This is a genomic window from Cysteiniphilum sp. JM-1 (assembly GCF_008711525.1).
In the GTDB taxonomy this organism is placed as follows: Bacteria; Pseudomonadota; Gammaproteobacteria; order Francisellales; family Francisellaceae; genus Caedibacter.
In genome coordinates, this window is sequence record NZ_VXKS01000010.1 from 57,672 (window position 1) to 107,254 (window position 49,583).

The window sequence follows — 49,583 nt, forward strand, 5'->3', positions numbered from 1 at the left end:
ATGTAAAATCACATGCGATGTTTGCCCATCACAGTCATGATCGGTTTCAAGTCCAATGACTTCACCACGTTCTAGTGCTTGAATAATACGCTTTGCCGCCTTTGTCGCATCTTTTAATAAATGTGGCGAGGTCAAAAATTTAAGTTTTAGATTAGCAAATTTTAAAGCATGCTCAGGATCATCTATGCGTCGTGCGATAATGCTCGCAATAAAGCTATCCACCTTATTTTCCAGTAATACTTGATGCACTTTGCGATGAAAAGGACGCAGTTGAATAGTAACCTCTGGACGCTTTAACCTTTCTTTGAGCCTTACTTCAGCCATTAAGCTTCCTTGGGCTTTTTATTATTGATATTGCGTCGGGTCCACATCTTAACACCCGAGTTAATAAGTGCCGCTAGTGGAATCGCAAAGAACAAGCCCCAAAAGCCCCATATTCCACCGAAGATAAGAACAGCAGCAATGACTGCCACGGGATGAAGGCTTAATGCTTCAGAATATAATAACGGCACCAATAAGTTGCCATCCAAACCTTGAATGATCAAATAAACTAGCAGCATATAGAAAAGCTCAGAGCTAAAGCCAAATTGACTGATTCCAATGAGTACCACAGGAATGGTAACAATCACCATCCCGATATAAGGAATAAATACCGAAAGCCCAACGCAAATGGCTAATAGTAGTGAGTAATTCAAGCCAAAAACGATAAAGCCAATATAGGTAACGACAGTAACAATCAAACATTCAATTGTTTTACCTTTGACATAATTACCCAATTGTGGGCGCACATCTGCCCATACTTCCTCTAATGCACCGCGCTCTTTAGGTAGCATATTGACAAACCATTTACCAATGCGGTTTTTGTCTTTCAAAAAGAAAAATGCTAACAATGGCACGATAAATAAGTACACCAGCCAAGTAAATATACTTGATAGAGAAGCTAGAGAAAATTTAAGTAGATATTGACCAATACCGGCAATTTTATCCATCTTAATATTTGAGATCGTGCTAACCGCATCTTTGATTTGTTCAGGTGTAATGATCGTTGGATATTTTTTAGAAAGCTCCAATAAACTCGCATGTAGATTATTAATTTGTTGCGGAATACTTTGCACAAATTGCCCTGCTTGATGCATTAATGCTGGAAGCACAAATAGTAATAACATAATCACTAACGCAATAAAAATTAAGAAAACGATATAAACAGACAAATTGCGGTTTAATTTTAATTTTTTTGACAAAAAAGAAACAATGGCTTCTAATAAATATGCAATGACAACACCGGCTAAAATTGGTGCTAATAAATTACCAAAAAAGTTAATAATGAGTACCGCAATAACCGTTACAACAATAAAGACGGCAGGTTCATTACTATCAAATTTTTTCTGATACCACTGCCTTAAATACTTAATCAAAGGAATTACCTATTTGTAAGATTCAATGACAAACGATTGTATACAAATTATCGTGTTTTTTATAGTGTTTCATGATTGCAAATACGAGTGAATTTTTAAGATTTACAGCGTGATCGATTGATAGCACCCTAAGTTCTTCAAAAATGAAGTCTTCTTTAAAATTGCTAATAAGGCAGCTTGTACATTTTGCTGTTCTTCATGACCTTCAAAATCGACAAAAAAACTATAATCCCAAGCACGCGAGCGTGATGGCCTGGATTCAATCTTACACATATTGATATTGTGCTCTGACAAACAGGCAAGTACTTGCACTAATGCATTGGGTTTATGCAGTGTCGTAAAGATAATTGATGATTTATAGAGCTCATTCTCTGCATAAGGCATATTTAACGCATCACGCCCCAATAAGAAAAATCGCGTGAAGTTAAACGGCTCATCTTCAAAATGCTCTTTAATGACTTTTAACGAATAGGTTTGTGCGGCTAACTTACTAGCAATCGCCGCCTGCGTTAGAATCTCTTTTTCAGCGATGTATTTAGCAGCTCCGGCGGTATCAACAAAACTTTTAGGGGATAAATGCATGCGTGCAATATTATTCTGACACTGTGCCAAGGCTTGTGGATGTGAACGTACTAAGTCGATATTATCAATATCTGCATTAGGATGGATCATCAAACAATGCTCAACCTTTAGAATGACTTCATGCTGAATGCGTAGATTGTATTTAATGAGCTCATCATAGGCAGGAATCACACTGCCAGCAATTGAGTTTTCCACGGGAATCATTGCAAAGTCAGCTTTTTTCTCAGCAACCATCTCGAGTGCTTCGGCAAATGAGCCACAGGCTAAAGTTTCAATCGCACTTTGCTCGTTTTTCTTATTTTGCGTTTGATAAAACTTATGAATTGCCTGTTCTGAATAAGCACCCTTTTCCCCCTGGAAAGATATCACTAAACTCATATTAACCCCCTTTGTAATAATGCTTAAACAAACCGAGCATTCAGGCTGTTATCAATTAACTGTTGAATTTCTGCAGTACCTAACTTTAAACCGTCAATCAGTTCAATATAGTTCTGATTAACATAACCACCAAAATATGCCGGATCATCGGAGTTAATTGTTACTTTAATGCCTTTATCTAACAAAATTCGCGCCGGATGATCGACTAAGTTTGGTACTACTTTTAAAGCTTTATTTGATAATGGGCACATCGTAAGTGCGATATTATCTTTTGCAATGCGTTTTATCAATGCATCATCAGTTAAGATCGCATTACCATGATCAATGCGCTCAACCCCTAGGATATCCAAGGCCTGCCAAACATACTCATCAGGTCCCTCTTCACCAGCGTGAGCAACTAAATGAAGCTTCTCTTTACGTGCTAATTCAAAGAGATTTTTAAACTTCTCTGGTGGATTGCCAAGCTCCGAGCTATCCAGACCAATACCAATAAAATTATCACGATATTCCATTAATTGATCAAAGGTGTTTAAAGCATCTTTTTCTGATAAATGACGCAAAAAACACATGATTAATTGCGTATCTATGTTTAGCTCAACTCGCGCTTTTTTGACGGCACGATTAACGCCATCAAAAAGGGTTGCAAGTGAAATGCCGCGCGATAAATGCGCCTGCGGATCGATAAAAATCTCAGTATGTGTCACATGATCTTGTTGTGATTTAAGTAAATGAGCATAAGTTAAATCATAAAAATCATCAGCGGTTTGAAGTACAGACATGCCTTGATAATATAGATCCAAGAATTCTTGCAGATTATTAAAGTTATATGCTTTTTTGACTTCTGCTAAATTTTTGTACTTTAGATTAACACCATTTTTTTGCGCCAAATTCAGCATCATATCAGGCTCAAGACTCCCCTCAAGATGCATGTGTAATTCAGCTTTAGGTTGTTGCAATAAGGTTTTGATATCGTGTGACATGGTTTTGTTTTCACCTATCTTTTGTGTTTTTTCTTTTACTTTTCTTTTACTTTTCTTTTACTTTTCTTTTACTTTTCTTTTACTTAATTTTTATTTACCAAAAACCTGCTTAAGCATACGCGCACTATGCGCTTGTAGGTTGGGGTACTTGGTTAGTTGTTGTTTTAACTGGCTTTGCCAAGGGGTGTGCTCAATATTAGCAACAACAGCATAAACAACATGATCCAACAAACTTGGTGACTCATTGAAAAAATAGGTTTTTTGACCTAAAAACTCAGACAATGCACATAAATCTTCATCTGCTTTTTGATAGATTTGCGCTTTGGCTAAGCGCCCTAACCCTTGTTCATAGGTTTGCCTGGACGCATTTTTGCTCATCACTTTAAAAATCATGCCAAACAATAATTTAGGCAGTTTCGTTCCTTCTTGTACTATGCTGCGCCAGTTATTATCAGTAGAAACATCAACCCAACGACTATAAACCAACACCCAATATAAATGCTCCTCACATAGTCGTTGATACGCCAAGGTTTGCGATTTTTCTAGAGCAGTTAAACCTTGCTGCATTGGTGTGCTACTTTCTTTCTCCAATAAATCAATAATAAAACTACTGTCGCTATAAAACTTATCTTGCTTTTTAATATATGGCATTTTGCCCGTTGGTGAGCGACGTAAATCCGCACTATAAAAATTTTGATAAGGCACCTTTTGTGCAATCAAATAGCTTTCTAATTTCATACAAAAAGGACTGGAGTTTGGCACATCCCCTAATTTAGGAAATTGATGTAATTCAATCATAACTATTCCTTATCATCCTCATGCTTTGATTTTTTTGCTTGCTGCATGCGATATTCACTTAGATCAATGATATTACCACCCTCTTTATCTTCAGGCATTTTGGCTGTTTTCATTTCTTCAACCGTAATTTTTTGATCATTAGCAATCACCTGCAAGAATTGGTTACCATTAAACTGCAAAAAAGCCTTATAACGATCAACACCATCATAGCTATATTCAAATGCATATTCGCGAAATAAACACATGCTACCGATATTGCTTTGGCGCGATAAACGCATTTTGGTCAGACACACGGTGTCATCTAGTAGCTGAACATCCCATTGCTTAGCTATTTTAACTGCCATATAGACCGCATGCTCTCTTGCTTTCATTGAGTTACGCCAGATCAAGATCGCGATGACAATGATAATAACGGCACTTACTACGCCAATACTCATGCTAACAACCTACTTACTGTTTTTACTATTTTCACTATTTAAGTTATTTAAAATAACCGTTGCTCGTTGCCCCGTATTTGGCACCGTCACTAGACCATTTTTGGTGTCATAAAGCACCTTATCTCCGGAGAAGCGATTACCTGCGCGATCAACATAAGCTTTATCTTGTATCGTTAGCGTACTATTGAGTAAGTTAAAGTTCATTTGTCTGCCTTCAGCATATACCGTTTGCTGGTCTGAGCTATCACTCTTATTCTTGTTTTGATTATTTTGCGCCTGCTTTGGAAATGGCAAGGAGTAGAATTTAGCAATGTAAGGTGTATTAGCCATTAATACGACATCTTTGACTTGCTTATTTTGATCATCAAATAGAATCGTCAGCGTTTGCCCTGTTAAAAAACGACAGCCATTTTGCTTTTTACAAACGCTCTTAGCATAGTCTAATGCCTCTTTTTGCACATTGGTATAATCCACTTTGCCATCAGCTTCCTTTGGATCAGGAAATTGATACACTGGCCACTTGCTATTTTCATTCGGAACGCTATAACCACTGCATTGAATATTTGCATCTTTGGTTTGCATGACAAGTACGTTGCCTTGATAAATGATTTTATGCGCATCCTGACTATAAGATAAACTATCACTGCAAATAGTAATCTGACCGTCACTACTGGCATTTTTACCAAACATACCAGCAGCATCCATCGAACCACTTTGTTCAGCGGCAAAGGCGTGCTGTAGCATAAGCAAAGAAGTAGCACTACATAATACATACTTTAACAAGCTATGTATTACCCCGTTTTTATTTCTTTTACTTATTTCGCTTCTTTTATCTCTCTTACTGTCCTGCATAATAACTTCTTACATCCTTCAATAACTTAAAATCACCTTTTTTAGGTGTGCCATTCATGCCTGTGCCAACCGTATTGTTGGGTGTACCTGGTTGACTTATCGTGACTTTTTTATCCGTATCCATATAGTCTTTGCCATCATCGTAATTGACCGAATCAGTCGCAATTTTAATCGCAGGTGAGTTTTTGCCATTGGCATTACGCAACATCACCACATTTCCATATAAATGCATATTATTGTTGTTATTGGTAATATCGGCATAATTTGCGGTGATATTCCACGGCTTGTCTTTTTTATCTTTTGAATACAGCGTGGCATTAACCGTTATAAGCTTTGCATCTTGATTATAAAAACGTGTGGCATCAACTGCGGTTGCCGTATACTCTAACCAACCTTTCGTGTCATATTTTTCATAGGTAATCGCTTTTGCCGTATTCTCAACAAAATGTGCCGGTAGATCACCATGACTAATCTGCTCTTGCGCTGATTTAACCACTAGCCAACCACTGGTACCGATGACAACAACCAGTCCAATCGTTGTAAAAAAAACACGTTTACTAAAAAACATTAAAGACGTGCCTCACCAAAGGCGATATAGTCATCAACAATTTTATCTAATAGCCCCTTGCTCTCTAATATAAGATCACAGACTTCGCGCACCGCACCATATCCGCCTTTTTGTGCTGTTACATAATCAACGCGTGTTTTAACGGCACTTAAAGCATCAGCTGGTGCAAAAGATACTGCTGATTTCATCATTAAGGTCAGATCAGGTAAATCATCACCCATATAGGCGATATTTTCCTGATTTATTTGATGCTTCTTTAACAAGTCTTCATAGGCTTTAATTTTGTTTTTTTGCCCTTGGTAAACATCATTCACACCAAGTGAACTTAAGCGATCCTGAACAACTTGAGAGGTTTTCCCCGTAATCACGGCTAATTTAACGCCAAACTTCTGCAGCAACAGCATACCTAAGCCATCTTTAACATCAAAGTTTTTAGTTAAGTTACCATCATTACTTAGAATAATTTTGCCATCACTTAAAACACCGTCAACATCTAGTATCAATAATTGAATATTTGCTATTTTCTCTTTTAAATCTGAACTAATCATTTATCTGATATAAACTCTATTTAGAAACTTGGCTTAGTATATACCGCTCGCGAATCATTTTACAGAATTTCCGCCATTGAATTTCTCACGTATTTTACAATGCTTATCAGACCAAATTCAGTGCGTTTTAAAAAATCAAACTCTCTACATGACATTTAAATTATGGCGTATTAGTATGCTCGAGCTTATTAATAAAAAAGATAATAAAAAGGAAACTACATGTTAAGTTATAAGGACATGCCCAAGGGTGTCTTAAATATCAATCTTATTCAAGTCTTCTCAACGGTTGGTTACGCTGTACTCATGGGCTTATTAAACTTCTATCTTAGCCGTGAAGCAGGTATGAGTAAAATCGAGGCAAACACACTAACTGCCAGCTTTTTTGCACTAAATTTTTTGTTTCACTTTCTAGGTGGTACCGTCGGTGGGCGCTATTTAAGCTTTAGAGCCTTGTTTTGTGCCAGTTTAGTGTTGCAGTTTGTTGGGTTATTTCTTATTGCAGTGCATGTGCATATGATTATTTTAATCGGCATGACAGTTTTTATCACAGGCTCAGGTCTTAATGTCAGCTGTATCAATATGATGCTCACGCAATTATTTAGTCAAGATGATAAACGTCGCCGTATTGCTTTTTCAATTAACTATAGCTGTATGAATATAGGCTTTGTTTTAAGCTTTTTTGTCGCTGGGATCTTGCAAGGAAACAATCTTTACAGTGCTGCTTTTATCTTTGCTGCGGTGTGTTTATTTATCGCATTTGTAGTTCACCTTGTTAACTGGAAACATGTTAATGACAAACAAACATATTATGTCACCTCGTTTGCCTTTAATACAAAACGCTTCTATGTTGCGCCTTTAATTGTTATTGCTTGCTTATTATTTGCTTACTACTTAATGCATCATCCTGAGCTTGGCTCCGCACTTATTTATATCGCCTTTATTGCCGCATTGATTTACATGATCTATTTTGCACTAAAACAGCAAAGCAGTTATCGCACAAAAATTTACGCCTACCTTATCTTAAGCTCAGCAAGTATGGCATTTGCATTTGTTCAAGGCTTACAATCAACCGCTTTAGAAAACTTTGTTGAATTCAATACGTCAAAATCTCTTTTTGGCATCCCGATGCAACCTGCGACAGTCAACCTTTTTGAAAGTCTAGGTGTTATCATCTTTGGCTTTATTTTAGCCGGAATGATGAAAAGACGTCAGCAAGCGAATAACCCTTATCAACCCGGCTCATTAGTCGCACGCGGCTTAAGCATGTATGTTGTTGCTTTTTTAATGATCCCTTTAGGCATATTCCTTGCAGATAAAGCACACTTGGTTAATGTACTCTTTCCTATCTTGCTACTTTTAATCGTTTCAGCGGGTGAAATTCATGTAAATGCCGTCAATTACGCTATGGCAGGAGAGATGATAGAGCCAAAACATCAAGGCTTATTTACAGGTTATTTATTTATCAATATCGCCTTTGGCATTAATTTGGCAGGCCCTGTGTCAAACTTTGCGTTAAGTGGCGCTGAGCATGCTCAAAACATTACTGCGGCAGCAACAAACCCAATGTATGCCAAGATATTCCTAGTCATGACAGCAGTTGCTTTTGTTGTTGCTATTATCTTCTCACTGATGATGAAAAAGCTAAACAGCATGCTTAATGCCAATAAAATACAACCAGTTTTACAAAGCGAATTAGAATAATTTAAGAGTTAGTATCAACCTCAACAGTTGCTGATGCGCCAACGCGTAGACGCGGCACCTTGTTCACTTCACTTTGGTCAAGAACCACTTTTACAGGAAAGCGCTGTACTACTTTGACCCAGTTGCCTGATGCATTTTCAGGAGGCAATAAAGAAAACACACTACCACTACCCTCACTAATACTTTGAACCGTGCCATGTAATGTCACATTAGGGTACATATCAAGGATTACAGATGCTTTTTGTCCGACTTTCATCCGTGACATTTGCGTTTCTTTAAAGTTCGCATCTAACCAATAGGCCTCATTACTCACTAGCACAAATAGATTTTGATTTTGTGTGATTAGTGAACCAGGACGCAACGTAAAGTTAGTAATAAACCCAGATGTTGATGCATAAATCTTGGTATAACTTAAGTTTAATGCTGCCGTTGATACATCTGCTTTGGCAGCCGCAATTTTTGATTGTTGCAATGTTAATTGTTTTTGCTCTTGAGCAATACTGGCAAATGCAGCATTAACATTGGCATTAGCCACTTCAAGATCACCTTTGGCTTCATCAGCATCTTCTTTTGAAACCATTCCCTGAGCAACTAGTTTAGCAATACGCGCCTCTTTTTGTTCTGCGACAAATTTCTGTGCTTGTGCCTGTTTAAGCTTTGCTTCTTGTAGATTAATCGAGTCTTTAATTGCCGCAACTTCCTCTTGTGCTAATGTCAAATCTGCTTTGGCTTTAGCAAGCTCATATTCAAAGCTTTGCGGCTCAATCGTAAATAACAGCTCGCCTTTTTTAACCTCTTGGTTATTGCTGATATATAACTTGTCAAGCTTGCCTGTGACTTGTGCTGACATATGAATAACATCGGCATTAACATAAGCATCATCGGTTGATGGATATATTTCAGTATATTTTACATAAGCGTAAAAACCGATTACACAAAGCAAAATAACAATCCCTAAAATGACACATTTCTTCCATGCTTTTGCCCTAGCATTTTTTGCTATTGGCACTTTATTTTGATTATCTGTTTCTGTTTTATTTGAAATTTCTGTCGTTTGTTCGGTCATTGACAATAGCTCCAGCCCTAAAAAACTTAAAAAACCTAAAAATCATAACCCAATGATTTAAGTGCGCGATCATCATCTGACCAGCCCTCTTTAACCTTGACCCATAGTTGTAGGAACACTTTTTTTCCAAGCATAAACTCCATATCTTGACGCGCTTCACTGCCGATTTTTTTGAGTTTCTGCCCTTTAGCACCAATTACCATTGCTTTTTGTCCAGCACGTTCAACCAAAATGGTGGCATAAACCTCCATAATTTGACGTGCTTCATCAAACTTGCTTTTATTAATCTCAACGGTTAATTGATATGGTACCTCTTGACCTAATGTGCGCATTAATTTCTCACGAATAATTTCTGCCATCATAAAACGCTCGGTGCGATCAGTGACCTGATCCTCGGCATAAAAAAAGTGCTCACTTTCAGGAAGATAACTTTCAATTTTGCTTTCTAACTCATTGATTAAATGCCCTTGCTTAGCAGACACAAGAAAACTGGCAGCAAATGGGTATTTTTGCTTAATCTCATCGGTAAATTCGACTGCTTCATGGCGATTATTTAATTGATCCACCTTGTTAATCACTAAGATCACAGGCACTTTGACCGACTCGATTTTTTGCAATATCCATTCTTCAGCCGTTGTCCACTTACCCACTTCAACAACAAATAAAATGACATCGACGTCATTGATCACGCTACTTGCTTGCTTGTTCATCATGCGATTAATGGCACGCGGTTCATCTTGGTGAAGTCCAGGGGTGTCAACATAGATAAACTGTGTATTTTCAATGGTTTTGATACCGGTAATTTGATGACGTGTTGTCTGTGGTTTGCGACTTGTAATACTGATTTTGTATTTTAGAATATGATTTAAAAGCGTTGATTTTCCAACATTAGGTCGCCCAATAATGGCGACAAATCCACATTTTTTCATCTTATGATCGTCTTACTGTTTCCTTATGAAATTGTAGTCATTGTAGTTAGCACAATGCCCATTGTCGAATAAAATCACGCGTTTATATTGCAATGCAATACTTCATTTTTTATTGTGTTATGCGCAACACTCTATCAACGCTGCTTAGCAATGTGTCGTTATGGGTAATAATGATCACCGTTTTATCTTTAAAGACTGCCTGTAAGTTATCAATAACCTTTCTTTCAATGACCTTATCTAAACCTTCTGTTGGTTCATCCAAAATCAAAATAGGTGTTTGCGATAATACCGCACGCGCTAATGACAAACGCTTTTGCTGCCCTTTTGAGAGATGCCTTCCATACTCTCCAGTCCAACTATCTAAACCATTTGGTAACTCCAATGCAAAGTTTTTTAAATCAACAACATGTAAGGCATACCATAACATCTCATCAGTCGCGTTAGGGTTTGCTATTAACAGGTTATCGCGAATACTACCATTAAAAATATGCGCATGCTGACTGATAATCGTTATTTGCTGACGCAATTGTGATTCGGTAAATTGTGCAATATCGATGCCACCTATTGATATCTTGCCTGCTGATGGCGCATAAAATCTTGCTAACAACGAAACAATCGTTGACTTACCACAACCAGTAGCACCGACAATAGCAAGCTTTTCATTGGATGCAATCTCAAGATTAAAATGCTCATAGATCAGCTTATTACGCCCAGGATAGCTAAACGAAATATCCTCAAAAGAAATAACATTGTGTTTTGGCATATTTATTTGCTTACTACCATCATTAACAAATAATTTTGCCGGTTTTTGCTCAATAATATTTAATAATCTTTTAGCTGAAGATACTGTACGTCCTAAATACTGATATGCCACTGGTAAAGGCATAATCGCCTCAAACAAGCCCATAATGCCTAGTGCAACCAAGGCAATAAAAGCACCACTTATTACACCTTGATGAACAAGCCCGACCATTAGCCACACACCACACCATAGTGTCGCACCCAAAAATAAGGTCATAAGGGCTGCATTAAACCCAGTATAATGACTCATTTTTTGTTGCGTTGTAACAAGCGCTTTATTTTGCATATTAATTATCTCTGCATGCTTATCTTCTGCAGCAAAGACCTTAAGCTCTGCTAAATATTGCACATGCTCAATAATTGATGTTTTTAAATCTGCAGACTCTTCCGCTAGCGTTTTTGCGGTATGGGCAGATAATTTTCCCCCAACAACAGGAATACAAAACCCTGCAACAAAAGCAAAGCCCATGGTCATTAACGCTAAAGGAATACTTAAAAAGCTAAAAAATACCCCAATCAGCAAAATCGACAAAAACAGCACGCAACTTGGCGAAATAATCCGAATATATAAGTTATCTAAACTATTAACATCAGTGACTAAGCGATTGAGTAAGTCACCACTTTTATATTGTGCTAAATGTGTTGGCGCCAAGGGCACAAGCTTGTTATAAACCCATACTCGAATATCAGTTAATAACTTAAACGTTGCCTCATGTGTGACAACACGCTCACCATAGCGCGTTAAAATACGCATCAATGAAAAAGCACGTACGCCAGCTGATGGGTAAAAATAATTAAATTGACTGGCAATGGCGTAACTTGAAATAGCCACAAACCCAGTTGATGAGATAAACCAACCAGATAAAGATAATAAACCAATACTGGCTAAAATAGCTAGAAATGCAAGAAAGGTGCCAATAAACATCCATTTTGCTTGATGTTTAAAAATACTTAAAAAAGGAATTAATGCGCGCATGCAACTTCTCCCTCTAAGACTTGGTGACGATATAACGCATAAAAGTAACTTGATTGATCTTGCAACAATTCCTCTAAGCGCCCTTGTTGTACAATTCGTCCTTCATCCATCACGATAATATGATCCATCTCGCTCAAGAACTGTAAGCGATGCGTAAGCATAATCACCGTTTTATTTTGCCAATTGTTTAACAAGCTGTGCATGATAAGACGCTCATTTTCTTTATCCAAACTTGCCGTTGGCTCATCCAATAAGAGTAACTCACAAGGCTTAAGATAGGCGCGCGCTAATGCCAGACGCTGCGCTTGACCGCCGGATAAGCCAATGCTTTGCTCACCGATTTCAGTTGCTAATTTATCGGGGAATGCACTCACTTCTTGATCTAAGTGTGCCAACTTTAACGCATGCCATAATGCATCATCTTGAGCATTAGCATCTGCAAGTTGTAAATTATAGCGAATGCTGCCTTTAAATAAACCTGCATTTTGTCCAAGCCAACTGATTCTACTAAGCCAAAGCTTTTCATCAATGCGATTAAGTGGCAAATCATGATTAATGGTAATTGCTTCATCTTTTGCATGCATAAACTGCATAAGCAAATTTAAAATAGTCGTTTTACCAGCACCACTGGCACCAACAATCGCAATTTTCTGTTTATGTTTGACCTCAAAGCAAATATTAGTCAGTGCATTTTTAGATTTATTGGCATAACAAAAACTTAAATGATTAAATTGAATTGAATCAATCATTGGTAAGTCTTGTATCAAGCTGACTTGATTAATCTTCTCACCTTTTTCACCTTTTTCACCTTTTTCACCTTTTGCGTCATCATGCTTTGTTAAGGCAAATATTTTTTGTAACTCAAGAGCTGCCCCCATTGCTTCTGTTTTTGCATGATAATGCGTGCTTAACTCACGAAGAGGCAAGAAAAACTCAGGCGCTAATAGCAAAATAAATAATCCACCTTGCAAGGTCATATTTTCAAAAGACCACCAAACAGTATCAACATTAGCGCTATTGATAAAGCCCATGCCTAGATAAATCGCAACCAGTGCAATAGAGGCTGCTGAAAATACTTCAAGTACCGCGGATGATAAAAACGCAATACGCAATACTTTCATAGTTTTAACACGATAATCATCAGAGTATTCAAAGATTTTTTGCGCATGGCTTTCAGCACGATTAAACAGTCGTAAAGTCGCTAAGCCATGCAGTGTGTCTAAAAAGACACTACTCATTCGTGCCAAGGTTTGAAAATGTTTTTGGTTTTCACTTTCAGCGCCCCAACCAACCAACATCATAAACAGTGGGATTAAAGGTGCGCACACCAATAAAATAATGCCACAAACAATACTTTGTGGGAAAACAAAGATTAAAATCGCCAGTGGCATAAGTCCGGCTAAGGTCATTTGTGGCAAGAAATACATTAAGAAATTATTTAAGCCTTCCACTTGCTCCATTGCTGCACTGATCAAATCACCACTACTTAGCTCACCTGATTTCACAGGACCTAACTGATTAATATGTGCAATAACATCGTCTCTTAATTGCTCTTTTACTTTAGCCGCAGCCTTAAAGCTTACAACTTCCTTAAGCCACGACAGACCTGCTCGCATGAACACAATAGTAATAATCGCCACAAAGTAGCTAATAAGTTCAATGTTTGAGAGTTTTTCGATATAAGCGGCATAACAAATATGTGCCAACAGATAAAGTTGCCCTATGAGTAACAAGCCACTTAAAAAACTCACTAGAATGGTGAGTTGTACCCATTTTTTAGCAGGATGAGCACGCGACTTTAACCAGATCCGCGCTGACTTGCGTTCTGAAGCTGTGTTTGCTTGCATAAAGGTGAAATAAATCGATCTGAAACAATGGCGGCATTATATACCGCACCACGCTGACATGTAAGTGAATATAGACAATTTGCGAGTTTATTATAGGATAAATCAATCTGAAAATGGTGCGGAAGAATGATGTAAAACAATTTTCAACTGCCCATTTGGCATTTTGACATAAGCAAAGGTATATTCAACGGTGGTTACTTTGCCTTTAGTGTCGGTAAAGTCATACGTACCCATTGCAATCGCCATATCACCATGGAAATACATCTCATCATTATGGAAAACCACTTTAGTCCATGGTTGAAGAGCAAAACCTTTATCTTCTTTGAATTTTTTGTTGCCACCGACAAAGTAAGAAAGTGCTGATTCCTTCGTTGGTCTAAATGGAATTTCCTTGGCTTTAGTTGGTTTAAACATCACCACACCTTTTTCATAATTATACGCATAGAGCGTATTAATAAGATCTTTAGCAACTTTTTTATAATTTCCTTTATTTGTATAAGCATTACCTATTGCGACAATTCCTGCTGCCCATTGTGATTGAGCCTTTTCAACTTCGGCTACCGTAACACTGTTAGTGCTTTGTGTGAGTGTTGTTAATGCTTTACTGTCCGTTGCTGTTGATGTCGCTGCTGCATTTGCTTTTTGCATAGCAGCAATCCCAAGCACGAGAAATAAACTCAATACAACAGGTGTAATGCGCCCTTTTAAATCCAATGACTTAACTTTTTCAGCCTGAGATTTTGGTAGTTTTCTATCATTATCCATAAACTATCTCCTTTGTTAACAACTTGTATCAATATCTATACCTCGGTGAGTTAAGCATTAAATTGCTAAATTTGCAATTTTTTTACATTTTATGCTAGCCAACCGCAAAGGCTTTATATAAAGTAAGTCGCAACTAATAAGCACCATGTTGAATTTTAGCTTATTTGCCAGAGCAGGATGCTTAATTAGGAGATGTGAATGATAATATTTTGTTAAGTCTCAATGACAAAACAAATATAAGGACAAATACATAGGGAGAAAGTTAATGAAGAAAATCACCGTTGAAGAAAAAATTACTAAGCTTTACCACTGCTCAATTTTAGAGTTTTTTCAACAGTGCATGCACCGCAAAATGGAAACCCATGATATTGCAAAATTACTCGATTGTAGTGTCAGTAACTTGCGTCGTATTGCGCGCAAATATAATTTTCATTTTCACCACCCCGAGCCGACACCGATGTTAGCACAAAATCAAAATTTCCTTAAAAAGAAGCTCAATATCGATAATTTCCTCTCTCGTCGCTGGCGAATTGGGCAGTATGCTTAGAAAAAATACCTCTCTGTTGAAAATTGCCCACGAGGGTCGTCAATCGTTAAAGAGAAACCTTTATTTTGATCAAAACTATCAGCATCTAATTGCCACTGATTATTTTCTTGTCGAATAAGGTGTCTATTCTGCGGAATGCCTTGTTTATCTACGTAATGAATAATCACATAAGCGCGCTCTTGTTTGGCATTAAGCGTGATATTAAATGCCCCATTAGACTGGTTGATAACTGCCGATAAGCTAAAGCGTTCTTCATTCACTTCAATACGTTGATCGTCGTTATGATTGCTATTGTTAGAGGAGTCACTTGCAGATTCTGTTGTCTCTGTCTCAGTTACTGAGCCCACTTGCAATGCCGCTAATGAATATTCCGATGAGCTAAACTGCCCAACATGCATATCGTGTACGGTAAACTGCACTGGTTTCATCAAGTCAATATTATTGCCCTGCCAAGTCCATTGATAACCATCTGTAGGTAATAGATGCACATTTTGTTTAAGACCCTGCTGATCCATATAGTGGAAAATCACATAATGACGCTGCTGTTTTGCATCAAACGCTAATTGCAGCTTATCATTATTGCGTGTCATCTTGGCACTAAAACGCCCCTCTGGATCACTGAGCAAGATACTATTTGAATTAACCTTAGCTTCTTCGTTTGTATTATTTGGATCATTTGAAGTATTTGAATCACTTGTGTTATTACTATTATTTGCCGCTGTATTGTCGGTATTTATAGCTAAGTTGGCTGCTAAATACGCTATACTTTCAAACTGCCCAAATTTTGAATCCTGCAAGGTAAATTTAAACGGTTTATTTAAATCAAAATACTGCGTGCTATAAGTCCACTGCGACTTACCATTGATCATACTATTTAGTATCAGTTGAACATTTTGCTGCACGCCATTGTGATCGATAAAGTGCAAAATAATATAGTTACGCGTCACTTCGCTATTTATCTCAACGGTAACCACATTATCATTAACACGTAATACACCATCAAAGCGCCCTTCAGGATCAGTTATTGCTAAAACGACATCATTACTAGTAGTTGTATCTTGTGAGTTATTCTCTGTTGTTGATGATTGCTCATTATTATTGTCACCACTTTGATTGTTTTGGTCACTATTATTACTGTCATTACTATTATTTGAGTTATTTGTCGATGAATTATTATCTGCTGTATCCTCGGATGTATTGTTTGTTTCAGCATTCGTATTATTATTTGTGTTTGTATTATCATGCGGATCTTCAGTGCTATTTTCTTGAGCAGATAAGGGAGTATGTTTAACAACCCCATTATCCAAAAGTGCGAAACTTCGGGGGTTCACGACAAAACTCACACCATCACTAAAGCGCACTTCTTTCGCCACAGTATCGGCATTAAAAGCAACATAACTATACTGCCCATTGTTATTAAAAACCGCATAGCTTGGCGTATTTGCATAAATATCTTTAACCACCTGACCACGTAGTGTCAGATTATGCAACCAATGATATACCAAGGTATCTGTCGTGCCATATTCGGGCGTGTATTGCATATTTTGGTAAGCTGTCATCGCCCCTTGCGCATCCTGCAGTGCCATATACTGCAATAAAATCCCCTGCCAGTTATTCCACTGTAGATTATTATTGCCATTGGCAGCTTCAAAAAAAGCATTGCTGGCATTTAAATCTGCGATGTTTTTAGCGACATACTGAGGATATTGCCCTAAATATAGTGAGCCACCATGAATCGGTAAGAAATTAATGCCATGGATTTCCTCAGGATTTGCTGTCCACCACGTGCCATAAACACCGCCATCAGACCAAACAATCGCATTATTAGAATGACTGAAATCACTCGGGAAAACGGCATTATCCACATCAAACCAATATTGATTAATCGCTTGATTTTCTAAGCTATATAACAGCACACCCAAGTCTCTTAAGTTATCCTGTTGTGTTGCTTCTGCCCATAAAATCACCGCACTTGAGAAATGCATCGACTCTGACGATGACTCTTGGTTATTACCTGAGGCAAAACTGGCATGTCCTGATGCCCACGCATGTCCAGCATATAGATCATATTGTCTTAACCACGGGAAGCGCATGTCATTACGTTCAATATTTGCCACATCTTTAATGACCAAATTAATCATGTCTTTATAATCGGTAGCCCACGCACTATCGTACAGTGCAATAACGGCTGCCGCTTTAACCAAATAACCATAATGGAAATGGTGATCATTTAACTGATCATTACTGCCAAAAGACGCCGGATAGCCAATGAGTGTACCCCATATTGGCTCATAATAATAAAATGCTTGATCATTATTGGCATCAACCGTTAACCATGCGGCAATATCACTTTTTAAGTGTGATAATAAGTAATCGCGCTCTATCGATAAGCCTAGCTGATCTGCTACCTGAATAAGATCGGCGACTTTGGCATATTCCTTACCACGCCAATAAGTATCTTTAGCACTAAAGAGTGTTGGGTTTGCCTGTAGTCTTTGAAAGTCTGCCATAAACTTTTGGCGCAATAGTGTGCTGTCATCAAACTTAGGTAATATTGGTAGTACTCCATGAAAACGCATTGACGTATTAAAGTGATTATTCGCAACAACACGCATTTCACCGCGCGCGCTTTGATAGCTATATGCGCTTAACTCATCATTACTATTAAGCCATTGATGGCGATAAAGTGCAGCCAATGGCGTATTTATATAATCAGGGTGAGATTCTTTTAATTCTGTTTGTAGATTAAAAGTGCTCAACACACGACTCTGCTCTTTTTGATACTCAAAACTAACTTGCGTATCACGCACAAAGGCAAAGGCATGTTTCTGGTAAAAGCTAAGCGTCTCTGGCGTATTGTCTGGCAAAACTGCCACTGAGAAATAATCCTTGCCGGATAAATTAGATCGTAAACCATAAACCCAGTCATTATTGCCATGCTGCAATCGTTGCCATTGGCTGCCATGTGGCGCAAAAATCCCGTAATGGTGATTGTTAATGGTAACCCCAACAGTATTATTTGACTGATACCATACCTTGGCGATATCACCTGCAGCACGCGGCTCGTTACTGCTACCAATATTTACAGTATTAACAGCAGGCATATGTGCTGTTAGGCGATGATTTGACGCATCAAGATAATAGCTTTGTGCCTCTAGTTGGAAAGGTAATTTGACATTTGTTTGTGTTAAATCCAGTAGCAAGCTTCCTTGCCCTTCCGTTTGCCAAATCTCAACACGCACCTTACCATTATTAAAATGTTGATACTGACCATAAGATCGATCTTGATCTAAGCCACCGCGATCATTCTGTGTGTATCGCTCAATACTTTGCTCGTCGGCATCCGTCGCAAAATTACTATAAAGCTCGACTTTATCATACTCGCCATCACCGTTGAAATCATAGGATATACGCGCTTTAACCGCCAAGCCTGGTGCGTTGGCATTAATAAATATGGCAAACTCCGTAGCACTTCCAAGATATTGACCATTGATATGATCTAATGTGAATACTTGTGCATTAAACGGTGAGAAATGATGATTTTGTTTAAGCTCAGCAAATTCAATCACCGCATCTTTGTTGCCCTTTTTTTCAAAATAGGTAAAAGATAATCCATGACCAAAAGTCGCTCTTAACTCATTTTGCCCTTGTTGCCATAAGCTTGTCACAGTCCAATCAGAATAAGCATCAACAACCGTTTTATCAACGTTAAAACCATCTAAGCCAACCGTCATATCAGCAAAATGCGGGTATTGATAGCCTGAATTGCGTTGCAAAATTTTGCCCTGCCATTCATGCGAATAAACACGCGCCTCCTGTGGATAGCCAATCTCTAAACCTTTGGCATTTGTTTTTACACTTAATGGATGCGGAAACATCGCCTCTGAAAACATGTTTTGATTATTAAAACTCCAAATAAGCGATGACCACCAATCGGTTGTTGGATAAGGAGAGCTCAACTGTGAGGAGACTTTAGGTGCTGCATTTAATGCAGTAAATGGTTTGCCACTCATTATATCCACTCTATTATGCAAGCTATCGGTATAACTACCCTTTTCAAGCGATAAGATATCGGCAAATGTTGGTGACAAACAAAATAATGAGCCAAAGCCTAAATAGCGAGATAGACGTGACACTTTAAAAAACTTAACAGGTGATAATAACTTATTGGTATTCATAATATGCTCCTCTTAAAGTCAAAAGAATGTATGCACATTTAGTATACAAATGAATAAAGAATCACAGGTGTTTTTTTGATGACTAAAAATGACTAAAGATGACTAGAAGTAACTCACACGACAAACAATCGCAAACTCACAATACTGACAACTTGCCGCTGAGGGCGTTAGCATCGACTCACCTGCAACGAAACCTGACATTTGCTCATCCAATTGTCTTTGCCAATAGTGTTTTAATGCCGTGTAATTTTGTGGCGCATCTTCAGATATTTTTTTGGCAGGATACGCTTTTGGTTCGCCTTCTTGTATCCAATCATCAATGCTTGAGATACTTTGCAAGCCAATCTTAGCACCATTTACTGTCGCAACTGCCACGGCATCAGCATTTTCATAGATGGCATATAATGGCAATTGCGACTCAGTAATCGGTGATTTCAGTAAATCACTAATTTGATAACTTTTAGAAGTTTTATAATCAATGACCACGGTATGATTGTCTTTAAGTCGATCAATTCGATCTAAACGTAGCTTAAGTGTCACCCCTGCAATCGTGCATTTGAGCTCTTTTTCAAGTGCTAAGATCTCAAACGGCTCTTGGCGTGATTTTTCATAGTCAAGCCATTGTATGATCACCTCTTGCAGACGCATGATCTCAACTTCTTTAATAAGTTGTGGCAGCATATTGATTAATGCCACATGCATATTTAATGCTGATTGGAGATGTTGCGCTACTTTTTCAATTAATATATCTCTTGATACCTTAGTTAAGTTGTCAGATGTTCTTAACTCACGCCAAATCTGCTCTAATACATGATGGATAATCACACCTTTCTCAAGTGCTGATAATATTGGCTTATGCGCTTTATCGGCATCTAGGTGCAACCGATGAATCAATGCCGCGCGATACGGACATTCAGCAAAGTTTTTAAAAACTTGCGAGCCACCTTTGAGTGTTTGACAAGCTTCAGTTGTCATAGCTTGCAGTGAACTGTCTTCAAATACATTAAAGTGAACCTCATCATTCTTGTTATAATCAAGCTTTGTGTGATCATAGTCAATTGCAGCTAATCCCATCAGTAAAGGTGAGCACATTTGTATTTTTTCATCATTTAATAAGGCATAGCTAAAATGAATATGTTTCGCCTGTTTAGTTAAGCGCTTGGTAATGGTTTTGGCAAACTGAAGCTCTCGCTCGACACTGGAATGTGGCATCGAGTATGATCTTTGCAATGACAAAGGCAAATAAGGATTCATATTGGCAAGACTTGGCCAGTTACTATCATTCATGCGTATCACAAACAGATGATCAAAATAAACTTCGGTTGCCTCAAGCATCCCTAGGATATGCACGCGTGGATTCGTTGTCGTTTCAGTTTGAAAAAGCATGTTACTGGCTAATGTTTGTAACTCTATTAACCACTGATTAAACTCAAGCTTAATCTCTAAGCGCGTTAACATAATAAGCTTATTAAGCAGCTTATAAAACTGTGCCAACGCCTGATGCTCCATACTGGTAAGCTTGCAATGATCAAGATACCCAAGGATTGCAAGTGCCTCTTTTAGCTTTTCAATAAAAGTAAAGGCTGTGATTTTACCCTCTTGCCTATGCGATTTATGGAAACGTAACATTTGCGTAATCACTTCCAATAAAACTGGATCACAATCATCAGTAAATAACTTAAGTTTAACCAACTTAGCAAACTCAATGGATTCAGGGACTTTTGATTTAAGAGATTGCAGCTTTTGATATCTTTGAGTTTTGAAATCAGCGTGCCCTTTAAGATAGCTTGAGCTTATCATCAATTTCATATCATCATAGCTTAGCGTTTTGCTCATCTTAAGCCATAGCATCAGCTGATAAACAATGCCTTGATACAATAAACTTTCGCCACTTGATATGGTATATTCACGCGCACTGTTATCTAACAGTGGATTTTGTTTGACTTCAGTTGCAATAAAATACTGATCAAAGGCATCAATCAAAGTACTAAATTGCGTCTGTAAATCTGGCACAATCACGCCAATTGTTGCTTGTGGTTTGCTTTGGATTAATTCAAAGACAGCTTTAGCAACTTTTTGAATCTCCAGTTGATCCTCAAGATATTCGGTTATCTGCAGCTTGCTTTTTGTATTGATTAAAGTCCAATTATCTATCGTAATATCAAGCTTAGATACGCAATACGCAAAAAGCGCCTCCATTTGCGGTGTTACGGTATCAAAACCAACTAGGATAATTTTCTGATAATCCAAATGCTCAAACGTCTTCACTAATACCTCATGCTTTGCCAAAAGCGCTGTGATCAGACATGATTTATCTATCCAGTTATGCTCAGTCAAGGTGTTTTGATAGCGCTCGATCCAACGCAAAAACAAACGAACATTCTTATTTGCTGTTTCATTCTCAAGTGCTTTAACATCCAGATTCCATTGTTGTAATAGTTGCCATGCACCCAGTACGAGCTTTGCCTGCTGCGCATTGGGCATAAAAACATCCGCATCATCCTTAAGAAAGCTCAATAATAAAAAGCGTGCCTCATCATCGCTGATTAAGTTAGGCAACGCATGATCAATCATTTGTGCATGCGCATATAAGGCGTCAACGAACCCATCAAAACTCATACAAACATCACGCAATACGACATATTGTTGCTTATTGCGCACATAGTCTAAATACATTGCCGTTAAATGATCTTTTAGGCGAGTGTTTGCCGTAATGATAATGGTTTTGTTATCAATCTGATTTAATAACCCAAGATAATGACTAATATCTTTATCACCATTTAATTGTTTGTATGCATCAAGCATTTTTTAGAATAACCACATCACACGGTGCATTATTAGAAATCTTGCTTGCAACTGAGCCCATGCGCCCAAAAACGCCATGGTGGTGACCGTTGAGAATCAAAAGATCGATGTTTTGTTTCTCGATATATTCAATAATGCCATCTGCCACAGAATCCGCATCAATCACTTTGCAGATTACATGATCATGTTTGGCAATATTTGCAGTAACTTCAGTAAACTTCTGTGTCAGGCGATCCTTAATTAACTGATTAGGGGTTTTCTCTGAAATACCTGCGCCATAGCCATAGTCAAAAACGGTTTTATGGACACTGATAACATGCAGCTTCGCTTTTTTGGTTTTAGCATAATCAACCAAATGATCCAATACTTTTGCCACATCATCATTGGCATCAATTGCATAAATAATATTTTGGTATTCAAACATTCATATCTCCTTTTAGTTGCGCTCATTTACACTCTATTCCGACCTTGGGATTAAGGTCAAGCGAATACTTTACAGGAATGAACCTTTTTACTTCAATTTAATTTTAGCTACAATATCCTTGTTTTGTGCTTTAAATCAATTTAAAAAATTAAAAAAGGAAAAGCCATGGATAAGGATTTAGATTTTTTATGTAATACACCATTAACAGCTGATATAAATGCTATCAAACAACTGCTTATAAGCAAATTATCACCTCAGAAAAAATGGCAACAACTAACACAACACCATTTAACACCCGATTTTCCTTTTGATATTCATTATAAGCTATATCACCTTTGTTATGCTAAGAGCGAATTTAAACCGATTTGGTTGCCAGATAGTGAAACAATGAAAAGTAGCTACTTAGGCAAATGGATTAATCAGCTTAATTTTTCCGATGTTTCACAGTTTTATCAATACAGCATTGAAGCCCCTCAAGCTTTCTGGGGACAAGCAATTGCTGATTTAAATTTACCTTTTAGTAAAAAGCCAACAGCAAGCTTTGATATGTCATTATTCCCCTACACGCCAACATGGTTGCCAGGTGCTTCTTTTAATATTGCTGGTTGTTGTATTGATGTTGAAGATGATCTTGCGATGAAGCCTGCGATTATTTATAAAGGGATGCGTTATGGTAAATATACCGATCAAACAATAAATTATACCGAGCTCAAAGACTTGGTACTTACAATTGCTCAAGGGCTTAAACATCATTATCAATTAAGCCCAAAGGATACTGTTGCCATTATTATGCCGATGAATATTGAGGCAGTGGCAACTTACTTGGCTGTTATCTATCTTGGTGCGAGTGTTGTTTCAATTGCCGATAGCTTTTCCGAGAATGAAATCAATAAACGGCTTAGTATTAGCAATTGCAAACTCGTAGTAACACAAGATGTAATCACTCGCGGCAATAAAACGCTTGAACTCTATCAAAAGATTATGAGCTGTCAGGTTTCATCAATTATCTGCTTAAACACTAAAAATCAAGGTGTCAACTTACGCGTTAATGACATGTCTTTTGATGATCTGTTAACTCCAAATAACACAAATATAATGCTTGATCCTTATCTACATAATGCGCAAGGTGTTATTAATATTTTATTCTCATCAGGCACAACAGGCACACCAAAAGCCATTATTTGGGAGCAAAGCACGGCACTTAAAGCAGCAACCGATGCCAAGCTTTATATGGATACTAACAAAGAAGATATCTGGGCATGGCCAACCAATCTTGGCTGGATGATGGGGCCGTGGCTTGTATTTGCGGTGTTTTTAAATCGAGCAACGATGGTATTAACTGAAGATTTGCCGACTTCACTTGAATTCGCCCAGTTTATTGAAAAAACTCAAGTCACTAAACTGGGTGTGATTCCAAGTATCGTTAACGCATGGCGCACTCATGCCGTGCTTGAAGAAGTTAATTGGCAGCATATTAAGCTCTTTGCCAGCACTGGTGAATCCTCCAATGTTGAAGATATGTTTTATCTATCATTACATGCCGGCTATAAACCGATTATAGAATACTGTGGCGGCACTGAGATTGGTGGTGCTTATATCAGCTCAACACTATTGCAGGCAAATGTCCCTTCCCAGTTCTCACAAGTATGTTTTGGTATTGAGCTTAAGCTTTTGGATGAGAAGCAGCACATTTTGCCACAAAACACTGTGAGTGTTGGTGAAGCTGCATTAAGTTCTTGTGCATTAGGCTTATCCAATCGTTTATTAAATGCTGATAACAATGATATATATTATCGTGATATGCCATCTTATAACGATATACCATTACGTCGACATGGTGATTTATTAAAGCGCACAGCCTATGGCTATTACCGCTCATTGGGACGTGCTGATAACACCATGAATTTAGGTGGAATTAAAACCTCAAGTGCTGAGATTGAGCAAGTGCTTTTAAATTTAGCGCATATTTATGAGCTCGCTGCAGTGGCAGTTAATGATGAAGTTGAAGGAATATCTAAACTCGTTATTTATGTTGTACCAACAGCACAAATGGATCTTTGTCAGTTAAAATCACAAATGCAAACATTGCTTAAAGAGCATTTAAATCCATTGTTCAAAATAAATGATGTTATTTTAATTGAAAAACTGCCAAGAACAGCAAGCAACAAGGTGATGCATCGTGAATTAAAAGCGCATTATGCGCAATATTGTCAAAATAGTCCGTGTTGCTGAAGAAGTTTATTAACTGAGGTTACGCACTTTAGAAAAACCATGATTGCATAAACACCCCGTCAGCCTACGGCTGCCACCCCTCTTGCAAAGAGGGGAATTGGGCGACCGTGATTTTAATTCCCCTCTTTGCAAGAGGGGTGCCGAGCTTGCGAGGCGGGGTGTTGAAATAGCAAAAGTCGTAACTCAAGTTATTAATTATCTTCTGGATTTGCTTTACGCGCCAAGGTTTGCCCTTCGGTTAAGCTACTTTGGTTAGATTGAGTCTGTGTTTTTACCTGACGAATCGTGTTGTAGCGTTCAGTGGTGACATCAACATCAAAGCCAGTTGCAATAATCGTGATATCGACATTATCACCCATATCTTCTTTGATGGAGGTGCCGATAATAACTGGCGCGTCAGGAGATGCAATCTCTGCCACACGATCACCTAACTCGGTGAATTCACCTAAAGAAATATCATTACTAGAAGTAACACATACCAATAAACCTTTGGCATCTTTCAGTTCAATGTCTTCTAACAAGTCACAAGAAACCGCCTTGTCAACCGCTTTTAAAATACGATCTTCACCACCGGCGTGCCCCGTGCCAATTACTGCCAAACCAGGAGACGCCATAACTGTTTTCACATCCGCAAAGTCAACGTTAATGTGACCAGGGGTACGAATAATTCCAGTCATTGATGACATCGCATTAAAAAGCACATCATTAGCAGCGTGGAAAGCTTCCATTAGCGTTGTTCTGTCCCCCAATGATTTACGTAATTTATCATTCGGAATAACGATCAAGGAATTGACATGCTCTTGAAGTGCTGAAATACCTTGTCTAGCAACAACCTCGCGACGTCGCCCTTCAAATGAAAAAGGTGTCGTTACCACGCCCACTGTCACAATACCTTTGCGTTTTGCAACTTCAGCAATAACACCAGCAGCCCCCGTACCAGTACCGCCGCCCATGCCTGCAGTAATGAATAACATATCACAGTTAGCAATAGCTTCTTCAATATGATGCATGCTCTCTTGTGCTGCTTTAAGACCGACCTCAGGATTGGCTCCGGCACCTAGCCCTTTGGAAATAAACTCACCAATTTGCACTTTATGTGGTGCTAAATTTTTATCAAGCGCTTGCTTATCAGTATTCATCGCATAAATTTGCGCACCTTGCAGCCCTTTTTCCACCATGTAACTGACAGCATTGCCGCCGCCGCCACCAACACCGATTACTTTAATACGACCATGTTCAAAACCACTTGAATGTTGTTCTTGATCTAAACTTGCCATCGTTTCTCCTAAAACTTTTCCCTTAACTAAAAACGCTTATAGTATATACGTAAATACGCTAAAATAACGATATTTCTGCGCTTTCATGCAAAAATCTTTCGTAAATAAAAGAAATTGGCTAAGACTAAATGCTCACCCACAAGTGCTCACCGTACCCTGAGCGTAAGTCGAAGGGTAGCTTGGGAAAATCATACTTGATAAAGGCTTCGACTTACGCTCAGCCAACGCTTACACAATCAAAGTGGGCAGGAATATGGTCATAGCCCAGAAATTTAGCATAAATTATTTTTTGCACCGTGTATTTGCTTTTCTCATATATTGATAATGAATGATTTATGTTACACTGCGATTCAAGTAAGTTTTCTAGATGATGGGAATTTTTTCATGGAGAAGCAATACGATAAAAACGAAGTTAGACTCATTAAGAAGTACCCCAATCGGCGTTTGTATGACACTCAAGACAGTTGTTATATTACCGCAGAAGGTGTACACAAACTGATTATTGAGCATGAAAATGTCGTTGTCGTTGAGAATAAAAGTGGCAAAGATATCACTCGTAGTGTACTCATGCAGATTATTAACGATCTTGAGGAAACGAGCCCTCGACAGATGTTTAGTAATGAATTTTTGGCACACATTATTAAATCTTATGGCACCGATATGCAAAATACGCTGGTGATGTGTTTTAATAAAACACTGGATTTATATCTAGGACAAAAACACGCCACGGAAGCCATTTCCAAAAAATCAAATACTGCAATGTCACCAAGCGATTACTTCAACACCACCGCAAGAGACAATATTAATCGTTGGCAAAAATCTTGGGATAATCTAAAAAGCTCAAAAAAGCCATAGTGTTATTTAGCAGCCAAGAAACGTTCGATCCGCTGATACAATACTTCGCATTCCTGCGGCACTAATTTACCAAAATTAATAAAGCCGTGAATCATGTTATCAAAATGATAATGATGTGTGTCAACTCCTTTCTCCATCAGACTTTGCGCAAAGAGCAAACCTTCATCTCTTAATGGGTCAAAGCCTGCGGTAAACACCATTGTGCGTGGCATTTTTTCAAGATCTTTAATGTACAGTGGCGATATCTCTGGCTCAGTACCATCCATATTTTCAGGTCGATACTGTGCGTTATACCAATTGACTTGACGTGACTCTAATAAATACCCTTGACTAAATTCGCGCATTGACTCGGTGTTATGTGTCAAATCAGTTGTCGGATAAATAAGCACTTGATTGCTTACCGTAAACTCGCCTGTTTGAATGGATTTCTCAACACAAAGTGCCGTGTAGTTGCCTCCTGAGCTATCACCAATCATGGTAAAGTCATTATGATCAGCCTTAATATCCACAGCATGCTCATATGCCCATTTAGCGACTTGATAGACATCATTAAACCCAGCTGGATATGGATTCTCAGGTGCTAAACGATAGTCAATAGCCAACACCACGCGATTGGTTGTATGTGCCAAATGCCTACACGGCGCATCAAATGAATCAAGTGTTCCTGAAACAAACCCGCCACCATGAGTATAAATCACAATAGGTAAATGCTCTTTAGGATTTGGATGATATAAGCGTACATTAATCTCACGCCCATCTACCTTAACCGCAAAATCACGCACAGAGGCAATATCGACTTTGCTGCCAGCGTATAACATAAGCGATGCTGCCGATTTGCGCACACCTGCAATGGATAAAATATCATCTTTTCTATATTTATTGACGAAATCTAATAAGTTTTGCAGCTTTTCTGGTACCGCTTTTTGCCCATGATAGAGGGTTACCTCTCGAATAGTTTCAGCAGTTGATGTAGAAACAATCGCTTCACCATGAGATTTTGCTAACACGTTAAACCAGCTTTGTTGGCGCGGCGTCATTCTGTCACCCATACCACTGATCGAGCTTGCAATTCCTTGATCACTACAATCACTTTGTGAGAATTCAGTTAAGTTTTCACCAACCCAATGAATTAACATCACAGCCTTAGCATGGTTATCAAAGCGCGTTTGTAATATACAATCATTATTGGCGATATCATCTGACCATGGCACATAATCAACGATAAAATTACAAGGTAAATAATGAAGCCCCGCCTCGCGTGCTAAGGCAAACTCAGGAAAGGCAGTCATGCCAATAACTCCACCACCCATTGCCTGATAACATTTAGCATCAATCATCGTTGGAAATTGCGGACCATCAATGCACACGCAAATTTGTCCAAAATGAATAGGAAAATCAAAATGAGATTTTTGTTTTTTGATGATGTTAGCCGCCTTTTCACTGATTGGATGGGTTAGTGAAACATAGGCTAAGATGCCATCATCACAAAAAGTGGACTCGCGCAACCCTTTGGTGCGGTCAATATACTGATAAGGGATTGCCATATCGCCGGGTTTTAATACCGTTTGCAAGCTACGCACAGATGACAAAGCTAAAATAGCGGTCGCACCATATTTTTTAAGGGCATAAATGTTCGCGCGATAATTGATTTTACTCGGTAAGATATTTTCAGACTGTCCTGTGCGACACAAAAACAACATTTCAGCATCGCCGACTTTAATACGATAAAAGCCATTTGAACATAGCCCAAATGGTGTCTCGCGCGGTAAGGTTTCTAATACTTCAAACTCATCAAATTCTTCAAATCCACTGCTACCGATAATTGCCCACATAATTTTTCCTTATGGATTAATTGCCTGATCTATATTATCGGATAGTCTTGGCTATTTATCCAATCTAAAACAGCCAAAGTTTTATTTTTAAGGATTAAAACTTGCCGTAATACCCTTCTTTTAAAGCATCATAAAGATTTGCTGCTGTGTGCTCTTCACCATCATACTCGATCATTTCATTACCCTTTAACTCAAGCACTGAGCCATCATCAAGGGTAAAACGATACTTGGTTTTCTCAAGATCCTCATCTTTAACCAATACACCTTGGAAAACTTCAGGATTAAACCTAAAGGTCGTGCAACCCTTTAAACCTTGATGATAGGCATAAAGATAGATGTCTTTAAAATCAGCAAATGGAAAATCAGTCGGCACGTTAGCCGTTTTTGAAATACTTGAATCAACCCATTTTTGTGCAGCTGCTTGAATATCAACATGCTCTTTTGGTTTGACATTATCGGCACTGATGAAATACTCTGGTAATTTTTGTGCTGGATCCTTGGTAAATGGCATGGCTTCTTTATTGACTAACTGACGATATGCCAATAACTCATAAGAAAACACATCCACCTTTTCCTTGGATTTTTTACCTGCACGAATGACATTGCGCGCATAGTGATGCGCAAAGCTTGGTTCAATACCGTTACTCACATTATTTGCTAATGATAACGAGATCGTCCCCGTAGGGGCAATCGATGTGTGATGGGTAAAGCGACAACCATGCTCACAAATAGCATCAATAATGGAGATGTCTTCTTGGGAGATGCGCTGCATATAGCGACTATATTTAGCATGTAACATACGTCCTTTAATAATGTCACCGACTTTAATCCCATCTGCTGCCATTTCAGGACGCAAGCGCAAAAACTCTTCTGTAACGGTGTAGTCTTTTTCAAGCACAGGCGCACTACCCTTTTCTTTGGCAAGTTTAACCCCTTCACGCCAACCTTCTAATGCCATTTGCTTGGCAACCTCTTCGGTAAACGCTACTGAGTCTTTACTGCCATATTTCATCTTAAGCATGGTAATGGCTGAACCCAAACCTAAAAAGCCCATGCCATGGCGGCGTTTGGATTCGATCTCATGACGTTGCTCTTTTAATGGTAAGCCATTGATTTCAACGACATTATCAAGCATACGCGTGAAAATACGCACGACTTTGCGATATTTATCCCAATCAAAACGTGCTTCTTTGGTAAATGGTGCCTCAATAAACTTAGTTAAATTAACTGAACCTAACAAACAAGAGCCATAAGGTGGTAATGGTTGCTCACCGCATGGGTTTGTTGCGCGTATTGTCTCGCAAAACCAATTGTTATTATCTTCATTAACCTTATCGATTAAGATAAATCCAGGCTCGGCATAGTCGTAGGTTGATGACATGATCATATCCCATAAACGACGCGCCTTGATCGTGCTATAAATTTTGCAAGCAACAAGTCCTGAATCATCACTGATATACCCCTCTTTCACTGCCCAATCGCGCCATAATACTTGTGATTTATCCTGTAAATCAATCTTATGCGCTTTTTGTTCAGCTTCGGTCATTGGGAAAGCCAAATGCCACTGCCCATCATGCTCAACGGCATCCATAAAGTCTTTAGTGATGAGTAATGACAGATTAAATTGGCGCAAACGTCCATCTTCACGTTTGGCACGGATAAAATCAAAGACATCAGGATGCCCAACATCAAATGTGCCCATTTGTGCACCACGTCTACCACCTGCTGACGCCACGGTAAAACACATTTTGTCATAGATATCCATAAATGACATGGGACCTGAAGTATGCGCACCAGCGCCTGCAACAAACGCACCCTTTGGACGTAATGTCGAGAACTCATAACCAATCCCGCATCCAGCTTTAAGTGTCAATCCTGACTCATGCACTTTTTGCAAAATATCATCCATTGAATCATGAATTGTGCCTGACACCGTACAATTGATCGTAGAGGTGGCAGGTTTATGCTCAAGTGCGCCAGCATTAGAGACGATTCTTCCAGCAGGAATGGCACCATTTCTTAAAGCCCACAAGAACTCTTCATAATATTTTTGTCGCAACGCTTTGGTTGTCTCAACCTCTGATAATGCTTTCGCAACACGCTGATATGTCGCATCAATATCTTGATCAACCGGTTCACCTAAACGTGTTTTCAAACGGTATTTACTATCCCAAATATCCAAGGATGCTGCTTGAAAATCTATTGTAGCTGTTGCTTCTGTCAACGACATGGGGGCTCCTCATAACTTAAAAACCAAAAAATACTCGTGCTATTCTAGCGCTATTTTTTATGAATGGCGGTATTTTTTTCCTTGAATATTTTTATGATATGACTTGACTCATCGGCTTTAATTGAGTTTCGTGACAAAACAAACCTTCAAGGCAGTAGTATCGTTTTGGTAAGCATTTATTTAGCGCTTAACCTAATTTATCCATGCAATTTTAAACAAAAGCATTTGGTAAAGAATACTTAACTGATATATGATGATGGACATCTTTTAGTGACAAGAAACCAACCAGTTAACAATGACCATGCGCTTTAGTTTGTAGTGCTAGAGTATCATTTTGTGGTTTAAAAAATTAAGGACAATCTATACAACATGGGTTTTATTTTCAAAAAAATTGCCATCATCGGCACGCATGATAACCCTGCAGTTGCTGAAACTGTTGAATACCTAGCGGATACATTGATTGAGCACTCAGCACGCATTTATCTTGAAGCCGAAACGGCAGAGAGTTTAGATCATCGCTTTGGTGAAGGTTATGATTTAAAAGCAATTGCTAAGCATTGTGATGTTGTCGTCGTTGTTGGCGGGGATGGTAATTTCTTAAATGCGGCAAGAAGCTTATCTCTGCTAAGTAGTATCCCCATTGTTGGGATTAACCGTGGCAAGCTTGGCTTTCTAACCGATATAAACCCCGATGAATTAAGCACGCGCTTATTTGATGTGCTTGAAGGGAATTACCAACAAGAACAACGCTTTATGCTACAAGCATCAATCAAAAGTGACATCTGCCCACCTGAAAAAACCGTGGCATTAAATGATATTGTTATTGCCGCAGGTCAGCACAGCCGTTTGTTTCAGATGCATGTCCATATCGATGGTCGCTACGCTTTTGATCAACGTGCTGACGGTATGATTGTGGCAACCCCTACCGGTTCAACCGCGCATGCATTATCTGCAGGGGGTCCTATCATGCATCCTGGACTTGATGCCATTGTTATGGTGCCGATGTTCTCGCATTCCTTAAATAGCCGCCCTATCGTTCTAAATGCCAACTGTGACATTCAAATCACTATTGGTGAGTATAACAATCCAGAACCAAGCTTAAGTTTTGACGGGCACATGAAGCTACAACTCACGCCAGGGGATACTATAAAACTTAGTCGCTGCCCAAAATCAGTAACGATCCTGCATCCATTGGATTATGACTATTTTCACTCATTACGCTCAAAACTTCATTGGGGCAAAATGCTCTTTCCTTAATCTTTCCTTAAATTCAAACCGTTGATCTTTGTTTGCCAGTAAAACTATTGGTATTTAAGCTTTGATCGGGCATAATAACGTCTCAAATTTGATAGAAAATAATAGGATTAAACATGGAAAATACACAAAATAGTCAGCCTAACTTTGTTGTTCAAAAAATTTATACCAAAGACATTTCATTTGAAGCACCAAGCACACCTGATGTTTTCAAAGCACAATGGCAACCTGAAGCTAATGTTAATGTGGATACAACATCTTCAAAGCTTGATAATGATGTATATGAAGTTGAACTAAGCTTAACTGTTACTGTTAAAAACAATGATAAAAATGCTTATTTGATCGAAGTTTCTCAAGCGGGTATTTTCACGTTACAAAACATGCCGGAAGATCAAATTGCACCAATGCTAGGCGCTTTTTGCCCAACCACACTATTCCCATATGCCAAAGAAACCATTGATAGCCTAATCAATCGTGGCGGTTTCCCACAGATTAATCTAGCACCTATTAACTTTGATGCACTTTACATGCAACGACTTGCGCAACAGCAATCAGGTGAGCAAACACAACACTAATATAAATCTAAATAATTCCTCTTTTTTCTAATGATTTTTTCACATCTTCATGATCATTTACCCTTGCAGGCTGTGCCATTTCATGATTAAAAAGTTGTAAATTGTCATCATATTTTTGCTTTCGTTTAATGTTTTCAATTTCCATTTCTTCATTGGCAAACAACTCAGCAGTGATTAAAAGCATCGTTTCCTCGATATTTTCAAGCACATCTTCAATGCTTGCTTTTTTATGATGATAGGCCTGTAAACTCAAACGTTGCTTTAGAAAGCTCTTTTGTAATGCAAAATAGCGTGATGCCTTATTAAGCTCAGGCTTTTGACTTGTTGCCCCCACCTTTGTATTCAGGCTTGTGAGCGAATGCTGTAAATATTTCTCACCGTAATTGCCATACTCTGTTCGCTCATTACCAGCTGCAACCATCCCTGTTTTGACCGCAATACCGCCTGATACATAGCGCTGATTACCACGATCCTGATAAAATTCACTGATGTTTTTAAAGTCTTCCGCCGCATGCGTAATCTGCGCATGAGTGATCTCTGTTTTTGTCAAACTCAAAATAGCCGTTGGCTCTGGCAACACATCCGCAAATGCTTGATTAATCTCTTCATGCATTTGGTAATCGTTAGCACGATTAGCAACATATGGCGCTGCTGTATCCCAAGATAAAATAAATGTTTTAAGTTGATCGAAAACTTTTGTGGCAAGATCTTTACGCTGCGTAGGTAATATTCCTTTATCTATGGGAGTGCTATCTTCGGCAAAACCTTTGACCTTTTCTAGATCAAAAGCTTCAACTAACTTTAAAAAAGCATCGCCATCTAAGGCTTGATTATGTTCGTTTAAATGCTTTTCACCAAGCCCATAGGTTTTAAGCTTTTCTTTGCCATGTGGTGATACCGTGGCATCAACCTTAACACGATATAAAGGCGCGCACAGGATGCCTTTTATTTTTTCTGCCAAGCAAAAACTCAAGGTAACGGCATCATCAATATCTCTTTGTCTAATAGTAGATCGACCAGCCACTCGATTGCGTAATGAATAAAATTCTAAATAAAAATAACAAGCACTCATAATGCCATTATATATAGCACTCAAATATTGATTCATCGCATCACTCAAGTTCTCACCTATTAGCGATGAGCTAAATATAGGCTCATTTAAAATAAATTCAGGAATGACTTTGATTAAATAGACCATTGCTAAGTCGCGTACACGCAAATCATTGCCAAAGGTTTCTTTCCAGTGCTTTTGATAATGTTCAGGAATTATTTTAACGATTTCTCGTTTCACTTCAGCACCTAGCTTTTTATTGAAATAGCTATTGTAATCATCAAAATACGCCCACAAGGTGATTTTGGTGTCAATCACTTTAAAAAACTGCTCTCGCGTTATGCTATATTCGGCTTGTCTAGCTTGACCAACTTGCCTTAATTCATAAACAGGATAGCTTTCAAGCGATTCACTTTGAAGCCCATTATTTGTGAAGTTGAGTTTTTTATATTTGCGATTATAGCTTGTATCGCGTGCCATCACTTCAGAATGAATGACTTTCTTAAGCAACTCTTGACGCACTTGTTTAACTTCTTCGGGTGTCATGTTACCTAGTTTGTCCTTGTCGGCATAAAAGCGATTATAGACTTCGCGCGTTTTGGTTCCTAGATGACGCTCTGCAGGTTGAACAGCTGCAACCAAATTAGTAAGACTAATGTATAACAAGTTGGTTTTATAATTCACACCCTTTGTTATTGATTTAAGATGATACAAACGCAAGCTCACCATTAAAATGGCTTGATTTAAAGCATACTCGGCATATTTGTCTTGGTTGCGCTGCAAATAATCGACCTTTTCCTCAACTGTTTTGCTGTCAATTGCCCCGCGATCACCAGATTTGACCATGGTGTTTAGAAATTCATTAATACAGTTCTGAGCCTTATACTTTGCAGTATAAAGTTCATTTGTCGGATCATAGTTCTTTTTGCCGGTCATCGGATCAGTCATGCTAAAGCCACGAATATCCGCACTAATGGTTTTGGCTGCAATATAATTCGTCAGGTTCGATGTCACAGCAACAAGTAACGTATTGGCAACACGCTCTTTTAAGCTTCCGTCAACCTGAGATGCTTTGTAGATACTGGTAACACTGGTAGCAATCGCATAACCCAATGGTCCGCCAAAAAACGTCGCAGCCACCGTTGCCATACCCATTACTACATCTACCGCGCCATCAAAACGATGTTGGCGCTTCTCCTCTAATGTCATCCTTAAATAATATTGACTTGCCAAGTTATCAATATCTTGTGCGTAGACTTTAGCCTCTTTTGAAAAAAGGGTAATCACTTCTGTCAATGCTTTTGATTGGTCCTGTAGACGTTGAATTGTCATATTTTCCTCCTGTATTACCAGCTTCCTTTTCTATACTGTTCTATAGACTTCCCCTGTTCTTTCCTTAAATCTTTCTGTCATCGCTATGTTGTATCTACATTCACCACAAATATGAATGGTAATTAACACATAACGTTTAATAAAAAGACAAAAACAGCATATGCCGTTTTGCTGATATTGAAAACATTTTTAATTAGATTTTATACACGCGGCTAGATTTATTTTTACAACCTGCAATTTTGCATCGACTTATTTGTATTTTTTCTCATACAATGAGCTTTATTTCTGATATTTATATTTGCTATGCAACAAAGTATTCGCCAAGCTTTACGCCAACAACGGCAAGCAATTTCTAAGACACAAAAAACAACATATGCTAAAGAACTGCAAACGATTTTTTTTGACTATTACGAGTCTTTATTAACTTCAAGTCCAAAAAAAATAGCAAGCTACTACGCATCTGATGAGGAAATCTCACCACGATGGATTGATGAGGTTTTAAGTGAAACTCACGCGCTTTACTATCCAGTGTTACATCCGTTAAAACAGCGCCAACTTTTTTTTGCTAAAGAAACAGAGAGCAAACGACTTAATAAATATCACCTAGAAGAGCCCTTATTTATTGCCAAAGACATTTTAGCCCCATGGGAGCTTGATATGATTATCGTGCCACTGGTTGGCTTTGATTCACATAAAAATCGCATTGGTATGGGTGGTGGATTTTATGATAGTTCATTAGCATTATGCAAAACCTTCAACCAAACTGAATTTATTGGTATTGCCTTTGATGAGCAACAATTTGACAAATTTGAACATAAGTCCATTGCAATGAATGATTGGGACATTAAAATGGACACCATTATTACACCAACACGCATCATCCGCTGATTATATGAATACATTAGAGAAAGAGATTATTGATAAACTTGAGAAAGCGTTCTCACCTTCTACACTAGAGCTTATTGACGAGACGCATAAACATCAAAAACATAAACAGTTTCAAGCGGGGAAATCGCACTTTAAATTGCGCATTGCCAGTGAACAGCTTAGTTCACTTAGCACATTAAAGGCACATCAAGCAATCTATGCTTGTTTAGGTGAGCTCATGCAAACTCAAATCCATGCGCTATCGATTCAGATTGATAAAAGCTAATGATTATTTTTTGGGGGAACTATGCGTATTTTCACGAAAATAGGCATGCGATAATTTAAATACTACTGGGCTTAATAACAACAATGCAATTAAGTTTGGTAGCGCCATTAAGCCATTTAAGGTATCGGCTAATAACCACACAAAATCAAGCTTTAACACCGCACCAATTGGAATTGCAATAACCCAAACTATCCGAAAAGGAATAATCGCTTTCACACCAAACAAAAATTCAACACAGCGCTCACCATAGTAGCTCCAACCCAGAATTGTCGTAAATGCAAACAAGATCAAACCAAAGGTAATTACCCAGGCGCCAAAATTTGGCATTAAGGTATTCATCGCTTCTGATGAGAGACTTGCTCCATTTAAGCCACCGCTCCACTGCCCAGATAAGATAATGACAAGCCCTGTCATCGTGCAAATGACAATCGTATCGATAAATGTGCCAAGCATCGCAATCGTGCCTTGCTTGACTGGGCTATTGGTTTTAGCTGCAGCATGCGCAATAGGGGCAGACCCCAAGCCTGCCTCATTGGAAAACACGCCGCGCGCGACACCCATCTGAATGGCAAGCATCACACCAGCACCGGCAAATCCACCAGTGGCAGCAATTGGACTAAATGCATAGTTAAAAATCAAAGCAAAAGCTGCTGGCAAAGCGCTAATATTTAAAACAATCGCGATAAAGCAACTGACAAAATAGACCACTGCCATAAAAGGAACAATCTTACTGGCAACCTCGGCAATTCGCTTAATACCTCCAAGCAATACCAAGGCAACTAATAACGCAACAAATGTTCCACTAACATAACTTGGAATATATAAGTTTTGACTCATGACATCTGCCATTGAGTTAATCTGCACCATATTACCAATACCAAACCCAGCAACAGAACCAAATATAGCAAAAAGTATACCAAGCCAAACAAAACGTTTGCCTAAGCCGTTCTTGATGTAATACATAGGACCACCAACATAAGCCCCTTTTTGATCAACCTCGCGAAAGTTTACCGCTAATACCGCTTCGGAATATTTCGTTGCCATTCCAACTAATGCCGTGCACCACATCCAGAATATCGCACCTGGTCCACCAATGGCAATGGCCGTTGCAACCCCTGCAATATTACCTGTTCCAATCGTTGCCGAGAGTGCCGTCATCAAGGCTTGAAAAGGCGAGATTTCCCCTGCTTTTTCTCTCGTGTCATTTGAGTGACGTCTAAATAATAACTTAAAACCAAACCCTACTTTCCTTAGCGGCAAAAACGCTAAGCCCAACATCAAAAACAAACCAACGCCTAAGATAAGCACCAACATGTATGGACCCCATACATAACCATCAACCACTGCTACTATGTTATGAATAAATTCCATATATTTTTCCTCCACTGATCATCTAGACAGTATCAAATATATCAATAAAATATGTAATAGCATCACAATATTATCTACAATTTGTAAAATAAGGGGCACTTTTATGCTTACAGACAGCCATTGCCATCTTGATTTTCCTTGTTTTGATCGCATGCGCAACAATCTTTTAGATCATTGTCTTAAGCACGATATTACTCACTTTATTAATCCGTCTGTAGCTTTTAGTAACTGGCAAAGAGTCATTGATTTAAGTTTACAATACCCATCAATCACACCAGCATTGGGCTTACATCCATGCTTTGTTGAGCAGCATCAAAAGGAACACCTTAGTGCACTGAGATCATGGCTTCTAGCGCATCACATTCCACTGGTTGGTGAAATCGGTTTAGACAAGCGCTATTTAGAGAGCTTCGATCAGCAAGTGTTCTTTTTTAATGAACAACTAGCGATTGCCCAAGATTTACAAAAACCGGTGATCATTCACAGTGTTAAAGCGCATAATGAAGTCATTGCCACATTAAAACATCATCATTTTACGCATGGTGGTATTATTCACGCATTCTCTGGTAGCTTTAATATTGCAAAAGCCTATTGCGACCTTGGTTTTAAACTAGGTATTGGCAGCATTTTGCATTACCCTAATAGTAAATTACCCAATGTTTTAAAACGCATCGGCATTGAAAATATCTTACTGGAAACCGATTCCCCTGATATGCCAATACCAAATAGTGGAAACAAAATAAACACACCATTATCTCTATTGCAAACACGCGACCTTTTGGTTGGCATTTTTAATCTTTCTAAAGATAAAATACATCGAATACTGCTACAAAATGCACAACAGATTATTTAAAACAATCGATATCACTTATCCCAAACATTTTGCCGTTTTTATCTAGCAAAAGCCAATAATATACTACAGTGACACCACGCTTTATGATATATTGCCACACAATGTTTTGATCAAGACGAACAACAAATATGGCTGAACAATTGGATAATAATGAGTTAGATAAAGTAAAGCTTTTATGGAAAAAATATGGCTCGAAGCTAGTGACACTAATTTGCGTTATTTTAATACTTATCATCGCTTGGCAATATTGGCAAAAAAGAAAGCTTGAAAACAATGTGCAAGCAGCTGAGCTTTACCAAAATTTAGCCCTTATTGCTGATAATGCATCAAGCAATTCAGAGGCGATTTTAAATCAAGCACAAAACCTGATTTCACTTTATCCTAAATCAATTTATGCTGATTTTGCGCGTTTGGAAATTGCTAAGCAATCGGTTTTGAAAAATCAATTAGACCAAGCAGCAGTGAGCCTTAAGCAGGTCGCTGATAATACGCTTAACCCAAATCTTCAAGCGATTGCCAAGATTCGCCTTGCCCGCGTTGAATTAGCACAAAACAAAACAACTGATGCCATTGCAACACTTAATAGCATCACATTGGCGGGCTTTAGTCTCTCAAGCAATATGCTATTAGGTGATGCTTATTTTGCCAACAAAGATTATGCCAAAGCGAAAACATACTGGCAAAGCGCACTATCTCAAGCCGACAAGCCAGAGTTAGCAAATATTAAAAGCTTATTACAAATGAAAATCGATAATCTTGCTGCATTAAGCAAATGATAACGGATAAACATATGACAAAGTTAACAATCAAAAATACTAAAAAAATTATTCTAAGTACCGCACTGATTGCTGTATTTGGTGGCGCTTTAGTTGCTTGTGGTAATAAAAGTAATGACACGCCACCTAAACCACTTGTTGAATTTAAATCAAGCTTAGATGCTAAATACGTCTGGGATACCAATATCGGCAATGGCAATGATGGGCAAATTGATTTAACGCTAACACCTGCGATTGAAAATGGTGTGATCTACACATCAAGCTATGACGGATATATATCAGCGGTAAATGCAACAACAGGCAAACGTTTATGGTCAACCGATACTAAATTGCAGTTAAGCTCAGCAGTTGCGGTTAATGGTAATGTTGCCGTTGCCGGTAGCTTGCGCGGTACATTAGTGGCAGTGGATACGAGCTCTGGCAAAGTGCTCTGGCAAAGCGCATTACCAAGCAGCTTATTCTCAGCGCCCACTATTGTTGATAACGTCATCTACACACAAACACATGACGGTAGCATCTCAGCATATAATCTTAAAGATGGTAAGCAACTATGGACACAAAGGATTGCCACGCCTGATTTAATGTTAGTTGGCAACAGCTCACCTATTATTTACCAAGGCTTAGTAATTGCTGGCACTTCTTCTGGGAGTTTATGGGGCTTAAAAACAGCCACTGGTGAAAAACAATGGGATAACCCAATTGCTTTACCTCAATCAGGATCGCCCGCTCAACAGATGGTTGATATCACTGCCACGCCTATCATTCATAATGACACGCTATATGTCGCAACATTCCAAGGCAATTTGATTAGTTTCAACACTAAACTAGGTAGCATGAACTGGCAGAAAAAAGCGTCTGTTTATCGCAATATAGCATTAGGGCAAAAGGCTATTTTTACAACTGATACTAAAGGTGACATTACCGCTTATAATCTAAAAACAGGTGACAAACTCTGGCAAGCCACTGAGCTTGAAGGACGTAAGCCATCAGCGCCTTTATATATTAATAACATGATTGCCGTGGGTGATTATGAAGGCTATATGCATATCTTTAATGCCGAAACAGGTAAGTATCTCACACGTGTTGAAATTGGTGGTGATGGTATTAGTGCTACACCTATTGCTGCGGGCAAATCGATCATTGTTCAAACCAACAGTGGCACACTTGCTGCTATCCAACTATAAAAAACATCTTGTAAATGTCTAGCACAAACACTTCGCAGAAAATTGCGGCATTTATTGCTCCTTCTTTATTTATTCTGGTGCTGATGATTTCAGTGGGTCCTTTTGGCGATACGATCTATGCACCCTCTTTGCCAAGCATTGCCGAAGCCTTTAATACACCTTATCACAATGTTCAACTAACCATTACCTTTTATCTCTTAGGCTACTCTATTAGTCAGATATTGTATGGTCCTTTCTCCGATCGTTTTGGACGTAAACCAATTATGGTTATTGGTGCAGTTATTTTTCTTATTGGCTCAATTGTCTGCTTAATGAGTCCAAACATTACCATATTGATTTTTGCACGTTTCTTACAAGGCTTTGGTGCTTGTGCTGGAGCAGTCATTTCTAGTGCCGCCGTACGCGATGCATTTTCCTTAAAAGATCAAGGCAAAGTATTTGCTAAAATGAATGCTGCCTTTGCAATTGCACCTGGTGCTGGTGCGATTGTTGGGACTTTTATCTCATGGCAAACCAATTTTATCGTGTTATTTGTTTTAGCTATTATTCTACTTATTGCCGTGATTTTTCTCTTTCCTGAGACACTACGTCAAAAGAACTATGGTGCGACTCGTCCCAAGAAGCTCGTTATTAACTATTTTAAGTTATATCAAGCGCGCGGTTATTTTGTTTATCTCTGCTTATTGGGACTTAATATCGGCATGGTCTATGCCTGTTTGGTTGAAGCGCCAGGCATTGTCATTAACATACTACACTTAGACAAAATCTGGTTCATCGTCATTGCTGCGGGGATTGTACTGGCATTTATGATTGGCTCGGTATTATGCACTTACTTGGTACATAAGATTAGTCAAAATGGAATCCTACTCATTGGCATGATTATTAGTCTTATAGGTGCAATTATGCTCTTGTGTTTTATGTCACTTGACATCGTTCATTTATACAGTTTATTAACACCAGTGATCATTCTTTTTACTGGGATATCCTTTGTGATTCCAATCGCCACCGCCAAGGCACTTGCTCCATTTACCCTAACAGCGGGATCTGCGTCAGCAATGATGGGCTTTTTTCAAATGGGTGCAGCTTCACTTATCACAGCAATTGTAACGGTATTACCCTTTAGCGATATATTGTCAATGCCGATTGCTTTTACCTTTCTTTCAAGCTTAAGCATCATTATTTTAGTCATTTATATGTTGTGGCTTAAAAGGGTAAATTGAATTTATAGGCTTGAGCGTTGCAAAATGAAAAAAGAGATTAACGCTAACAGTAATCCGATCATGCCAGTAACGCCAAGCTCATAAACCGTATCTAAGACATGCCAAGCACCTAGCGCGGTAAATACAAAGCCACCAATAATCTGAATGAAGCTAAAGATCGCGATTGTTGTGCCTTTATATTCTGGGTAAACGGATGTTGCAATGGCAATCATATTGGGATAAACCCAAAGATAGACAAGCCAAAACACAGATAGACAGATAATATCAGTAATATAAGTACTGGTATTCGATGATAAGGTCACACCAATCATGCTAATAAACATGACAATGAGTGCCACTTTAACCAACGTCATCATCGTATATTTTTTAAGAAGTATACTATTCAACCATGCACCAATGAGCATACATAAAATAACTAATGCAATAACCCAACCAAATGCTGCAACCGGCATATGGTAAACTTGAACAAAAATATAAGGGTAAGTTAAAAGCACACTAGCAACAACACCATAAACAAAAAACATCACTAACGTAGCACTTAGAAAACGTATATTAAACATGATTTTTATGACTTGTGCGATATTTATTTTTATATGTGAAGTAGTTGATTTAATGGCATTTCTGCCAATAATCAATCCAAAACCTACGATTAACGCAATGATCAAAGCATACCAAAACATAAAGCTAACGACACTATGCCATCCTTGGTATTGCATTAAGTAGCCTGAGATCACCGGAGAAATTGATACAGTAAATACTGAAAATGCAATAAGAAGCGCATAGATTTTTGAAAAAGCTTTGCCTTGAAAAGAGTCCGCAACAATGACACGTGCTAACACAGCCGCCATACCAGCGCCAATGCCTTGTAAAATCCGTCCAACAAGCATCCACTCGATAGTGTGCTCAACGTGGCACAAAGCACTGCCGAGCATCGTAATAAGTAAGCCTAGAATTAATATGCGCACACGCCCAAAGCGATCAGATAGCACACCTGAAATAAGTTGTGAAATTGCACTACCCAACAGGAAAAATGCTACCGTATACTGCACCATTTCTTTTGATGTATTTAATGCTTTATCCAAATAAGGCAATACCGGCAAATAGATATCCATCATTGCTTGCGGATATGCCAGAATAAATCCAGCAGCAACAAATAAAGTAATTAATATCGCTTTACTTGGCTTGGTTGTTATTGGCGATTTCTCTATTCCCATGATCTTTTGATATCCATTTATTATTCTTACATTATCAGCCGTCATTATAGTTAAAACTTGAAGAAAAGCTTATCTCTTTTTAAAAGTTCTTATATTAAACCTTAAGGGATGCAATCCCTCTATAAGATAACTTGGCATTGACGCTTGGGATCCATTACTCATCAATTGACCTAATATCTTAGCGCCATACATCATTGAGCATAATCCTTTTGAACCAAACCCCGTTAATAGATAAAGCCCAGAGAGGTACTCTATCTGAGGCAATGCTTTTAAAATAACACCCTTTTGTAAACGTTGATAATATTGCCCAATGAACTTCACGTTATCAGCAATGGCACCTATCATCGGCACATGATCAGCAGTGACACAGCGCAATGACACACGTCCCAAGATAATTTTCATATCTACTGACGGATCAATAACATGACCTAGCTGTGCTAAGTTAACATTGTGGTCACTCTCACGCACTTCAGTCATTAAATCATTATTATCACGAAACGTCGCACCAATAAGCTGTTTATCATTAACGCTTGGCAAAATATAGCCTTTATCAAGTATGATTGTTTTATTATTTAATAATTTGTGTACTTGAGTAATTTGTCCATATGACGGATAAACCTCTATATGTTTAAAAGCATCAAAATCTTTTATAAGAGAGGCATTGCCAGCAAACACCACTGCATTGTATGCTAACGATCTTCTGTGATTTTTTTTGTTATCAGTAAAGCTCAGCTGCCATGCATTATCTGATCTGACAAACTTATCTAAACGATGCGATAAAAACAAGTTTACATTTTTGCTACTACGAATGAGACTCTGACATAACGAATAAGGATTAACCATCATTGCCGTTGGGTAATAAGCACAGCTTGATGAAATATCACAGCCTGCTATTTCAGAAGCTGTTGCTGCATCAACGATTTGCAGCAAACCATGAAGAAAACCACGCTTTTTAATAATATTATCAAAACGCAACTGTGTTTTGTTATCGCTTAATAACTCCAAAGCACCACATTCTCTAAAATCAATCTCGCTGTTATGCTTCAAAATATAGTCTCTGGTATGCACAAAGCCTTGGGTATGAAAGCTATCAGAGATATTAGCATCGGCTGTAATATAAGGCTTCAATATCCCATAAGGATTACCTGAGGCACCTTGCGCAATATCATCATATTGATCAAATAGATCAATTTCAAAGCCTAATTGGCTTAGCTCATAGGCTAGCGCGCACCCCGCCATACCTGCACCAATAATTGCAACTTTCTGCTTTTTACTTAGTGTTAATTGCGGCTTGGCAAAATACGGTTTAATCTTGGTTTGCGCTAACTTTTGAGTGTCTTTAACAACAGCACAAATCATTTCACGTTTATGACCAAAGCCTTTTCGTTTTTTGACTTCAAAACCTTGAGCTTCGAGCGCTCGTTTAACAAAACCCGCTGCAGTAAAGGTAGACAAGCTTGTTTTGCCATGGCTTAAACGATAAATTTCTTTAAATAAATCATCCGACCACATATCAGGATTCTTAGCCGGGGCAAAGCCATCTAAAAACCAAGCATCAACACTGATATCAATTGCTGCCAAAGCATTTACTGCATCATCGATTAATAAGGTTAAATTGATATTTTCAGTGATATTTAAAGATGTTGCACCAATATAAAAGTCATTTGGATAAAGCTGAAGTAATTGATCAGCTTGGGGTTTAAGCTCGTGCCATATAGCTAATGCTTTCTCTAAATCACTATAAGTTAATGGATATTTCTCACAGCTTATAAAGCTTAATTTAGCCGTTTTAGGTGCGCATTTATCCCAAAGATTTAGCGTTGCAAGGAAGTTTAACCCCGTACCAAAACCTGTCTCAGCAATCACGAAATGTGCATTTTGATCAAGATTTTCAAATCTTTTTTTCAGCTGATTCCCATCTAAAAAAACATATTCACTCTCGGCAAGCCCATTCTGTTTTGAAAAATAAACATCCGCAAATTTATCTGAGAATGGCTCGCCTGAGTCTTGCCATTTGAGCTTTGCATGTTGCAAATTATCGATCCTTGACAGCCATTGTTAAACGATTGATCGATATCAAACGACCCTTTTCATCAATAATTTCAATCGCCCATACATGGGTTGTCCGCCCTATATGATGTGGATAGGCTTTAGCCGTTAACACACCTTCTGTTGCCGGACGAATATGGTTGGTATTGATATCCAAACCAACACAATATTGTTTTGTCAGATCAACGGCATAATTCGCGGCAGTGCTGCCAACGGTTTCTGCAATACCACAAGAAACGCCACCATTCATTATCCCAATTGGCTGCTTGTGCTTTTTTTGCAGTGGCATTTCAGCTAATAAATAATCATCACCTAACTCAGTAAAACGAATACCTAAAGTATCCGAGAATAAACCAGCTCCTCGCTCATTCATTTGCTCTAGTGTTACAGGTGTTTTCCAAATGCTCATGTTTTTTCTCCTTATTATTAATATGCGCAAGCATATTAATCATGCAGTCTGCTTAATTTCGAGAGACACTGTCTCTCGTTTTTAGTTAATTGTGCGACAATGTCGCACAATTTAAAATTTAAGCCCCAAACAGTTTTAATCCATCTTTTTTGCGCTTTTCTTCAGCGCGAATTCTTCTAGCATCTTTGGGGTCAATGATGAGTTTTCTATAAATTTCAATACGATCATCAGGTTTTACAATATGATCAAGTGTCACAACTTCACTATAAATGCCTATTGATTGCGTCATTAGATCAATCTCAGGAAAATCACTTAATACCCCACTTTGTGTAATCACATCTTTGACAGAGGTATTTTCATCACACTCAAGTTGATATAGCTTTTGCGCTTGAGGGCTGGCATAAATCACTTCTACTTTCATATAGCTTCTGCTCCATACACGGTTTTCGCGCGCTTACAAAAAGCATCAAGCATCGTATTAGCCAACGTATTAAAAACAACACCTAATGCTAATGCCATGACTTTGGAGGAAAATTCAAACTCTAAATCAAGTGTTATCTTACAAGCTTTGTCATTTAAAGGAATAAAATGCCACACGCCTAATAAACGCTTAAAGGGACCTTTGATTAATCGTATCTTAATCTCTTTACCTGAAATCATGTCATTATGCGTGCCAAAATCAATCTTAACGCCACCTTTGGCAATTTTGAGTGTCGCCTCAGCTTCGGTTTCGGTATGCATGTGCACTTCTACTGCTTGGCACATAGGTAAAAATTGAGGATATTTATCAATATCATTTACAAGGTCATACATCTCTTTAGCACTGTATTCAACCAATGCCGTTCGATGAATTGTTGTCATAGTGTTTCTCTTATGTCATAAGTTCATGTTAGAATCTTGGCTATTGTAACGCTTATGCACTATTTTGCAAAACAATGGCAAAGATAAAACCAAAATCAACGGCAACCAGTAGTACGATTGCTAAAAATAAAAAAGCTTTTCATGAGTACCTAATTGAAGAGCGCTTTGAAGCAGGTATTGTGCTTCAAGGTTGGGAAATCAAAAGCATCCGCGCAGGTCGTGTGCAATTAACCGATAGTCACATTCATGTAAAAAATAATGAAGCTTGGCTTTTTAATGCATTGATTACACCTTTGCACTCTGCATCAACACATGTAGTCCCTGTTCCTGCAGGCACGCGAAAACTATTATTACACCGTAGAGAAATCAATAAACTTTTAGGTAAAGTCGATATCAAAGGCTACACGATTGTACCATTGGCAATGTACTGGAAAGGCTCACGCGTTAAAATTGAGATCGCAATCGCCAAAGGCAAACAACTGCATGATAAACGCCAAGCTTCTAAAGAGCATGACTGGAAACGTGAAAAAGAGCGTTTATTTAAAAAGAGCCTATAACACCATGACGCAAACAGAAAAGAAACTTCATTTTTATATCACCAAAGCCATTGCCGATTATAAAATGCTTCAAAAAGGTGACAAGGTGATGATTTGCTTATCCGGTGGTAAAGATTCTTTCACATTGGTTAAAGTCATGCACGATTTAGTCGCCAACGACACTTATGAACTTGACTTAATTGTCTACACTTTAGATCAAACCCAACCAGGCTGGGATGACTCTGGATTAAGACAATATCTTGAAGATCACAACATTACATATATTATCGAAAAGCGTGATACTTATTCTGTTGTTATTGATAAAGTACCTGAAAATAAAACTTATTGTTCGTTATGCTCACGCTTACGTCGCGGTAATATCTATCGTTTCGCACGCGATAACCACATTAATAAGATCATGCTTGGTCATCATCGGGATGATGTGATTGAGTCGGCATTAATGTCGATGTTTTATCAAGGAAAAGTCAAGTCAATGCCTGCCAAGCTATTAACCGAAGATAAGCAAAATGTGGTGATCAGACCAATGGTTTATTGCCAAGAGCGCGATATCGCCCGCTTTGCCAAAGAACAAGCTTTTCCAATTATCCCATGTAACCTATGTGGTACGCAGGAAAATCTAAAGCGTCAGCAGGTAAAAAATCTCATTCACGAGTTAGCTCAACAAAACCCGATTATTCCACAGAATATCTTTGCATCACTTAGTAATGTTGTCCCTAGTCACTTATATGATCAAACCCTATTTGATACGCGTGAATGTGATCAAGAACGCATATATGCTGATAGTAGCTGCTTAATAACCAATGAATCATCTGAACATCTGTTTTAGTTGTTTTAACTAAGCACCCAATGATTACAATTTCACTACAAACTTTCCCTGAATCCGGCTAGCACAAAAAATCGTTTTACTTTATACTGAACTTGCGTTCATTTTTGAAAGTTTTACAACACTAAAAGTTTAGTTATTGGGCAGGCATCATGTTACATATTAAAGCATCTACATCGGCGAAGGTTATTTTCGTTTTTATTATTATGGTTACCTCGATGCTAGGTATTTTTGTCTCTGATATTTATGTCCCTTCGTTACCAAGTATTAGTGAAGACTTTGGCACGGGAGCCCACTTATTAGCATTTAGTGTTACCTATTATTTTATTGTTTTTGCTTGCGCCCAGCTTATTTATGGTCCCCTATCTGAGCGCTTTGGACGACGCAAAATTTTTCTTACAGGCCTTGCTATTAGCATTGTTGGCACACTGATTACCGTATTTAGTCTAAACTTTAGCATGCTAATGGTTGGGCGCACACTTGAAGCCATTGGCATGGCAGCACCGATGTCATTAGGTCGTGTTATTTTGCGTGATGTTATTCCTGATAAGGTTAAATATGCACGTTTTATGTCATTTATGGGTATTGGCACTTTAATGGCACCTGTGATTGCACCAATCGTTGGTGCGTTTTTAGCACATGTTTATCATTGGCGTGCAGACTTTATTTTCATCTTAATTTTAAGTGTGATCTGTTATATTGGCGCTTATATTTATCTGGTGGAGACTTTACTGAACCCCAAAAAACGCCTGTCAGCCAAGCTATCCGTTAAAACCTATCTATGGGTTATAAAGAATAAAACATTCATTAAAAACATGACAATCTCAAGCACGATTATGGGCGCTATCATCGCTTATTTGTCAATGAGCGCTTTCTTATTTCAACAATATTTTGGCTTAAGCGAAATCCACTACGCCATTGTATTTGGTATTGGTGAAGCCTTTATTGCTGTAGGTATGTTTGCCAATGGCATGGCACTTAAATATATTTCCATTGAGCGCTCTCAAGTCATTGCTGTGATGCTTTTCTTGCTCTCAGGCATTCTCATTACCATTCAAGCCGTATTCTTTAGTCACAGCCTTGAATTCATCATGCTGGCAGTGATTATCTTTAACTTTGCCGCAGGTGTCATTTTCCCAACCAGTAGCACCCTAGCCATTGTCAGTTTTAAAGCGCGTTTAGGCGCAGTGGGCAGTTTATATGGCTGCATTAGCATGCTTGCCGCAGGCCTTATCAGTGGCTTTGCTTTATCTCTACCTTTGGCGCCCAACTTGCTGATTGCCCTATTAATACTTGTTATGGCGATGATTGCTACTATCGTTTTATTTGGCATTAAAGACAAAGCATGAGCTTAAATGATCATTAACCATCCCTGTTGCTTGCATAAAAGCATAGCATATCGTTGGTCCGACAAAGCTAAAACCTTGTGATTTAAGCCATTTGCTCATCTTATTTGATGCTTCAGTAAATGCCGGAATCGCTTCGTGCTCCCTATAAATAATTGCTTCTTTAGGGGAAAACTGCCAAAGCGCCTCAACCATCGATTGTGTTTTGGATAGTTGAAGCCAGATTTTAGCATTGTTAATCACACTTTTGATCTTAACCCAATTTGGTAAGCAAAATTTCTGAAACGTAGACAGTATAATGCTTTGCGCCATACACAAAGTTGAGTTAAGGCACTACAGATTTTTTGTGTTTTTTTTGATTTTTTGTGAAGACGTGATCGATGCGCTATAGCGTTGTAATGATCTGCTTTAGTGGAATAGCTGGCGCATTACAGGCTTTATAAATCTTAGACTGCTCATGATTGGGCTTAGTTGACTTACGAATATGTAAGGTTTTCCCTTTTTTGGTTTGCATCGTTGTCGTGACACGATA

Annotated in this window: 43 protein-coding genes (1 of these 43 only partly in view); 15 read left to right on the forward strand and 28 right to left on the reverse strand. The window is 38.4% G+C overall.

Features of this window, described 5'->3' with window-relative positions; genetic code table 11:
- The 9 genes from F3D68_RS06115 to F3D68_RS06155 all read right to left on the reverse strand — a co-directional run.
- A protein-coding gene (locus F3D68_RS06115) for a single-stranded-DNA-specific exonuclease RecJ (RefSeq protein ID WP_151193564.1) crosses the window boundary here: on the reverse strand, window positions 1–324 show its 5' end (the start). The gene continues 1,494 nt to the left of window position 1, outside the view; the window shows 324 of its 1,818 coding nt (coding positions 1–324); it begins with the start codon at window positions 322–324; the stop codon falls past the left edge of the window.
- The gene (locus F3D68_RS06120; RefSeq protein ID WP_151193565.1) at window positions 324–1,415 is read right to left on the reverse strand and encodes an AI-2E family transporter; all 1,092 of its coding nucleotides are present in this window, start codon (window positions 1,413–1,415) and stop codon (window positions 324–326) included. Before F3D68_RS06120 ends, F3D68_RS06115 begins: the two co-directional genes overlap by 1 nt.
- A gap of 102 nt (window positions 1,416–1,517) precedes the next feature.
- Window positions 1,518–2,375 (reverse strand): prephenate dehydratase, encoded by an 858-nt coding sequence (pheA, locus tag F3D68_RS06125; protein ID WP_151193566.1) that lies wholly within the window; start codon window positions 2,373–2,375, stop codon window positions 1,518–1,520.
- 23 nt (window positions 2,376–2,398) lie between these two features.
- Complete coding sequence (locus F3D68_RS06130) at window positions 2,399–3,355, reverse strand: adenosine deaminase (RefSeq protein WP_151193567.1); 957 nt, start codon at window positions 3,353–3,355, stop codon at window positions 2,399–2,401.
- Between the two features lie 90 nt (window positions 3,356–3,445).
- Window positions 3,446–4,153 carry a glutathione S-transferase family protein gene (locus tag F3D68_RS06135; protein WP_151193568.1) on the reverse strand — a complete coding sequence of 236 codons (708 nt, stop codon included), beginning with the start codon at window positions 4,151–4,153 and terminating at the stop codon, window positions 3,446–3,448.
- A gap of 2 nt (window positions 4,154–4,155) precedes the next feature.
- Entirely contained in the window at window positions 4,156–4,590 is a 435-nt protein-coding gene (locus F3D68_RS06140; RefSeq protein WP_151193569.1) for a DUF3301 domain-containing protein, read from the reverse strand.
- 9 nt (window positions 4,591–4,599) lie between these two features.
- Window positions 4,600–5,442 carry an LptA/OstA family protein gene (locus F3D68_RS06145; RefSeq protein ID WP_151193570.1) on the reverse strand — a complete coding sequence of 281 codons (843 nt, stop codon included), beginning with the start codon at window positions 5,440–5,442 and terminating at the stop codon, window positions 4,600–4,602.
- Complete coding sequence (gene lptC, locus F3D68_RS06150; RefSeq protein ID WP_151193571.1) at window positions 5,429–6,010, reverse strand: LPS export ABC transporter periplasmic protein LptC; 582 nt, start codon at window positions 6,008–6,010, stop codon at window positions 5,429–5,431. The genes F3D68_RS06145 and lptC overlap by 14 nt, the downstream gene beginning before the upstream one ends.
- Window positions 6,010–6,558: a KdsC family phosphatase gene (locus tag F3D68_RS06155; RefSeq protein ID WP_151193572.1), complete on the reverse strand. Its 549-nt coding sequence runs from the start codon at window positions 6,556–6,558 to the stop codon at window positions 6,010–6,012. Before F3D68_RS06155 ends, lptC begins: the two co-directional genes overlap by 1 nt.
- 219 nt (window positions 6,559–6,777) lie before the next feature.
- Between F3D68_RS06155 and F3D68_RS06160 the strand changes: the two genes are divergently transcribed.
- The gene (locus F3D68_RS06160) at window positions 6,778–8,259 is read left to right on the forward strand and encodes a peptide MFS transporter (protein ID WP_151193573.1); all 1,482 of its coding nucleotides are present in this window, start codon (window positions 6,778–6,780) and stop codon (window positions 8,257–8,259) included.
- A gap of 1 nt (window position 8,260) precedes the next feature.
- Here the strand turns inward: F3D68_RS06160 and F3D68_RS06165 are convergent, their stop codons facing one another.
- The 5 genes from F3D68_RS06165 to F3D68_RS06185 all read right to left on the reverse strand — a co-directional run bounded on the left by F3D68_RS06165 (window position 8,261) and on the right by F3D68_RS06185 (window position 14,643).
- Entirely contained in the window at window positions 8,261–9,325 is a 1,065-nt protein-coding gene (locus F3D68_RS06165) for an HlyD family secretion protein (RefSeq protein WP_151193574.1), read from the reverse strand.
- A 35-nt stretch (window positions 9,326–9,360) separates the two neighbouring features.
- Complete coding sequence (era, locus tag F3D68_RS06170; protein ID WP_151193575.1) at window positions 9,361–10,254, reverse strand: GTPase Era; 894 nt, start codon at window positions 10,252–10,254, stop codon at window positions 9,361–9,363.
- Between the two features lie 109 nt (window positions 10,255–10,363).
- Window positions 10,364–12,031 carry a heme ABC transporter ATP-binding protein/permease CydC gene (gene cydC, locus F3D68_RS06175; RefSeq protein WP_151193576.1) on the reverse strand — a complete coding sequence of 556 codons (1,668 nt, stop codon included), beginning with the start codon at window positions 12,029–12,031 and terminating at the stop codon, window positions 10,364–10,366.
- On the reverse strand, window positions 12,019–13,878 hold the full coding sequence (gene cydD, locus F3D68_RS06180; RefSeq protein ID WP_151193577.1) for a thiol reductant ABC exporter subunit CydD: 1,860 nt from the start codon (window positions 13,876–13,878) through the stop codon (window positions 12,019–12,021). Before cydD ends, cydC begins: the two co-directional genes overlap by 13 nt.
- 102 nt (window positions 13,879–13,980) lie before the next feature.
- Window positions 13,981–14,643, reverse strand: a complete 663-nt coding sequence (locus F3D68_RS06185; protein ID WP_224728253.1) for a phosphoribosyl-AMP cyclohydrolase — start codon at window positions 14,641–14,643, stop codon at window positions 13,981–13,983.
- A 265-nt stretch (window positions 14,644–14,908) separates the two neighbouring features.
- Here F3D68_RS06185 and F3D68_RS06190 point away from each other — a divergent pair, with 265 nt between their 5' ends.
- Window positions 14,909–15,190 carry a hypothetical protein gene (locus tag F3D68_RS06190; RefSeq protein WP_151193578.1) on the forward strand — a complete coding sequence of 94 codons (282 nt, stop codon included), beginning with the start codon at window positions 14,909–14,911 and terminating at the stop codon, window positions 15,188–15,190.
- On the opposite strand, the gene F3D68_RS06195 is transcribed toward F3D68_RS06190, so the two are convergent.
- From F3D68_RS06195 to F3D68_RS06205, 3 genes are all read right to left on the reverse strand, one after another.
- Window positions 15,187–19,368 carry a glycosyl hydrolase gene (locus F3D68_RS06195; protein ID WP_151193579.1) on the reverse strand — a complete coding sequence of 1,394 codons (4,182 nt, stop codon included), beginning with the start codon at window positions 19,366–19,368 and terminating at the stop codon, window positions 15,187–15,189. The two genes, F3D68_RS06190 and F3D68_RS06195, sit on opposite strands and share 4 nt — an antisense overlap.
- A gap of 102 nt (window positions 19,369–19,470) precedes the next feature.
- Entirely contained in the window at window positions 19,471–22,173 is a 2,703-nt protein-coding gene (locus F3D68_RS06200) for a PD-(D/E)XK nuclease family protein (RefSeq protein WP_151193580.1), read from the reverse strand.
- Window positions 22,166–22,597, reverse strand: a complete 432-nt coding sequence (locus F3D68_RS06205) for a universal stress protein (protein ID WP_151193581.1) — start codon at window positions 22,595–22,597, stop codon at window positions 22,166–22,168. The genes F3D68_RS06200 and F3D68_RS06205 overlap by 8 nt, the downstream gene beginning before the upstream one ends.
- Window positions 22,598–22,762: 165 nt before the next feature.
- On the opposite strand from F3D68_RS06205, the gene F3D68_RS06210 reads away from it, so the two are divergent.
- Entirely contained in the window at window positions 22,763–24,829 is a 2,067-nt protein-coding gene (locus F3D68_RS06210; RefSeq protein WP_151193582.1) for an AMP-binding protein, read from the forward strand.
- Between the two features lie 191 nt (window positions 24,830–25,020).
- On the opposite strand, the gene ftsZ is transcribed toward F3D68_RS06210, so the two are convergent.
- On the reverse strand, window positions 25,021–26,106 hold the full coding sequence (gene ftsZ, locus F3D68_RS06215; protein ID WP_151193583.1) for a cell division protein FtsZ: 1,086 nt from the start codon (window positions 26,104–26,106) through the stop codon (window positions 25,021–25,023).
- 384 nt (window positions 26,107–26,490) lie between these two features.
- Between ftsZ and F3D68_RS06220 the strand changes: the two genes are divergently transcribed.
- Window positions 26,491–26,961 (forward strand): polyhydroxyalkanoate synthesis regulator DNA-binding domain-containing protein, encoded by a 471-nt coding sequence (locus F3D68_RS06220; RefSeq protein WP_191092723.1) that lies wholly within the window; start codon window positions 26,491–26,493, stop codon window positions 26,959–26,961.
- A 2-nt stretch (window positions 26,962–26,963) separates the two neighbouring features.
- Here F3D68_RS06220 and F3D68_RS06225 read toward each other — a convergent pair whose 3' ends face one another.
- Window positions 26,964–28,793, reverse strand: a complete 1,830-nt coding sequence (locus F3D68_RS06225; protein WP_151193585.1) for an alpha/beta hydrolase fold domain-containing protein — start codon at window positions 28,791–28,793, stop codon at window positions 26,964–26,966.
- Between the two features lie 94 nt (window positions 28,794–28,887).
- A complete protein-coding gene (locus F3D68_RS06230; RefSeq protein ID WP_151193586.1) occupies window positions 28,888–31,023 on the reverse strand; it encodes an adenosylcobalamin-dependent ribonucleoside-diphosphate reductase in 2,136 nt (711 codons plus the stop codon).
- 369 nt (window positions 31,024–31,392) lie between these two features.
- On the opposite strand from F3D68_RS06230, the gene F3D68_RS06235 reads away from it, so the two are divergent.
- Window positions 31,393–32,280 (forward strand): NAD(+) kinase, encoded by an 888-nt coding sequence (locus F3D68_RS06235; protein ID WP_151193587.1) that lies wholly within the window; start codon window positions 31,393–31,395, stop codon window positions 32,278–32,280.
- A gap of 113 nt (window positions 32,281–32,393) precedes the next feature.
- On the forward strand, window positions 32,394–32,852 hold the full coding sequence (gene secB, locus F3D68_RS06240) for a protein-export chaperone SecB (protein WP_117002667.1): 459 nt from the start codon (window positions 32,394–32,396) through the stop codon (window positions 32,850–32,852).
- Window positions 32,853–32,859: 7 nt separating this feature from the next.
- Here the strand turns inward: secB and F3D68_RS06245 are convergent, their stop codons facing one another.
- The gene (locus F3D68_RS06245; protein WP_151193588.1) at window positions 32,860–35,235 is read right to left on the reverse strand and encodes a hypothetical protein; all 2,376 of its coding nucleotides are present in this window, start codon (window positions 35,233–35,235) and stop codon (window positions 32,860–32,862) included.
- A 303-nt stretch (window positions 35,236–35,538) separates the two neighbouring features.
- Here F3D68_RS06245 and F3D68_RS06250 point away from each other — a divergent pair, with 303 nt between their 5' ends.
- Window positions 35,539–36,123: a 5-formyltetrahydrofolate cyclo-ligase gene (locus F3D68_RS06250; protein WP_151193589.1), complete on the forward strand. Its 585-nt coding sequence runs from the start codon at window positions 35,539–35,541 to the stop codon at window positions 36,121–36,123.
- Between the two features lie 4 nt (window positions 36,124–36,127).
- On the forward strand, window positions 36,128–36,388 hold the full coding sequence (locus tag F3D68_RS06255) for a BolA family protein (RefSeq protein WP_151193590.1): 261 nt from the start codon (window positions 36,128–36,130) through the stop codon (window positions 36,386–36,388).
- Between the two features lie 3 nt (window positions 36,389–36,391).
- Here F3D68_RS06255 and F3D68_RS06260 read toward each other — a convergent pair whose 3' ends face one another.
- Complete coding sequence (locus tag F3D68_RS06260; protein ID WP_151193591.1) at window positions 36,392–37,759, reverse strand: alanine/glycine:cation symporter family protein; 1,368 nt, start codon at window positions 37,757–37,759, stop codon at window positions 36,392–36,394.
- A gap of 103 nt (window positions 37,760–37,862) precedes the next feature.
- On the opposite strand from F3D68_RS06260, the gene F3D68_RS06265 reads away from it, so the two are divergent.
- From F3D68_RS06265 to F3D68_RS06280, 4 genes are all read left to right on the forward strand, one after another.
- Window positions 37,863–38,612, forward strand: a complete 750-nt coding sequence (locus F3D68_RS06265; protein WP_151193592.1) for a TatD family hydrolase — start codon at window positions 37,863–37,865, stop codon at window positions 38,610–38,612.
- Between the two features lie 128 nt (window positions 38,613–38,740).
- On the forward strand, window positions 38,741–39,388 hold the full coding sequence (locus tag F3D68_RS06270) for a YfgM family protein (protein ID WP_151193593.1): 648 nt from the start codon (window positions 38,741–38,743) through the stop codon (window positions 39,386–39,388).
- Between the two features lie 14 nt (window positions 39,389–39,402).
- Entirely contained in the window at window positions 39,403–40,572 is a 1,170-nt protein-coding gene (gene bamB / locus F3D68_RS06275) for an outer membrane protein assembly factor BamB (protein WP_191092724.1), read from the forward strand.
- A gap of 14 nt (window positions 40,573–40,586) precedes the next feature.
- Window positions 40,587–41,792, forward strand: a complete 1,206-nt coding sequence (locus F3D68_RS06280; RefSeq protein WP_151193595.1) for a multidrug effflux MFS transporter — start codon at window positions 40,587–40,589, stop codon at window positions 41,790–41,792.
- A 2-nt stretch (window positions 41,793–41,794) separates the two neighbouring features.
- On the opposite strand, the gene F3D68_RS06285 is transcribed toward F3D68_RS06280, so the two are convergent.
- The 5 genes from F3D68_RS06285 to F3D68_RS06305 form a co-directional block, all read right to left on the reverse strand.
- Window positions 41,795–43,006 (reverse strand): MFS transporter, encoded by a 1,212-nt coding sequence (locus F3D68_RS06285; protein ID WP_191092725.1) that lies wholly within the window; start codon window positions 43,004–43,006, stop codon window positions 41,795–41,797.
- A gap of 69 nt (window positions 43,007–43,075) precedes the next feature.
- Entirely contained in the window at window positions 43,076–45,040 is a 1,965-nt protein-coding gene (mnmC, locus tag F3D68_RS06290) for a bifunctional tRNA (5-methylaminomethyl-2-thiouridine)(34)-methyltransferase MnmD/FAD-dependent 5-carboxymethylaminomethyl-2-thiouridine(34) oxidoreductase MnmC (RefSeq protein ID WP_191092726.1), read from the reverse strand.
- A gap of 1 nt (window position 45,041) precedes the next feature.
- On the reverse strand, window positions 45,042–45,464 hold the full coding sequence (locus F3D68_RS06295) for a hotdog fold thioesterase (protein ID WP_151193598.1): 423 nt from the start codon (window positions 45,462–45,464) through the stop codon (window positions 45,042–45,044).
- A gap of 118 nt (window positions 45,465–45,582) precedes the next feature.
- Entirely contained in the window at window positions 45,583–45,885 is a 303-nt protein-coding gene (locus F3D68_RS06300) for an RnfH family protein (protein ID WP_151193599.1), read from the reverse strand.
- A complete protein-coding gene (locus F3D68_RS06305) occupies window positions 45,882–46,325 on the reverse strand; it encodes a type II toxin-antitoxin system RatA family toxin (protein WP_151193600.1) in 444 nt (147 codons plus the stop codon). Before F3D68_RS06305 ends, F3D68_RS06300 begins: the two co-directional genes overlap by 4 nt.
- Before the next feature lie 74 nt (window positions 46,326–46,399).
- Between F3D68_RS06305 and smpB the strand changes: the two genes are divergently transcribed.
- From smpB to F3D68_RS06320, 3 genes are all read left to right on the forward strand, one after another.
- Window positions 46,400–46,882, forward strand: coding sequence for an SsrA-binding protein SmpB (gene smpB / locus F3D68_RS06310; RefSeq protein ID WP_151193601.1), 483 nt, complete (start codon window positions 46,400–46,402; stop codon window positions 46,880–46,882).
- Between the two features lie 4 nt (window positions 46,883–46,886).
- Entirely contained in the window at window positions 46,887–47,708 is an 822-nt protein-coding gene (ttcA, locus tag F3D68_RS06315) for a tRNA 2-thiocytidine(32) synthetase TtcA (RefSeq protein WP_224728254.1), read from the forward strand.
- 149 nt (window positions 47,709–47,857) lie between these two features.
- A complete protein-coding gene (locus F3D68_RS06320) occupies window positions 47,858–49,054 on the forward strand; it encodes a Bcr/CflA family efflux MFS transporter (RefSeq protein WP_151193603.1) in 1,197 nt (398 codons plus the stop codon).
- Here F3D68_RS06320 and F3D68_RS06325 read toward each other — a convergent pair.
- A complete protein-coding gene (locus F3D68_RS06325) occupies window positions 49,028–49,294 on the reverse strand; it encodes a DNA-3-methyladenine glycosylase I (RefSeq protein ID WP_263478729.1) in 267 nt (88 codons plus the stop codon). The two genes, F3D68_RS06320 and F3D68_RS06325, sit on opposite strands and share 27 nt — an antisense overlap.
- Window positions 49,295–49,583 lie beyond the last annotated feature (289 nt).

Bases quoted from the DNA above. Each gene is read 5' to 3' on its own strand.
- secB (WP_117002667.1), top strand. From the start codon at position 32,394: ATGGAAAATACACAAAATAGTCAGCCTAACTTTGTTGTTCAAAAAATT.
- F3D68_RS06130 (WP_151193567.1), bottom strand. From the start codon at position 3,355: ATGTCACACGATATCAAAACCTTATTGCAACAACCTAAAGCTGAATTA.
- F3D68_RS06205 (WP_151193581.1), bottom strand. From the start codon at position 22,597: ATGTTTGAATACCAAAATATTATTTATGCAATTGATGCCAATGATGAT.
- smpB (WP_151193601.1), top strand. From the start codon at position 46,400: ATGGCAAAGATAAAACCAAAATCAACGGCAACCAGTAGTACGATTGCT.
- F3D68_RS06155 (WP_151193572.1), bottom strand. From the start codon at position 6,558: ATGATTAGTTCAGATTTAAAAGAGAAAATAGCAAATATTCAATTATTG.
- F3D68_RS06200 (WP_151193580.1), bottom strand. From the start codon at position 22,173: ATGCTTGATGCATACAAACAATTAAATGGTGATAAAGATATTAGTCAT.
- F3D68_RS06300 (WP_151193599.1), bottom strand. From the start codon at position 45,885: ATGAAAGTAGAAGTGATTTATGCCAGCCCTCAAGCGCAAAAGCTATAT.
- F3D68_RS06225 (WP_151193585.1), bottom strand. From the start codon at position 28,793: ATGTGGGCAATTATCGGTAGCAGTGGATTTGAAGAATTTGATGAGTTT.
- era (WP_151193575.1), bottom strand. From the start codon at position 10,254: ATGAAAAAATGTGGATTTGTCGCCATTATTGGGCGACCTAATGTTGGA.
- F3D68_RS06230 (WP_151193586.1), bottom strand. From the start codon at position 31,023: ATGTCGTTGACAGAAGCAACAGCTACAATAGATTTTCAAGCAGCATCC.
- F3D68_RS06280 (WP_151193595.1), top strand. From the start codon at position 40,587: ATGTCTAGCACAAACACTTCGCAGAAAATTGCGGCATTTATTGCTCCT.
- cydD (WP_151193577.1), bottom strand. From the start codon at position 13,878: ATGCAAGCAAACACAGCTTCAGAACGCAAGTCAGCGCGGATCTGGTTA.
- F3D68_RS06250 (WP_151193589.1), top strand. From the start codon at position 35,539: ATGCAACAAAGTATTCGCCAAGCTTTACGCCAACAACGGCAAGCAATT.
- F3D68_RS06140 (WP_151193569.1), bottom strand. From the start codon at position 4,590: ATGAGTATTGGCGTAGTAAGTGCCGTTATTATCATTGTCATCGCGATC.
- F3D68_RS06320 (WP_151193603.1), top strand. From the start codon at position 47,858: ATGTTACATATTAAAGCATCTACATCGGCGAAGGTTATTTTCGTTTTT.
- F3D68_RS06135 (WP_151193568.1), bottom strand. From the start codon at position 4,153: ATGATTGAATTACATCAATTTCCTAAATTAGGGGATGTGCCAAACTCC.
- lptC (WP_151193571.1), bottom strand. From the start codon at position 6,010: ATGTTTTTTAGTAAACGTGTTTTTTTTACAACGATTGGACTGGTTGTT.
- F3D68_RS06260 (WP_151193591.1), bottom strand. From the start codon at position 37,759: ATGGAATTTATTCATAACATAGTAGCAGTGGTTGATGGTTATGTATGG.
- F3D68_RS06285 (WP_191092725.1), bottom strand. From the start codon at position 43,006: ATGGGAATAGAGAAATCGCCAATAACAACCAAGCCAAGTAAAGCGATA.
- F3D68_RS06220 (WP_191092723.1), top strand. From the start codon at position 26,491: ATGGAGAAGCAATACGATAAAAACGAAGTTAGACTCATTAAGAAGTAC.
- cydC (WP_151193576.1), bottom strand. From the start codon at position 12,031: ATGCGCGCATTAATTCCTTTTTTAAGTATTTTTAAACATCAAGCAAAA.
- F3D68_RS06245 (WP_151193588.1), bottom strand. From the start codon at position 35,235: ATGACAATTCAACGTCTACAGGACCAATCAAAAGCATTGACAGAAGTG.
- F3D68_RS06190 (WP_151193578.1), top strand. From the start codon at position 14,909: ATGAAGAAAATCACCGTTGAAGAAAAAATTACTAAGCTTTACCACTGC.
- ttcA (WP_224728254.1), top strand. From the start codon at position 46,887: ATGACGCAAACAGAAAAGAAACTTCATTTTTATATCACCAAAGCCATT.
- F3D68_RS06265 (WP_151193592.1), top strand. From the start codon at position 37,863: ATGCTTACAGACAGCCATTGCCATCTTGATTTTCCTTGTTTTGATCGC.
- F3D68_RS06195 (WP_151193579.1), bottom strand. From the start codon at position 19,368: ATGAATACCAATAAGTTATTATCACCTGTTAAGTTTTTTAAAGTGTCA.
- F3D68_RS06235 (WP_151193587.1), top strand. From the start codon at position 31,393: ATGGGTTTTATTTTCAAAAAAATTGCCATCATCGGCACGCATGATAAC.
- F3D68_RS06255 (WP_151193590.1), top strand. From the start codon at position 36,128: ATGAATACATTAGAGAAAGAGATTATTGATAAACTTGAGAAAGCGTTC.
- F3D68_RS06145 (WP_151193570.1), bottom strand. From the start codon at position 5,442: ATGCAGGACAGTAAGAGAGATAAAAGAAGCGAAATAAGTAAAAGAAAT.
- F3D68_RS06210 (WP_151193582.1), top strand. From the start codon at position 22,763: ATGGATAAGGATTTAGATTTTTTATGTAATACACCATTAACAGCTGAT.
- F3D68_RS06270 (WP_151193593.1), top strand. From the start codon at position 38,741: ATGGCTGAACAATTGGATAATAATGAGTTAGATAAAGTAAAGCTTTTA.
- F3D68_RS06295 (WP_151193598.1), bottom strand. From the start codon at position 45,464: ATGAGCATTTGGAAAACACCTGTAACACTAGAGCAAATGAATGAGCGA.
- F3D68_RS06160 (WP_151193573.1), top strand. From the start codon at position 6,778: ATGTTAAGTTATAAGGACATGCCCAAGGGTGTCTTAAATATCAATCTT.
- F3D68_RS06165 (WP_151193574.1), bottom strand. From the start codon at position 9,325: ATGACCGAACAAACGACAGAAATTTCAAATAAAACAGAAACAGATAAT.
- pheA (WP_151193566.1), bottom strand. From the start codon at position 2,375: ATGAGTTTAGTGATATCTTTCCAGGGGGAAAAGGGTGCTTATTCAGAA.
- F3D68_RS06305 (WP_151193600.1), bottom strand. From the start codon at position 46,325: ATGACAACAATTCATCGAACGGCATTGGTTGAATACAGTGCTAAAGAG.
- bamB (WP_191092724.1), top strand. From the start codon at position 39,403: ATGACAAAGTTAACAATCAAAAATACTAAAAAAATTATTCTAAGTACC.
- ftsZ (WP_151193583.1), bottom strand. From the start codon at position 26,106: ATGGCAAGTTTAGATCAAGAACAACATTCAAGTGGTTTTGAACATGGT.
- F3D68_RS06185 (WP_224728253.1), bottom strand. From the start codon at position 14,643: ATGGATAATGATAGAAAACTACCAAAATCTCAGGCTGAAAAAGTTAAG.